Source organism: Corynebacterium kalidii, from assembly GCF_022869005.1.
GTDB classification, from domain to species: domain Bacteria; phylum Actinomycetota; class Actinomycetes; order Mycobacteriales; family Mycobacteriaceae; genus Corynebacterium; species Corynebacterium kalidii.
Genome location: NZ_JALIEA010000017.1, coordinates 54622 through 107768, shown reverse-complemented (window position 1 = coordinate 107768; position 53147 = coordinate 54622). Strand labels below are relative to the sequence as shown.

At 66.4% G+C, this 53147-nt stretch carries 71 protein-coding genes, 1 tRNA gene and 1 pseudogene (2 of these 73 only partly in view); 6 read left to right on the top strand and 67 right to left on the bottom strand.

Going from position 1 to position 53147, the window contains the following annotated elements; genetic code table 11:
• Window positions 1-934, top strand: partial view of a 2,3,4,5-tetrahydropyridine-2,6-dicarboxylate N-succinyltransferase gene (gene dapD / locus MUN33_RS11335; RefSeq protein ID WP_244805026.1) — the 3' portion only. Its footprint begins 11 nt before the window's first position; the window shows 934 of its 945 coding nt (coding positions 12-945); the start codon falls outside the window, past its left edge; the stop codon is at window positions 932-934.
• Window positions 935-973: 39 nt separating this feature from the next.
• Here dapD and dapC read toward each other — a convergent pair whose 3' ends face one another.
• The 6 genes from dapC to typA all read right to left on the bottom strand — a co-directional run bounded on the left by dapC (window position 974) and on the right by typA (window position 7951).
• The gene (dapC, locus tag MUN33_RS11330; protein ID WP_244805025.1) at window positions 974-2101 is read right to left on the bottom strand and encodes a succinyldiaminopimelate transaminase; all 1128 of its coding nucleotides are present in this window, start codon (window positions 2099-2101) and stop codon (window positions 974-976) included.
• A 50-nt stretch (window positions 2102-2151) separates the two neighbouring features.
• A complete protein-coding gene (fdxA, locus tag MUN33_RS11325) occupies window positions 2152-2475 on the bottom strand; it encodes a ferredoxin (RefSeq protein WP_244805024.1) in 324 nt (107 codons plus the stop codon).
• Window positions 2476-2664: 189 nt separating this feature from the next.
• The gene (locus MUN33_RS11320; protein WP_244805023.1) at window positions 2665-3120 is read right to left on the bottom strand and encodes a hypothetical protein; all 456 of its coding nucleotides are present in this window, start codon (window positions 3118-3120) and stop codon (window positions 2665-2667) included.
• Entirely contained in the window at window positions 3110-4072 is a 963-nt protein-coding gene (gene mshB, locus MUN33_RS11315; protein WP_244805022.1) for an N-acetyl-1-D-myo-inositol-2-amino-2-deoxy-alpha-D-glucopyranoside deacetylase, read from the bottom strand. The genes MUN33_RS11320 and mshB overlap by 11 nt, the downstream gene beginning before the upstream one ends.
• Window positions 4065-5996, bottom strand: coding sequence for an ABC transporter substrate-binding protein (locus tag MUN33_RS11310; RefSeq protein WP_244805021.1), 1932 nt, complete (start codon window positions 5994-5996; stop codon window positions 4065-4067). Before MUN33_RS11310 ends, mshB begins: the two co-directional genes overlap by 8 nt.
• A 44-nt stretch (window positions 5997-6040) precedes the next feature.
• A complete protein-coding gene (typA, locus tag MUN33_RS11305; protein ID WP_244805020.1) occupies window positions 6041-7951 on the bottom strand; it encodes a translational GTPase TypA in 1911 nt (636 codons plus the stop codon).
• A gap of 279 nt (window positions 7952-8230) precedes the next feature.
• On the opposite strand from typA, the gene MUN33_RS11300 reads away from it, so the two are divergent.
• Together MUN33_RS11300 and MUN33_RS11295 are read left to right on the top strand one after the other, a co-directional pair.
• Window positions 8231-8986 (top strand): Rv1157c family protein, encoded by a 756-nt coding sequence (locus MUN33_RS11300; protein ID WP_244805019.1) that lies wholly within the window; start codon window positions 8231-8233, stop codon window positions 8984-8986.
• A gap of 30 nt (window positions 8987-9016) precedes the next feature.
• Complete coding sequence (locus tag MUN33_RS11295; protein ID WP_244805018.1) at window positions 9017-9562, top strand: ribonuclease FAU-1 family protein; 546 nt, start codon at window positions 9017-9019, stop codon at window positions 9560-9562.
• Window positions 9563-10513: 951 nt separating this feature from the next.
• Here the strand turns inward: MUN33_RS11295 and MUN33_RS11290 are convergent.
• A complete protein-coding gene (locus tag MUN33_RS11290) occupies window positions 10514-10762 on the bottom strand; it encodes a hypothetical protein (protein ID WP_244805017.1) in 249 nt (82 codons plus the stop codon).
• Window positions 10763-10850: 88 nt separating this feature from the next.
• On the opposite strand from MUN33_RS11290, the gene MUN33_RS11285 reads away from it, so the two are divergent.
• Window positions 10851-11795 (top strand): PhzF family phenazine biosynthesis protein, encoded by a 945-nt coding sequence (locus tag MUN33_RS11285; protein WP_244805016.1) that lies wholly within the window; start codon window positions 10851-10853, stop codon window positions 11793-11795.
• Between the two features lie 878 nt (window positions 11796-12673).
• Here MUN33_RS11285 and MUN33_RS11280 read toward each other — a convergent pair.
• The 36 genes from MUN33_RS11280 to MUN33_RS11105 form a co-directional block, all read right to left on the bottom strand.
• A complete protein-coding gene (locus tag MUN33_RS11280) occupies window positions 12674-13111 on the bottom strand; it encodes a DUF5994 family protein (protein WP_244805015.1) in 438 nt (145 codons plus the stop codon).
• 138 nt (window positions 13112-13249) lie between these two features.
• On the bottom strand, window positions 13250-13609 hold the full coding sequence (locus MUN33_RS11275) for a hypothetical protein (RefSeq protein WP_244805014.1): 360 nt from the start codon (window positions 13607-13609) through the stop codon (window positions 13250-13252).
• Window positions 13606-14031 (bottom strand): hypothetical protein, encoded by a 426-nt coding sequence (locus MUN33_RS11270; RefSeq protein WP_244805013.1) that lies wholly within the window; start codon window positions 14029-14031, stop codon window positions 13606-13608. The genes MUN33_RS11275 and MUN33_RS11270 overlap by 4 nt, the downstream gene beginning before the upstream one ends.
• Window positions 14031-14483: a hypothetical protein gene (locus MUN33_RS11265; RefSeq protein WP_244805012.1), complete on the bottom strand. Its 453-nt coding sequence runs from the start codon at window positions 14481-14483 to the stop codon at window positions 14031-14033. Before MUN33_RS11265 ends, MUN33_RS11270 begins: the two co-directional genes overlap by 1 nt.
• A complete protein-coding gene (locus tag MUN33_RS11260) occupies window positions 14480-15910 on the bottom strand; it encodes a glycoside hydrolase domain-containing protein (protein ID WP_244805011.1) in 1431 nt (476 codons plus the stop codon). Before MUN33_RS11260 ends, MUN33_RS11265 begins: the two co-directional genes overlap by 4 nt.
• Window positions 15911-15958: 48 nt before the next feature.
• Window positions 15959-16279: a hypothetical protein gene (locus tag MUN33_RS11255; protein WP_244805010.1), complete on the bottom strand. Its 321-nt coding sequence runs from the start codon at window positions 16277-16279 to the stop codon at window positions 15959-15961.
• Window positions 16272-18026, bottom strand: a complete 1755-nt coding sequence (locus MUN33_RS11250; protein WP_244805009.1) for a hypothetical protein — start codon at window positions 18024-18026, stop codon at window positions 16272-16274. The genes MUN33_RS11255 and MUN33_RS11250 overlap by 8 nt, the downstream gene beginning before the upstream one ends.
• On the bottom strand, window positions 18023-18808 hold the full coding sequence (locus MUN33_RS11245) for a hypothetical protein (RefSeq protein ID WP_244805008.1): 786 nt from the start codon (window positions 18806-18808) through the stop codon (window positions 18023-18025). The genes MUN33_RS11250 and MUN33_RS11245 overlap by 4 nt, the downstream gene beginning before the upstream one ends.
• Window position 18809: 1 nt before the next feature.
• A complete protein-coding gene (locus MUN33_RS11240) occupies window positions 18810-19346 on the bottom strand; it encodes a hypothetical protein (RefSeq protein WP_244805007.1) in 537 nt (178 codons plus the stop codon).
• A 20-nt stretch (window positions 19347-19366) separates the two neighbouring features.
• Window positions 19367-21001, bottom strand: coding sequence for a Gp37-like protein (locus MUN33_RS11235; protein ID WP_244805006.1), 1635 nt, complete (start codon window positions 20999-21001; stop codon window positions 19367-19369).
• Between the two features lies 1 nt (window position 21002).
• A complete protein-coding gene (locus tag MUN33_RS11230; protein WP_244805005.1) occupies window positions 21003-21620 on the bottom strand; it encodes a hypothetical protein in 618 nt (205 codons plus the stop codon).
• Between the two features lie 181 nt (window positions 21621-21801).
• Window positions 21802-26799: a phage tail tape measure protein gene (locus MUN33_RS11225; RefSeq protein WP_244805004.1), complete on the bottom strand. Its 4998-nt coding sequence runs from the start codon at window positions 26797-26799 to the stop codon at window positions 21802-21804.
• A gap of 10 nt (window positions 26800-26809) precedes the next feature.
• Entirely contained in the window at window positions 26810-27094 is a 285-nt protein-coding gene (locus MUN33_RS11220; RefSeq protein ID WP_244805003.1) for a hypothetical protein, read from the bottom strand.
• A gap of 77 nt (window positions 27095-27171) precedes the next feature.
• Window positions 27172-27540 carry a hypothetical protein gene (locus MUN33_RS11215; RefSeq protein WP_244805002.1) on the bottom strand — a complete coding sequence of 123 codons (369 nt, stop codon included), beginning with the start codon at window positions 27538-27540 and terminating at the stop codon, window positions 27172-27174.
• A 105-nt stretch (window positions 27541-27645) separates the two neighbouring features.
• Window positions 27646-27993: a hypothetical protein gene (locus MUN33_RS11210; RefSeq protein WP_244805001.1), complete on the bottom strand. Its 348-nt coding sequence runs from the start codon at window positions 27991-27993 to the stop codon at window positions 27646-27648.
• A gap of 67 nt (window positions 27994-28060) precedes the next feature.
• Window positions 28061-28774 carry a phage tail tube protein gene (locus MUN33_RS11205; RefSeq protein WP_244805000.1) on the bottom strand — a complete coding sequence of 238 codons (714 nt, stop codon included), beginning with the start codon at window positions 28772-28774 and terminating at the stop codon, window positions 28061-28063.
• A 68-nt stretch (window positions 28775-28842) separates the two neighbouring features.
• Complete coding sequence (locus tag MUN33_RS11200; RefSeq protein ID WP_244804999.1) at window positions 28843-29214, bottom strand: hypothetical protein; 372 nt, start codon at window positions 29212-29214, stop codon at window positions 28843-28845.
• On the bottom strand, window positions 29214-29501 hold the full coding sequence (locus tag MUN33_RS11195; protein ID WP_244804998.1) for a hypothetical protein: 288 nt from the start codon (window positions 29499-29501) through the stop codon (window positions 29214-29216). Before MUN33_RS11195 ends, MUN33_RS11200 begins: the two co-directional genes overlap by 1 nt.
• Window positions 29501-29833 (bottom strand): hypothetical protein, encoded by a 333-nt coding sequence (locus MUN33_RS11190; protein WP_244804997.1) that lies wholly within the window; start codon window positions 29831-29833, stop codon window positions 29501-29503. Before MUN33_RS11190 ends, MUN33_RS11195 begins: the two co-directional genes overlap by 1 nt.
• On the bottom strand, window positions 29830-30249 hold the full coding sequence (locus tag MUN33_RS11185; RefSeq protein WP_244804996.1) for a Gp19/Gp15/Gp42 family protein: 420 nt from the start codon (window positions 30247-30249) through the stop codon (window positions 29830-29832). Before MUN33_RS11185 ends, MUN33_RS11190 begins: the two co-directional genes overlap by 4 nt.
• A gap of 9 nt (window positions 30250-30258) precedes the next feature.
• Window positions 30259-30597 carry a hypothetical protein gene (locus MUN33_RS11180; protein ID WP_244804995.1) on the bottom strand — a complete coding sequence of 113 codons (339 nt, stop codon included), beginning with the start codon at window positions 30595-30597 and terminating at the stop codon, window positions 30259-30261.
• The gene (locus MUN33_RS11175) at window positions 30597-31517 is read right to left on the bottom strand and encodes a phage major capsid protein (RefSeq protein WP_244804994.1); all 921 of its coding nucleotides are present in this window, start codon (window positions 31515-31517) and stop codon (window positions 30597-30599) included. The genes MUN33_RS11180 and MUN33_RS11175 overlap by 1 nt, the downstream gene beginning before the upstream one ends.
• Before the next feature lie 138 nt (window positions 31518-31655).
• The gene (locus tag MUN33_RS11170) at window positions 31656-32081 is read right to left on the bottom strand and encodes a hypothetical protein (protein WP_244804993.1); all 426 of its coding nucleotides are present in this window, start codon (window positions 32079-32081) and stop codon (window positions 31656-31658) included.
• Between the two features lie 9 nt (window positions 32082-32090).
• A complete protein-coding gene (locus MUN33_RS11165) occupies window positions 32091-33467 on the bottom strand; it encodes a head maturation protease, ClpP-related (protein WP_244804992.1) in 1377 nt (458 codons plus the stop codon).
• Window positions 33460-34899, bottom strand: a complete 1440-nt coding sequence (locus tag MUN33_RS11160) for a phage portal protein family protein (protein WP_244804991.1) — start codon at window positions 34897-34899, stop codon at window positions 33460-33462. Before MUN33_RS11160 ends, MUN33_RS11165 begins: the two co-directional genes overlap by 8 nt.
• A gap of 13 nt (window positions 34900-34912) precedes the next feature.
• Complete coding sequence (locus MUN33_RS11155) at window positions 34913-36496, bottom strand: terminase large subunit domain-containing protein (protein ID WP_244804990.1); 1584 nt, start codon at window positions 36494-36496, stop codon at window positions 34913-34915.
• Window positions 36456-36791, bottom strand: a complete 336-nt coding sequence (locus MUN33_RS11150) for a hypothetical protein (RefSeq protein WP_244804989.1) — start codon at window positions 36789-36791, stop codon at window positions 36456-36458. The genes MUN33_RS11155 and MUN33_RS11150 overlap by 41 nt, the downstream gene beginning before the upstream one ends.
• 133 nt (window positions 36792-36924) lie before the next feature.
• Complete coding sequence (locus tag MUN33_RS11145; RefSeq protein ID WP_244804988.1) at window positions 36925-37647, bottom strand: AAA family ATPase; 723 nt, start codon at window positions 37645-37647, stop codon at window positions 36925-36927.
• Window positions 37648-37674: 27 nt separating this feature from the next.
• Window positions 37675-37875: a hypothetical protein gene (locus tag MUN33_RS11140; RefSeq protein ID WP_244804987.1), complete on the bottom strand. Its 201-nt coding sequence runs from the start codon at window positions 37873-37875 to the stop codon at window positions 37675-37677.
• Window positions 37876-37948: 73 nt separating this feature from the next.
• The gene (locus MUN33_RS11135; protein WP_244804986.1) at window positions 37949-38581 is read right to left on the bottom strand and encodes an SOS response-associated peptidase family protein; all 633 of its coding nucleotides are present in this window, start codon (window positions 38579-38581) and stop codon (window positions 37949-37951) included.
• A gap of 29 nt (window positions 38582-38610) precedes the next feature.
• A tRNA-Gln gene (locus MUN33_RS11130) sits at window positions 38611-38681 on the bottom strand.
• A 421-nt stretch (window positions 38682-39102) separates the two neighbouring features.
• Window positions 39103-39678, bottom strand: a complete 576-nt coding sequence (locus MUN33_RS11125; protein WP_244804985.1) for a hypothetical protein — start codon at window positions 39676-39678, stop codon at window positions 39103-39105.
• A gap of 174 nt (window positions 39679-39852) precedes the next feature.
• Window positions 39853-40152, bottom strand: a complete 300-nt coding sequence (locus MUN33_RS11120) for a GlsB/YeaQ/YmgE family stress response membrane protein (protein WP_244804984.1) — start codon at window positions 40150-40152, stop codon at window positions 39853-39855.
• Window positions 40153-40189: 37 nt separating this feature from the next.
• Entirely contained in the window at window positions 40190-40453 is a 264-nt protein-coding gene (locus MUN33_RS11115; protein ID WP_244804983.1) for a lipopolysaccharide assembly protein LapA domain-containing protein, read from the bottom strand.
• A 17-nt stretch (window positions 40454-40470) separates the two neighbouring features.
• Window positions 40471-40695: a CsbD family protein gene (locus MUN33_RS11110; RefSeq protein ID WP_439647856.1), complete on the bottom strand. Its 225-nt coding sequence runs from the start codon at window positions 40693-40695 to the stop codon at window positions 40471-40473.
• Window positions 40696-40757: 62 nt separating this feature from the next.
• Window positions 40758-41114: a hypothetical protein gene (locus MUN33_RS11105; protein WP_244804982.1), complete on the bottom strand. Its 357-nt coding sequence runs from the start codon at window positions 41112-41114 to the stop codon at window positions 40758-40760.
• Window positions 41115-41213: 99 nt separating this feature from the next.
• Here MUN33_RS11105 and tatA point away from each other — a divergent pair.
• Window positions 41214-41375 (top strand): annotated as a pseudogene (gene tatA, locus MUN33_RS11100) (Sec-independent protein translocase subunit TatA); the annotation flags it as partial.
• 16 nt (window positions 41376-41391) lie between these two features.
• Here tatA and MUN33_RS11095 read toward each other — a convergent pair.
• The 19 genes from MUN33_RS11095 to MUN33_RS11005 all read right to left on the bottom strand — a co-directional run bounded on the left by MUN33_RS11095 (window position 41392) and on the right by MUN33_RS11005 (window position 50031).
• Window positions 41392-41562: a hypothetical protein gene (locus MUN33_RS11095; RefSeq protein ID WP_244804981.1), complete on the bottom strand. Its 171-nt coding sequence runs from the start codon at window positions 41560-41562 to the stop codon at window positions 41392-41394.
• A gap of 419 nt (window positions 41563-41981) precedes the next feature.
• Complete coding sequence (locus MUN33_RS11090; RefSeq protein ID WP_244804980.1) at window positions 41982-42215, bottom strand: hypothetical protein; 234 nt, start codon at window positions 42213-42215, stop codon at window positions 41982-41984.
• Window positions 42212-42847, bottom strand: a complete 636-nt coding sequence (locus MUN33_RS11085; RefSeq protein WP_244804979.1) for an NUMOD4 motif-containing HNH endonuclease — start codon at window positions 42845-42847, stop codon at window positions 42212-42214. The genes MUN33_RS11090 and MUN33_RS11085 overlap by 4 nt, the downstream gene beginning before the upstream one ends.
• Window positions 42844-43023, bottom strand: a complete 180-nt coding sequence (locus MUN33_RS11080) for a hypothetical protein (protein WP_244804978.1) — start codon at window positions 43021-43023, stop codon at window positions 42844-42846. The genes MUN33_RS11085 and MUN33_RS11080 overlap by 4 nt, the downstream gene beginning before the upstream one ends.
• Window positions 43020-43394 carry a RusA family crossover junction endodeoxyribonuclease gene (locus tag MUN33_RS11075; RefSeq protein WP_244804977.1) on the bottom strand — a complete coding sequence of 125 codons (375 nt, stop codon included), beginning with the start codon at window positions 43392-43394 and terminating at the stop codon, window positions 43020-43022. Before MUN33_RS11075 ends, MUN33_RS11080 begins: the two co-directional genes overlap by 4 nt.
• Window positions 43391-43681 carry a hypothetical protein gene (locus tag MUN33_RS11070; RefSeq protein WP_244804976.1) on the bottom strand — a complete coding sequence of 97 codons (291 nt, stop codon included), beginning with the start codon at window positions 43679-43681 and terminating at the stop codon, window positions 43391-43393. Before MUN33_RS11070 ends, MUN33_RS11075 begins: the two co-directional genes overlap by 4 nt.
• Window positions 43678-44052, bottom strand: a complete 375-nt coding sequence (locus MUN33_RS11065) for a WhiB family transcriptional regulator (RefSeq protein ID WP_244804975.1) — start codon at window positions 44050-44052, stop codon at window positions 43678-43680. The genes MUN33_RS11070 and MUN33_RS11065 overlap by 4 nt, the downstream gene beginning before the upstream one ends.
• Window positions 44049-44852 carry a hypothetical protein gene (locus tag MUN33_RS11060; protein WP_244804974.1) on the bottom strand — a complete coding sequence of 268 codons (804 nt, stop codon included), beginning with the start codon at window positions 44850-44852 and terminating at the stop codon, window positions 44049-44051. Before MUN33_RS11060 ends, MUN33_RS11065 begins: the two co-directional genes overlap by 4 nt.
• A 106-nt stretch (window positions 44853-44958) precedes the next feature.
• Entirely contained in the window at window positions 44959-45429 is a 471-nt protein-coding gene (locus tag MUN33_RS11055; RefSeq protein WP_244804973.1) for a single-stranded DNA-binding protein, read from the bottom strand.
• Window positions 45430-45431: 2 nt separating this feature from the next.
• Entirely contained in the window at window positions 45432-45995 is a 564-nt protein-coding gene (locus MUN33_RS11050; protein ID WP_244804972.1) for a hypothetical protein, read from the bottom strand.
• Complete coding sequence (locus MUN33_RS14330) at window positions 45974-46792, bottom strand: helix-turn-helix domain-containing protein (RefSeq protein WP_500790167.1); 819 nt, start codon at window positions 46790-46792, stop codon at window positions 45974-45976. Before MUN33_RS14330 ends, MUN33_RS11050 begins: the two co-directional genes overlap by 22 nt.
• Window positions 46793-46815: 23 nt before the next feature.
• A complete protein-coding gene (locus MUN33_RS11040; RefSeq protein WP_244804970.1) occupies window positions 46816-47127 on the bottom strand; it encodes an HNH endonuclease in 312 nt (103 codons plus the stop codon).
• Complete coding sequence (locus MUN33_RS11035; protein ID WP_244804969.1) at window positions 47127-47501, bottom strand: hypothetical protein; 375 nt, start codon at window positions 47499-47501, stop codon at window positions 47127-47129. The genes MUN33_RS11040 and MUN33_RS11035 overlap by 1 nt, the downstream gene beginning before the upstream one ends.
• On the bottom strand, window positions 47482-48507 hold the full coding sequence (locus MUN33_RS11030) for a DEAD/DEAH box helicase family protein (RefSeq protein ID WP_244804968.1): 1026 nt from the start codon (window positions 48505-48507) through the stop codon (window positions 47482-47484). The genes MUN33_RS11035 and MUN33_RS11030 overlap by 20 nt, the downstream gene beginning before the upstream one ends.
• Window positions 48504-48761: a hypothetical protein gene (locus tag MUN33_RS11025; protein ID WP_244804967.1), complete on the bottom strand. Its 258-nt coding sequence runs from the start codon at window positions 48759-48761 to the stop codon at window positions 48504-48506. Before MUN33_RS11025 ends, MUN33_RS11030 begins: the two co-directional genes overlap by 4 nt.
• Window positions 48754-49293, bottom strand: coding sequence for a hypothetical protein (locus MUN33_RS11020; protein WP_244804966.1), 540 nt, complete (start codon window positions 49291-49293; stop codon window positions 48754-48756). Before MUN33_RS11020 ends, MUN33_RS11025 begins: the two co-directional genes overlap by 8 nt.
• Window positions 49290-49577, bottom strand: a complete 288-nt coding sequence (locus MUN33_RS11015; protein ID WP_244804965.1) for a hypothetical protein — start codon at window positions 49575-49577, stop codon at window positions 49290-49292. Before MUN33_RS11015 ends, MUN33_RS11020 begins: the two co-directional genes overlap by 4 nt.
• 2 nt (window positions 49578-49579) lie before the next feature.
• Entirely contained in the window at window positions 49580-49822 is a 243-nt protein-coding gene (locus MUN33_RS11010) for a hypothetical protein (RefSeq protein WP_244804964.1), read from the bottom strand.
• A complete protein-coding gene (locus MUN33_RS11005) occupies window positions 49819-50031 on the bottom strand; it encodes a helix-turn-helix domain-containing protein (protein ID WP_244804963.1) in 213 nt (70 codons plus the stop codon). Before MUN33_RS11005 ends, MUN33_RS11010 begins: the two co-directional genes overlap by 4 nt.
• Before the next feature lie 263 nt (window positions 50032-50294).
• Here MUN33_RS11005 and MUN33_RS11000 point away from each other — a divergent pair, with 263 nt between their 5' ends.
• Entirely contained in the window at window positions 50295-51062 is a 768-nt protein-coding gene (locus MUN33_RS11000; protein ID WP_244804962.1) for a hypothetical protein, read from the top strand.
• Window positions 51063-51633: 571 nt separating this feature from the next.
• Here MUN33_RS11000 and MUN33_RS10995 read toward each other — a convergent pair.
• The 5 genes in view from MUN33_RS10995 to MUN33_RS10975 are tightly spaced (at most 60 nt apart) and all read right to left on the bottom strand, a layout consistent with a single transcriptional unit that may run on beyond the window.
• Complete coding sequence (locus MUN33_RS10995) at window positions 51634-51789, bottom strand: hypothetical protein (RefSeq protein ID WP_244804961.1); 156 nt, start codon at window positions 51787-51789, stop codon at window positions 51634-51636.
• A complete protein-coding gene (locus MUN33_RS10990; protein WP_244804960.1) occupies window positions 51786-52022 on the bottom strand; it encodes a hypothetical protein in 237 nt (78 codons plus the stop codon). Before MUN33_RS10990 ends, MUN33_RS10995 begins: the two co-directional genes overlap by 4 nt.
• Window positions 52019-52801 carry an antA/AntB antirepressor family protein gene (locus MUN33_RS10985; protein ID WP_244804959.1) on the bottom strand — a complete coding sequence of 261 codons (783 nt, stop codon included), beginning with the start codon at window positions 52799-52801 and terminating at the stop codon, window positions 52019-52021. Before MUN33_RS10985 ends, MUN33_RS10990 begins: the two co-directional genes overlap by 4 nt.
• Entirely contained in the window at window positions 52798-52998 is a 201-nt protein-coding gene (locus MUN33_RS10980; protein ID WP_244804958.1) for a hypothetical protein, read from the bottom strand. Before MUN33_RS10980 ends, MUN33_RS10985 begins: the two co-directional genes overlap by 4 nt.
• Before the next feature lie 60 nt (window positions 52999-53058).
• On the bottom strand, window positions 53059-53147 hold the end of the coding sequence (locus tag MUN33_RS10975) for a hypothetical protein (RefSeq protein WP_244804957.1). 166 nt of this gene lie beyond the right edge of the window; the window shows 89 of its 255 coding nt (coding positions 167-255); its start codon lies beyond the right edge, outside the window; the stop codon is at window positions 53059-53061.

Here is a 53147-nt window from a genome sequence, read left to right as displayed (position 1 = left end):
ATATGGAACCGGAATCGCCACCCTGACCGCCGACGACACCGTCCTTGACGTGTGGTACCCCGAGTTCGGCCTCGGGGACGCCCCGTCGACCCCCTCCGACTTCTCCCACCTCGAGGGCGAGGACGCCGACCGCGGTGTGCGCCGCACCGTGGTGCACACCGTCATCGCCGACCTGGACGACGCACCCGCCGACGCCGCCGACGTCTACCTACGCCTGCACCTGATCTCCGGTCGCGAGATCCGCCCCCACGGGTGCAACCTCGACGGGGTCTTCGGCATGCTGTCCAACGTCGTGTGGACCAACTTCGGCCCGTGCGCCGTCGACGGCTTCGAGGCCACCCGGGCGCGGCTGGGACGACGGGGCCACGTGACCGTCCTGTCCATCGACAAGTTCCCGCGGATGGTGGACTACGTCGTGCCCACCGGTGTGCGTATCGGCGACGCCGACCGGGTCCGTCTCGGTGCCCACCTCGCCGAGGGCACCACCGTGATGCACGAGGGCTTCGTGAACTTCAACGCCGGCACCCTGGGCTCCTCGATGGTCGAGGGCCGTATCTCCGGCGGCGTCGTCGTCGGCGACGGTTCGGACGTGGGTGGTGGTGCGTCGATCATGGGCACCCTGTCCGGGGGCGGCAAGGCCGTGATCTCCGTCGGGCAGCGCTGCCTGCTCGGCGCGAACTCCGGACTCGGGATCTCCCTCGGCGACGACTGCGTGATCGAGGCCGGCCTCTACGTCACCTTCGGTACCAAGGCCGTGGTCTCCGGCGCCGTCGCCGAGGCGGTCGGCGCCGCTGACGGCGACACCGTGAAGGCCTCCGAGCTCTCCGGGATCTCCAATGTCCTGTTCCGCCGCAACTCCGTCACCGGCGCGGTCGAGGCCGTCGCCCGGACGACCGGGTCGGTGGAACTCAACGAAGACCTCCACAAGAACTGACCCTGCGGGCGGGCCCCGGACGTAGGACCGGTGTCCGGTCTACCCCAGCCCGCCGGCCAGGCGTCGGGCGGCGGCGACGACCTGCGCGTCCGTCGCCGTCAACCCGATGCGCACGTGCTCGGCGCCGGCGGGGCCGTAGAAGTCGCCGGGGGCGACGAGGATACCGATCCGGGCCAGCCGGTCGACCGTCTCACGGCACGGCCGGCCCTCCGTCGCCCACAGGTAGAGTCCGCCGTCGGAGTCGTCGATGCGCAGGCCGGCGGCCTCCACGGCCGCCGACAGCAGCTCACGACGCTTCCGGTAACGCTCCTTCTGCAGCGTCTCCTGCCCGTCGTCGTCCAGGGCCGCGACGCTGGCGGCCTGGATCGGGCCGGGCATCATCAGACCGGCGTTCTTGCGCACGCTGAGCAGCTCACCGATCAGGGCCCGGTCGCCGACGAGGAAGCCGGACCGGTAGGACGCCAGGTTCGAGGTCTTTGACAGGGAGTGGACCGCGATGAGGTTCGTGTGGTCGTCACCGCACACCCGCGGGTCGAGGATGGAGACCGGGGCATCCTCCTGCGACCAACCCAGGCCCAGGTAGCACTCGTCGGAGACGACGACGACATCGCGGTCCCGGGCGTACTCGACGACCTTGCGCAGGTGGTCGACCCCGAGGACCTTGCCGTGCGGGTTCGCCGGCGAGTTGATGAAGATCAGCGAGGGCGTCTCGGGCCCCAGCTTCAGCAGGGAGTCGCTGCGTACCGCCGTCGCCCCGGCGAGCCGGGCACCAACCTCGTAGGTCGGGTAGGCCAGCTCCGGGATGACCACGGTCTGGCCCGGCGTCACCCCCAGCAGGAACGGCAGCCAGGCGATGGCCTCCTTCGTCCCCACCACGGGGAGGACGGCGTCCTCCCCCACCCCGGCGACGCCGAAACGACGGTCCAGGGCGGCGACGATCGCCCGCCGCAACTCCGGGGTGCCGACCGTCTGCGGGTAGCCGGGCGCGGACGCGTTCTCCGCCAGCGCCAACTGGATCGACGGGGCGACCTCGTCGACGGGGGTCCCCACCGACAGGTCGACGATCCCCTCGGGGTGCGCGGACGCCACCTGCTTCGCGCCGGACAGCGAGTCCCACGGGAAATCGGGGAGCTCAGTGGACAGGGTGCGTCGTGAATGGCGCGGCATGGGGTTCATCCTCAAACAAACGGTCGCGTCGGCGGAGAGCCGGCTGGGGGCTAGTCCTGGTTCTGCGGCGGGAGGTTCTTGATCCCCTCCACGTCGAAGTCCTGCGGGCCGAGCTTCGCGGCTCCGCCGGGATCGCCGAGCTCATCGAAGAAGGCCACGTTGTAGTCGAAGTACTCCTCCCACTCGTCGGGGACGTCGTCCTCGTAGAAGATCGCCTCGACCGGGCAGACCGGCTCGCACGCACCGCAGTCCACGCATTCGTCCGGGTGGATGTACAGCATGCGCTTGCCCTCGTAGATGCAGTCGACCGGGCACTCTTCCACGCACGCCCGGTCCATCACGTCCACACACGGCTGCGCGATCACGTAGGTCATCTGATTGTCACCTTCTGGAGTTCGTCACTGTCTAGGGTTCTCACATTATCCGTCAGCATCCGCCGACGTCCGTCAACCGCCCCGGTGTCACCGGGTTACGGCCGACGGTGGTGCAGGGCACCTGCCCTGCAGTTGCCGGGCTCTGCCGAGCACTGCCGACCACTGCCGCCTGCTGCTGCAGCGATCTTCTCACTTCAACCTCAGTAATGCCCAACCGCCGCCGGCCGCCCCCAGCGGGAGGAGCAGCAGCGCCCACACCGTCCCGGCGAGGACCGTGTCACCGCCGAGTCCCGGGAGCACCGGCCAGAACAGCAGGAGAGCGTATCCGGCCAGCCACACCCACAGCGGGGCTGCGGCGACGCGCCTGTCGTCGGTCCACAGCAGGGCCGTCTTCACCAGCACGTAGTTGAACCACGGGGCGGCGAGGACCGGCCACGGGAAGGGCACCGAGACGTCACCGACGGTGATCCTCGAGCCCAGGTACAGGACCGAGAGCAGGATCGCCACCAGCGCGCCGACACACAGCCAGACGATCCCGGCGACGCGTTCCGCACGGGTGGTGTCCCGACGGACCTGCGGACGCTCCGGGTCACCCCAGTGCGGTTCGGCACCGGGGTCCACGGTGGACGTGTCGTCAGACGTCATCGGGGCACCTCCCTTCGGCAAATAGACAGTCTAGTCTGTCCATCGTCTCGGGTGACAACCTGCCCTGCCCCGGGAACTCGGCCCCCAGCGTGTAGCTCTCCGAGTCGAGGAGAGGCTGGGCGATGAGGTTCGACAGGCAGAACGCGGTCCGCCCGGCGGAGTAGCGCGGGCGGTCGTTGACGTCGGAGACGGAACCGTCGGCCACCCACAGCTGCGTCGCGTGGGCCGCCATCGCCCGGCGCTTCGCAGCGACGTCTCCCTCCGTGCCCTCGACCCGGACGTCGACGGTGTCGGCCGGCACCGTCGCCAACTCCCCGGGCGCGGGGAAACGCCACCCCTCGGGCGGCCCACCGGCCTGTGCCAGTTCCTCCAGCCCGGCCTCCACGCGCTCGCGTTCCTGCGCGGTCCAGTAGATCCTGACGGGGGCCCAGCGCCCCTGCTCCTCCGCGCGGGCGGTGGCAAGGTGGGTGATCTCGTGGGCACGGATATGGTCCGGGTGACCGTACCCGCCGTCCGGCCCGTAGGTGACGACCACGTGCGGGCGGAGGTCGTCGAAGAGTTCCATGAGCTGCTCCACCGCACGGTCCCCGGACTTCACGAATGCGCGGGGATGGTCGGCGGCGGGGGTCCCGACCATGCCGGAGTCACGCCACCGGCCCGGACCGCCGAGGAAGACCGGCCGGCCCGCGCCCAGTTCGGTGAGTGCACGCTGCAGTTCGGAGATACGGTAGCCGCCGAGCATGTCGCGCTCGTCGGCGACGAGGCTGGCGTACTTCCCGCCGATGACCTCGCCCTCCTCGCCGAGGGTGCAGGTGACCACGGTCGCCTCGGCACCGCGGCGGATCCAGTTGGCCAGGGCGAGTCCACCCCAGATCGACTCGTCGTCGGGATGGGCGTGGACGGCGACGATCCGCAGTCCTGCCAGGTCACCGCGTGCTGCTACGTCACTCATTGTCTGCCTTTCCGGTCGTGTCCGTGTCTGCACCAGTCTCATCGCCGGCGTTCTCGTCGCCGGTGTTCCCTTCCCCGGTGGTACGTGCACCGGCGCGGAACCATTCCGCGACGGAGACGAAGGGACCCGACCGCTCCCCTACCGGCCAGGAGGCGATCCTGCCGGGCGGGCCGACGAGGTCGGCGGACCGTCCGACCACGACCCGGTCGCCGATCAACGGCAGGGCCAGCGCCTGCCCCGACAGGTAGTCGGTGATCTGGGCGTCGCTGCCCTCCAGCAGCAGCCCGTCCAGTTCGGCGTCGCAGAAGCCCGACACGTTCGACGCCCGGGCGTTCGGTGCCGAGGCCTCGGCGTCCGCGCCGGACTCTGACGACGACGCTGACGACGCTGACGAGGTCCCAGACGGGGTCGCTGACCCCGACTCCGTCTCCGAAGCGGCCCCTGGTTCCGTCGCGGTGCCGGTGGCCAGGTCGGACTCGGTGGGCAGCTCCTGGGACGCGGACTGCACCGGGCGATCGGCGGCGTCGCAGGAGAACCCGCTGCGCAGGTCCGTCCGGGTGCGTTCGAGGTCCTGCCGGGCGATCACCGCATCGACCTGGCCCCTCGGCAGGAACGCCGAGTACAGGTCGGAGGCCGTCGGGGTGACCACCGTGGCGGGGACCCCGGCGGTGATGAGCTGGTCGACCACCCGTCTGGCGGCCTCGACGGCCTCGTCGTCCAGTGTGTCGGCGGCGATCCGCAGCGGGTCGGAGCGCGTCGCACCGATGACGCCCGCAGCGTCCTCGACGGCGCCGTGTCCGTGGAACGCCCCCGGCCCACTGTCCGGGGCAGCGGCGGCGGGGTCGCCGGTGACCAGCCGGGCGACCTTGTCCGCGTCGACGGTGGACAACAGAGCCCGTCGGGCGTCCGCGGTCTCCAGACGACCGGCGGCGACATTCGGCACCAGGTCCAGACGGGTGTCCAGGTCCACCGTGGTGGCGCCGACGGCGGGCAGACTGTCCAACGACTCACCGGTGACCGCGCCACCGCGGGTCGTGAGCATCTGGAACTGACCCGCGCGCAGCATCTGTGTCGCGGTGTCCAGGTCCCCCGACTCGGAGAACACGACCCGGTCGGTGCGGGCGGGCGAGGTCCCCCAGTACCTGGTGTTGCGCTCGAGCACGAGGTTCCCCCGGCCGGGATCGAACTGCCGCACGGTGTAGACCCCGCCTGACGCCGCCGGGAGGGTGCCGAGGACAGTGGTGAAGTTCCGGCCTTCGGCGCCGTAGATGTGGCTGGGCAGCAGGTGGGTGAAGAGCTCGCGCCAGTCCTGCTGCGGCCGGGTGAACGTGACGGTCACGGTGTTGCCGCCGGCGGACACCTCGAGGTCGGCGATATCGCCGTAGCCGGCGTTGTCGGTGGTGCCCGGCATGGTCGTCACCTGCTGCCACAGGTAGTGGAAGTCGGAACCGCTGATCGGGGTCCCGTCGGACCACTGGGCCCCGTCGGCGAGGGTGTAGCGCACCTTCGTGGGTGCGTCCTCTCCCCCGGCGAGTACGTCGACGGCGTCCAGCAGGTCGGAGTTCAACACCGTGCGGAGCCCGTCGTCGTCGACGGTGAAGGCGCTGGGCATGGTCAGGTCAGCCACCGCGGACGTCAGCATGGACCGGGACGCGACCAGGTGCGGGTTCAGGTCCGCGGGGATCCGGTCGACCCCCACCGTGATGGTGCGCAGCTCCTTGGGGACGGCCCCACCGCCGTCACCGCCGTGCCCGTCCCCGGACCCGCCGCGTTGCGCGTCGACCGCCTCCTCGGCGTCGTCGACGGTGGGCGCGTCGCCGGGGTCCGCCTGGCAGCCGGAGAGCACCAGTCCACAGACTGTGGCGACCGATGCGACGGCGATGACGGACGACGAACGCCGCCGGGACCTGTTGAACTGCTTCACCTGGCGACGGCTCCTCATGATCCGGGCTGCTGGACGGGATCGGCCTACTTGTTGCGGGCCTTCATGCGCGACAGGGCGCGGGCACGCTCGGTGGCACCGAGGACCGTCTTACGCACCCGGATGTTCTCCGGGGTGACCTCCACGCACTCGTCCTGGCCACAGAACTCCATGGCCTCGTCGAGGGTGAGGTTACGCGCCTTGGCCAGCGTCACCGTGGCGTCGGCGGTGGCCGAACGCATGTTGGTGAGCTTCTTCTCCTTGGTGATGTTGATGTCCATGTCTTCGTCACGGTTGTTCTGACCGACGACCATACCCTCGTAGGTCTGGGTGCCGGGCTCGACGAAGAAGTCGCCGCGGTCGGCGAGCTGGGTCAACGCGTACGCGGTGATCTGGCCGGTACGGTCGGAGACCAGGGAACCGTTGGGACGGCCCTTGATCTCGCCGGCCCACGCCTCGTACCCGGCCGAGTAGTGGTTGGCGATGCCCGTGCCACGGGTCTCGGTCATGAAGATGGTGCGGAAGCCGATGAGGCCACGGGACGGGACGGTGAAGTTCATCCGGATCCACCCACTACCGGTGTTGTCCATGCCCTCCATACGACCCTTGCGGCCGGCCATGAGCTGGGTGACGGCACCGAGGTGCTCCTCCGGCACGTCGATGACCATGTGCTCGTAGGGCTCCTGGAGCTTGCCGTCGACGGTACGGGTGACGACCTGCGGCTTACCGACGGTCAGCTCGAAGCCCTCACGGCGCATCGTCTCGACGAGCACGGAGAGCGCCATCTCACCACGGCCCTGGACCTCCCAGGCGTCGGGACGCTCGGTCGGCAGGACGCGGATCGACACGTTACCGATCAGCTCCTGGTCCAGACGGGCCTTGACGACACGGGCGGTGAGCTTGTCGCCGCCGCCACGACCGGCCATCGGCGAGGTGTTCACACCGATGGTCATCGAGATCGCGGGCTCGTCGACGGTGATGCGCGGCAGCGCGACCGGGTGGTCGGGGTCGGCGAGGGTGTCGCCGATCATGATGTCCTCGATACCCGACACCGCGGCGATGTCACCGGCGATGACCTCGTCGGCGGGCACACGGGAGACACCCACGGTGCGCAGGAGTTCGGCGATCTTGGCGGTCTTACGGTGCTCGACGCCGTCGGCGTCGTAGTGGATCCAGGACACCTGCTGGCCCTTGCGGATCGTGCCGGCGAAGACACGGATCAGGCCGATACGGCCCAGGAAGGAGCTGGAGTCCAGGTTGGTCACGTGGGCCTGCAGCGGCGCCTCGATGTCCGCGGACGGCTCGGGCAGGACGTCGTAGAGGACGTCGAAGAGCGCCTGCAGGTCCTCCGCCTCGGGCACGTTGCCGTTGCCGGGGTTCTCGGTGGAGGCCTTGCCGGCGCGCCCGGAGGCGTACAGGACCGGGAGGTCGAGCAGGGTCTCGGCGGCGGCCGCGGCCTCCTCGTCCTCAAGTGCCGAGGCAAGCTCCAGCAGCAGGTCCTGGGCCTCGGTGACGACCTCATCGATCCGGGCGTCCGGGCGGTCGGTCTTGTTCACGCAGATCATGACCGGCATCTTGGCCTCGAGGGCCTTGCCGAGCACGAAACGGGTCTGGGGCAGCGGCCCCTCGGAGGCGTCGATCAGCAGGACGACACCGTCGACCATCGACAGGGCACGCTCGACCTCGCCGCCGAAGTCGGCGTGGCCGGGGGTGTCGATGACGTTGATGACGAGGTCAGCACCGTCCTTACCCAGGCCGGCACGGCGGATCGCCGTGTTCTTGGCCAGGATGGTGATGCCCTTCTCCTTCTCCAGGTCCCCCGAATCCATGACACGGTCCTCAACCTCGCCATGGGCATCGAACACCCCTGACTGACGCAGCATTGCGTCGACGAGAGTGGTCTTGCCGTGGTCAACGTGGGCGACGATGGCGACATTACGGAATTCAGTCAGTGACACAGATCCTTCAGCTTCCTAATTGGGAGTCAGTCGTGGTCGGGGGCCCGGGACCCCTCACAGGCCCCTCGGGGGACGACGACGTTCCAGGGTACTCGACACAACGCGGATTTTTCTCATCGACCGATTCCGGCGCGGGTGAACGCCCCTCACTGATATGGTGGTCAAAAGAGAACCTTGGCCCCGAATGTTACTCGTGTTACTGTTGGGGCGAATGTGACGTTTGATGCGCTCGTGGCGTTCCCACCGACGACACGATTCACAACCACCGAGAGGCTGCCCGTGCTTTCCCAGCTCACCCGTACCGCGCGCCCGGCCCGGACCGAACGACCGGCCCGCCGCGTCCCCCGCGCGCTGTCCGCCGTCCTGACCGCAGTCGCCGTCTCCACAGGTACGGCCCTGGCCGCCGCGCCCGCAGCCCACTCCGCTCCCGCACCGGCACTCCCCGGCCTCCCGCCGCTGCCGATCGACAACCTCGGGCGCCCCACCCCCGAGCTGCTCCAGCAGATCGAGGACTTCGCAAACCGCCCGGAGGTCCCGGAGAACGTCAGCGGCATCCTCAAGCGCGTCGTCGGCTTCTTCCGTGGCGACGGTGAACCCGGTGTCGGCATCCCGGAGAACGGGCCCGGCTTCACCCAGTTCGGGTGGCCCACGCTGGCACAGAACTGCATCGGCGGCACGAGCAACGCCGTCGGCATGGCGATGGGCGTACCGGGCCCCGCCCCGTTGCCGCTTCCCGGTGTCCCCGCCGGCCACGTCTCCTTCGTCTTCACCGCGCTGGGCACCGGCACGGTCGCGGAGCAGCAGAACACCGGCATGCGCGTGCACTGGGTCAACATCAACAACGGCCGCGTCGGCCAGACCCCGCTGGGCTACGGCGGGATCAACCCGGAGGGCCCCGCCACGATCAACGGCCTGGCGGACACCGGCCCCGGGCACGTCCTGGCACTGCTGGAGGGTGGCGTCACCACCGACGAAGAAGGCACCCAGGGCAACTGCACCTTCCTGCCGACCGCCGGGATCTTCAACGTCCGGTAGTCCCCTGCACACCGCGGCCGACACGTTCCGATGAGCGACCTCCACCACCCCAAGACCGAGACCTTCGACATCGCGGGGAAGGTCAACACCGACCCCAAGGGGTTCCGCCGGCAGGTCGAGCGCTGGGCGCTGCGTGACGGCATGCTGTACATGGCACGCCCGGCCGACCACCCCCGCTTCGGCTACCTGGAGAGCTGGCTGATCCCCGACCTCGACCTCCGCGTGAACCGCTTCCACTTCCGGGACGGTCACGGCGGCAGGTTCCCCGGCCAGGACCTCTACGTCGACATCGCCCGCACCGAACCCGCCGACGGCCTCTGGCGCACCACAGACCTGTACGTGGACCTGGTCACCTACGCCGGCGGCCGGTGGGAGGTGCTCGACCTGGAGGAGCTCGGGGAGGCACTCACCGCCGGCTACATCGACGCCCCCACCGCCGCGCGGGCACTGGGGGCGTCCCAACAGCTCATCGACGGCATGCTCGGCGCCGGCGGGGTGGAACCCTGGCTGGCGTCCCGGGGGTTCCGCCTGTCCTGGGCCGACACCGTCGACTACGCGGCACCGGAGGACCTGTGACCCCCGTGCCTGCCCCCCCTTGCGCGACCGCTACGTGAACTTCCACTGACGCCGCAGGCCGTTACCAGCGTCCTGCCAGACCCCGGCCGTAGATTACTTGTCAGAGCCGCCGCAACGGTGGCCGACAGGCACAGAAGCGACCGGAAGGACACCTCGTATACGGCAGCTGAGCATTCTCCTCTTGAAACGTCAGCAGTTGACCCCCGACCCATTGGGCCGGGGGTTTACTGTGTGGTGCCCCGCCTGCCCTGCAGGGGGCACCGGACCCTCTGACCTCTACTTGAGGATCTGGCGGCCCATCACCATGCGGCAGATCTGGTTGGTGCCTTCGTAGATCTGGGTGATCTAGCCCCCTATACAGGTCAGTGAATCATCGCAGGTCATCGGCATCGCATGGCACGCATGACGGCGTCTGAATCGGACTACGCGCAGTCTGGTACGGGCAGAATACGGGCAACTCCCAACGCCGGATGCACCGCGAGCCCACCCGAGTCAACGGGCGGATCAAGGATGCCGACGTCTGCCAGATTCCGCGCAGACGATGATGAAGGCCCCACCGCCCGAAGGCGATGGGGCCCATTATCGGGGCCGCGTTAGGCAGATCCGACTACTCCAGGCGCTAGTGTCGGCTGGCACCGGGAGCCTTCCACAGAGCGCTTCCATGGGACTGGAGACGCTGTGCCGATACTACCGGAATCCGAACCACAGTGAGCGTTGTTCACCTTTGCCTGGCTGCCCTAGGTCGCACGGTACGTCGGCGTCGTCATACGGCAGCTCCTGCAGGGTAGGCGGTGTAACCCCGACAGTGTGCACCGGTACGCCCGGTGTCCAGTTCCACGTCCGGCATGTCGCATACACTCCATAATCTGCTGGTCACCGTCGCCCAGGATCGGGACGAGTTCAGGGTTGTTGGGTGAGGTTTATTTGCCCACACCACGGAGCAGTTAGGAATTAACGTATCGCGACACTAGCTCCGCCGCGAAGAAAACCGACGCTCGCTTCAAGATCGGCCGACTCAGTCAGTCCGGTCTTGCCCAAGTCCTTGTACTTACACACCCAGGTCCGCGGGAGCTCATTGTTGAGACCAAGATCGCTCGCTATACGGGTGATCGTCCCGATCGCGGTGTCCGAATCCACCTGGACATCCATGACGATCTCGACGGCACGAGCGTTGAGTTCGTCGGTGTATTCCACCGGCACGTGAGGATCTCCTTCTTCCAACTTGCCCTGCCTCCATTACCCCCGGAGCGATTCACCTCTTGGCACGGGCTTGTGGCATTCTTACCGCATGCCTTCATTGCAACCGACGTCCCCGATAAGATCCTCCCGGTCGCCAGTAGAGCTCCTTCGTCTCGCGGCATTCGCCTCCGAGCTCGGCGGAGGAAATCCGGCCGGCATTGTCCTCGATGCGTCCACACTCACCGAATCAGCGATGCAGCAGATCGCCTCCGACATCGGCTACTCCGAAACGGCATTCTTGATCCCCGCAAGCAACGAGACTGACGACCGAACGCTGCGTGTACGCTACTTCTCCCCCGAAGCGGAGGTGCCCTTCTGCGGTCATGCTACCGTCGCAGCGGCAGTCGCTCTCGCGCAGCAACGAGGAGTCGGCCCCTTCACGCTCGAGACTGCCGTGGGCCGAGTCATCGTCGACACATCTACAGCGGAGAGTATCACCTCTGGCGGAGGCCTGACTGACACTCCCGTCACAGCCTCTTTTACGAGCGTCGAACCGAGGATTCGCGACCTTGATAGTGACGTCGCGGACACCCTGCTCTCACTCCTGGGCCTGAGCCGCTCCGACCTGGACGAGCACTGGCCGCCGCACGAAGCATATGCCGGGAACTGGCATCCCATCATTGCCATCCGCACCCAGGAGGTCTTCGACACATTCTCCTTCGACCCCGACGCCATACGTGCATTAATGGATACGCAGGGATGGCCCGGAACGGTGACGATCGTCTGCCGTCAGGACTCTGATGACACTTCGCCCCTCTGTGTGGATGCGCGTAACCTCTTCCCGGTCGGCGATATCACCGAGGATCCCGCAACGGGATCAGCCGCGGCGGCATTCGGAGGATATCTTCGCGAGCTAGGAACAATTACGACTCCTCTTCAGATCATCGTCCGCCAGGGACGACATGTCGGTCGCCCCAGCCTGCTCCTCGTCAAAGTGCCGCCTGAGGGCGGTATCACAGTGTCAGGAACCGCGATTTCCCTCGACACCGCCTAACAGGTTGTGCTGGCCTGTAGGTGTGTTTTTGCCGTCGCCTCAGAGGATCGATGTGACTTAATTCGATCTCCCATCGATGTTTCAGAATCGTGTCGTACTATCACAAATAGACCGATTCAATAACACGATGGTCGACGAGAGCAGTAATCTTGAGTGTGCGGAAACCTGCAGTTATGAAGTAGATTCGTAATTACGGCGACTCAGGTTCACAATTGCCGTTGAAGAAGCACACGATGTCAACGCCCACAAAGGGGGAGTCCGGCTTCGCGCTGCGCGCACTCGGCACTCGGCACTCAATAACCTAGCATTTCAGGCAACGAATGCGAGCTATGCCAGGAAATCGAGATCGAGACTAGGTGTAGTTCCCCGTGAGGTTGTGAACACGCGGCGAGGGTGTCGAACCGCCGATCGCAGTAGGGGCTCGGTGATGATTTTAGTAGCACCTTTTACCGGAATCGTCTACCTGCCGGCATCTCTGTGCCGCAGGTCAGCGGCATACCATGGTGCGCCTGGCGGCGCCTCGAATGAGCGGAACGGAGCCCGCGGCCGGATGGATTCGGAATGACGCCGGCGGTCCTCTCGGGTCGCGAATCCGCATTTCGACCAGCCGAATTCCCTGTTACTCGATAGGCGTCGTCGTCGCCGAGCATTTCCTCAGAACTACAGACTAGAGCTGACCCGCACGAGAAAAGGCCCCCACCGTCCGTGTGACGGTGGGGGCTGTTGGGGAGCGGCCGCGGAGGGACTGTCGGCGCTCAACCCGGGCGGGTCTAGGGGCCCCGCCACGGACTGACGCTACCGCTCCGAGACTGTGGCCCGCTGGCCAATGCGGAAACTCCACCGAAAGCGCGGGGTCGAACTCTCATCGAGGAGGCCGGTTACTGATGGCCTCCGTCGTCGACCCACTGAGTGTCCTGCTTGCCAGGGAACATCCTGGACCACAGGCGCACACTCTCGTCAGGGTAGACCACATCGAACGTCAGCGACCGGTCGTCGGACAACCACACCCGGGCCTCATTCGAGCGTAGATGTCCGACACTGACGACCGGGACTTGCGCGCCCATGACAACCAGGTCGCCGTCGGGGATGATCCACTCGCCGTCAGGTACCTCGACCTCCACGACCAGCCCAACGTTGATCGCGATGCTCTCGAGGAGACCGGGAAGCTCTTCTTCGATGTGGTGGGAGGCTGGCCACCACACGAGCCGGAACGAGGCACTCGTCCGTGAGATGAGGTTTGTCACCGCTTCTGGCTTTCGGGTGAATCTGTTGGAGAGGTCGTTGAGCCACTGGGGTTTACGGATGTTTGCAGTCATGCTGCACCTCTGTACCGGCCCGTCCCCGGGCCATTGAGGACGATCGGCGATTCCGCTCGTCCTGATAGGTCCATCGTACGCTTGACATAGGTGACCTGCCGGGACCGTGGCGCACCCCCCGCCACGAATGACGCCACCTCACGTCGCCAGGTCATCGTGCAAGATCGGGGGAAGCCGAGGCCACGACCCGCGGTCCGGATGCAGCGTCCGCCAGTCATGCACATGCTGCACCAGGGCATGACGCTTCGACTGCTCCGCGCCCAGCTCCGACCGCAGGTCTAGCACCTGAGTCTGCAGCGTACTGACCTGTGACGAGAGGGTATCAACCCGATCCCACAGGGACTGGATCCGCTGACTGTCGGTCTGTACGGTCGTCGCCTTCGCCTCGACCCGGGCTTTCTGTATCGCACTCTGCGCGATGACCCGCTGCGCGAGGACGCCGAAAACACCGGTCACCAGGGCACCGAGCAGTCCCCACAGTCCTACCTCCAGGCTCATGACGCCACCTCCCCCTCGTCGTCGATGGCGGCGCGGGCGTAGTACGCCAGGGTCAGGCACGCCACCAGCAGGTACGTCAGCGCGGTGATGTAGCCCGCCTGGGACCATCCGGCGATCCAGGCGCCGAGGTAGAGCGTGCCCCACCCGGCGGGCAGGGCGGTGACCACGGCGACACCGAGGCCGAGGTGTCGGCGCCGTACCGCGCAGACCACCGCGAGCACGCCGACAGTGATCCACACCGCGGCCCAGACCGACAGCGGGGCGAATCGCTCCACCGTGGGTAGTCGGTCAGATTCTCGGACGACGGCGGGCAAGTAGAAAGCTCCGCGGATGATCGTCGCCAGGCCGATGACGCCGAGCACGACCCACCCCGACCGCAGGGCGGTGTAGCCGCGGGCGAGGAGGTAGTCGACCCGGCGCATCACAGGCTCCCTGGGTACCGCCCGGGTCCGGCGGGGTCAGGCTCCGGGGCCGCGGCGTCGTGGCGGCCGTAGGGCTCGTCGTACACCCTGCGGACCGCGTCCTGCACCCGGTCCGGCAGCGCATCCACCACCCCGGACAGAGCAGACTGCACCTGCTCGCCGATCTGCGACTGCAGGGCGGTGATCTGGGTCTGCAGCTCCGCACGGGCACGCTGCGACACCTCCAGGTCCTCATTCGTCGTTGTCGAGTCGGAGCCGGGGTGGGTCTTCGCGGCGGCCATCCACGCGATCGCGGTACCGAGGATCGGGGACGCGGCGATGCTGTCGATCTGTCCCTCCTCGATGAAGCCGAGGCCGGCGAGGGCCAGGAGCACCAGGCCGACGATGGCGTAGCAGGCCCGCCGGATGAACCAGGGCTGGGACCACTTCGTAGTGCGCTTCTGTTCGGTCATGACTGTGCCTTCCCTTCTGCGATGATGGCGCGGAGCTTGTCCTCGCCGACGATGGCGATCATCTCCGGCACAGTGCAGCCCCCGGTCTCCCGGAGCTTCGCCTTACCGGCGGTGATGATCGAGTCGATGTCCCAGCCGCCGTACGACGGCGTGCCGTCGGGTGTGCGGCCCGGGCCGGCGATCTGGTCCAGGACCAGCCGCAGCAGCGTGCGATCTTCAGGTGTCATCTCGTCCTCCTCGGACTGAGTCGTGATCTGGTCGTAGTGCTCCTGGGCGACGCGCATCCACCGGTCGTGGTACTTGCCGCCGTTGCGCAGGTGGTAGGGGCAGGCGGTGGCCCCGAATTCGCAGTGGTCGCGGATGTTCTTGCCGAACTGGGGCCTGCCGAGCTCGTGCTTGAGGCACAGTTCGGCGGCCAGCCGGGCGCCGGCGTCGATCGTCTTGGTCGAGATCGGCCAGTCCTGGGCCGGGCCCGCGGAGTTGGAGTGCTCGATGGCGATGGACACCGCGTTGGAGGCGTCGTCCGCGTTCGACCAGGCGGTGTCCTCGTCGCGGACGAGCTGGCCGACCTTGCCGTGCGGGTCCACGGCGTAGTGCGCGCTCGCCTTCCGGTCCTGCCACCAGTTCCAGCACTGCTGAGTGTCACCGATCCCGCCCATGTGGTGGCGGGTGATGTACTCGACCTTCCGGGACACGCCCTTCCAGACGCGCCCCGGGGTGTAGTGCTTGTTCAGCCAGATCGTATCGTCGACCCGCGGCAGACGGGCCAGGTCGACCGCCGGCGGCTTGGGCTTCGGGATCGCCCGGTGCCCCCACTCCCCGTGTAGGGCGTCGTTGATGTCGATCTGCACGCCGTCGGGCCCGCCGACGTTGTGCACGCGCTGGTACAGCACGGCGTAGTCGGCGCCGGTGTGCCCGCCGGACCAGGAGCGCGTGACCCACCCGAGGACCCGGCCCGGGGCCACCTGCGCGACGACGTCGTCCTCCATGGCCCAGTGGACGACGCGGGAGTGTCCGTAGATACCGACGCGATGCCGGCCGAGGACCTCCCCCGCCGCCCGGAAATACTCCACCGCGGTCGAGTTCCACTGCGCCAGGCTGATGTCGAAATCGCACGCGAAGAACACGGGGTGACCGCTCAGCCCGATCTGGTTGAGCTGCTTCTGTGCGGCTTCCGCATCCGCCCGTCCACCCGCGGCGCCGCGCATCACGTCCGACGCCGATGCGGTCCCGGCGCCGTACTGCCACACGACGGCGACCTGCAGCCCGGCGGACCGGTACTCGTCGACGCGGGCCTTCGTCAGCGGCTTCGCCTGCATCCAGCTCTCACGAGCCGGCGAGATGTACGCGACCACACCGTCGTGCCCGGCCGCCTTGATGGACGCGCCAGACGGGAATCTGGCGCTGAAATCGATGACGGTAGTCATCAGCATCACCCCTTTCAGGGCATGAGAAGTGACCCGGAAGGTCCAGGTCTAAGAAGTCGGGTCGGGGAAGGCGACGGCGTCGGTGAAGGTCACGACGCCGGAGCCATCCAGGGTGACGTCGCCGGAGACGTGGCGGACAGCGAGCATCGCGTGCCCCGACAGCCCCAGCTCAGCGACGGGCTCGCCGCCTGCACGGATCGTCAGGCGGGAGCTGCCGACACTGGTGCGAGTGGCGCGGACGATCAGCAACCACTCCCCGTCCGGCAGGCTCGCGGTGCGGTCTCCGACACCCGGGGTCAGCGGGATCGGCACCGGGTCCGCGGCACCGCCGAGCTTGCCGATCACCGGGCCGAGGACGAGATCACTCATCGCCGGTCACCTCCTCGATCGTGTGCAGCTCGCCGGTGTCGAGATTCAGGACAGTGTCCGTCGCGACCGCCCCGGCCGGGGCGACCCACTCGGTGAGCCCGTCCCAGATCCACATCGCCGGACGCGCCTGCACCTCCGCCCGCGTCGGACGCTCCGCCAGGGCAACATCCAGCCCCGTCACCTGACCGGTGGGGTGCTCATGCGCCGTCGGTGAGCGAGGGTCCGACAGGCGGGCATCATCCCCACGCACATACTGGGACATCACCTCGTCCCACCACGGCAGATCCGCCCGAGTGTGCTCATGGGCCGGCAGCACCTGCACCACCAGGCTTGCGGTACACACGGCCTCGACGTCCTTCGCGGTCCACTCCGCACCGATCGCCAGCGACGGGTGGGTATCCAGGTCCACCACCGTCGCGACCTGCCGGTGCGTCTCCGGGGTACCGGCGGGCACTGTCGCCAGGGTCACCGCCGTGCCATCCGGGCGCCGGCCCCGCAGCACCACCGACGAGCCACCACACCACTCCACGGTGACGTGCACCAGCCCCACCCAGCGGGGCGGGGTCAGCCACTCACCATCGAAATCCCATCCGGTCGGGGTCGTCGCTGCATCAGCGACTGCATTGGCCCACCCCGGTGCCGGGGGTACGACCTGCACGCTCGCCCCCGGCGCCGCCAGCGCCAGTGCTGGCACCCGGGGATCATCGCCGCTACCGGCCAGATCGCCGGTCATCGTGAGTAGGCCACGGGTCGTCTCCGACGCCGACGGGAGATCCCCCATCGCGATGTCCTCGGCCTGGGCCGCGGCCTGCCGGGCATCATCGCGGTAGCCACGGCCCTCCGTCGCCGACGACCGGGCCTCCCCAGCCGCGGTCTCCGCAGCCTGCCGATGACCGTCAGTCACCGCGGTGACCTCGACGACCGCATCCCCGACAGTCTGATCGGCAGTGGCCGCAGCCTCCTCGGCACGGGTCGCGGCCGCATCAGCGTTCGTCTCCGACGTCGCTGCGTTCGCCTCGGATGTCGCGGACGCCAGCCGATGACCATCAGCCGTCGTAGCGTGCTCACCGGCGGCCACGGAGTAGCCGCGGGCCGCCTCCTCATGACCAGCCGACGCGACCTGGGCTTTACCCGCCTCATCCTCGGACTCCGCGGCAGCCACCGCCGACGCCGACGCATCCCCCGCACTGTCCGCCGACGCACGAGCCTGACCAGCAGACCGATCAGCCTCCGCCCGGGCACGCTCCTCATGACCGGCCGAGTTGGTCTCCGACGTCGCCGCGGCCTTCTGCGAGACATCAGCCGCGCCGGCCGCCGACACCGAGTCGTCCCGCGCCGTGCTCACCGCGTCCAGATCCCCGTACAGTGCCTCCGCCTGCTCGGCGTACTGACGAGACTCCCGGGCGGCCGCCTCAGCACGAGCCACCACGATCGGCTCCCACTCCACCTGCTCACCGATCAGGTCAGCCAGATTCCACCGCTCCCCGTCATCCGGGATGCCGATCTCCCACTGCTGACCATGGGACACCCCACCCTCCAGCATCACGATCACCGGGCCCGGGTCCAGCTCCTCGGTCTCGAAATGCCCGCCGGAGTCCTCCATCGGGATCCGCGCCAGCTCCACCAGCGTCAGCGCGTCGGAGTGCATCGCCGGGCGAGCCTGCGTCGCCGAGATCACCACCGCCGTACCCTGCTGGTCGAAGGCCGTCCCCATGACATCCTGCAGATGTCCGTACAGCACCGTCATTGGCCTGCCTCGCTCTCTGTCTCGTCGGGCACCGTCTCGTCGCCGCGATTCTCCGTGTCCGTGGAGTGCCGGATCGCGGCCATCATCGAGTAGCGCGTACCGCCGTCCCACCAGCGCCACGCCCCGGTCCACGTCTCCGCCTCCACCGTGCAACCCGGCTCGTCGACGACGACCGGGAAAACCGCGAGGATGGTGGCGGGGCCGCGCACGTGATTCACGATTCCGGTGTCCATGAAAGTGCTCACATTATCGGTGGTCTGATGGTAGAGATCTCCGTTAGGCCTGCGAACCCGGGTCGTCATACTAATTTCCGCACTGCCGGTAAAACCGGTCCCCCGGGCATGCGCTTTCACCAGGATCAGCCACGCGCCTGCACCGTCGAGCGACAGTCTGCCATCTTCGGTGATGTGGGTATTTTTCGCCGGGCCGAGCTGCTTATCGAACGGCATTCGTCGGGTACTATTCAGCGACCACTGCGCGTTAATATTTTTCGACATATACGAGAATCCGTAGCCGCTGATTCCGAATAAAAGGTCAATTCGATCATTCAAGTCCAGCTGACCATTACGGAACTCCTCGCCCGCCTCCTCCGCGGGGGCGAACGGGCCGCCGGTGAGGATCCCGCGCAGGCCATTCATCAGACCCTCGGCGATCCCGCCGACGGTGTCCTGCATCGACCCCGCCAGACCACCACCCAGATCCCCGCCGGCACGAGACAGCGCGCCGATGTCCTGCGGTGAGCCGTCCCACGCGGGCTGATACTGGTCCGGTGAGATACCCATCTCAGTCCTCCTCGTCCATCGACGCCAGGTCGGCGCGCAGCGCCGCCCGCTGCTCCGGGGTCAGCGCATGGACGTCCACCGTCGGGGCAGCGACCGGCTCCCGCTCCTCTAGCGCACCGATCCACCGGCCGTCCTCATGAGGCGACCCGGACCCGCCGAGCGCGTCATACCGCAGCTGCGGACCGAGACGCACCGTCCACCGGTACTGACCCCGCGGCAGCGTCCCGACCATCCGCCCGGTCCGCGGACACAGACTGATTCCTGGGGGCAGCTGCTCCGACCACGCCGCGGTGTACTCCGACCCCGGCACGACCTCGTCGATCTCCCGGTCGTCCTTCCAGTCCCGGAAGTACTCCACCGATGTCGGCGCGACGTCGTAGAGTTTCGCCCCGCACATGTCGAAGATGTGCGTCGCGAGCTCGTTCATCATCTCTGGGGTGAACTTCATCCCCAGCGGATGGAGGAACAGCGGGGCAAGCGGATGCACCCCCTCAGGAGGCTCATTCTCGAACATGAACTGCATCTGACGATTCGTCACAGTGACATTCCTCCTGAGGGTTACGGTATGGCTGTCTTCACCCGATCAATGGCCGACGACAAGGTCTTCACGCTGCGCTCCAGCGACCGGGCCGGGTCCTCGCGTAGCCGCGGATCACCCAGACCGAGAGACACGTCGTCCCCGTCCGGAGTGACGGTCACGTCCCACTCGGCGACGTAAGTGGCGAAGACGATGTCGTGGGAGATGACGCCCGCTTGGTCGCCGGCGAGGTAGTCCCGGCCGAGGACGTACGGCTGTCCGTCCCCGACGGTGAATTCGGTGCCGATGGATCCCTGCGTGGACTGCAGGCCGGTGAAGCCCGCCTGCAGACTCGATAGGCTGAATCCGTCGCCAGGGGTGACGATGCCACGGTAGCGGTACGGCCCGTGTGCGGCCGCCCGCGCAGCGCTGCTGTACTGCGCCCACGCGAATAGTTTGTCCTTGAGCAGCTCGCCCTGGACGTGCCCGAGGAAGGCACCGGCCGCGACAGCGAGCGGCGCCAGCGGTGGGAAGAGCATGCCGACGCCGGCACCGATCCCCTGCCACAGGGCATTACTACCTGCGGCGATAAGGCTATTGACGATCTGCGGCGATCGCCCGCCGACGATCACATGCGAGTCGGTCGACTTCCGGACGATCAGCCGGTGCTCCGTGCCATGCATGTGGTCCGCCGACCACACACACCACGCGTGCGGATTCTCACCGTTGAACCACTCGTCGTCGAGGACGAGCGCCTTGGTCGTCTGGTCGCCGGAGATCGTCGCCCGGATGCCGCGGATGATGTCCGTCGGCCGGCCCGTCGACGACGAGTCGAAGGCACGGGGCTTCACGTCGATCCAGATCGTCGGCTTCGTCAGCGTGACATGCGACGGTGCGGGCTGCTCATCGCCGGGCAGCCACAGGTCCAGGGTGACCAGCAGGCCCGCAGCGTCCAGTGTGGAGGCGAAGGTCTCGCCGGCCATGTTGAAACGCGAGTCCAGGACGGTCCATTCGGTGGTCAGGGACTCGTGGATCGGATTGACCATGATCGGCCAATCCTGCTCGCGGATCTTCGCCCACGTCGACGGGGACCACATGTCCCACGACCCCAGCACCGACCGCTGAAACTGGCCGGCAAGGTTCGCCTGCATGAACCCCTTGACCACCCGCAGCGAGTCGCCAAATCGGATGTCGGCGTACTTGAGCTGGACGGCCAGCGCACTACCCGGATTCGCCCACAGGGGCAGGTGATTCAGGTGCTCCCACAGGCCCTCACCCAGCACTGTCACCGATGAGACGGTGTCGGTCTGGATCAGCTCCAGCTCCGCCAGACGGTACGTCACCCGGTAGTGCGCGGTCTCCACGATGATCCAGTACCACTGCGTCAGCAGCGCATTCGGGTCGGTCGCGCCGTCCCCGTCAGCTATGAGCAGCGTCGGTACAGCCGGGTGGTCGCCAGGCAGGGTGAGCTCGATGGATCCGGCAGCGTTGGCCTTGTCGCCGTAGGACCCCTGCAGGAACCCCGACAGGGAGCACACCGGCGTCATGTGATTGTCAGCCAGCCAGATCGTCCGGGCGCCGAGTGCGTGCTCCGCTCGACGAGCAGCCTGCCACGACTCCCAATCGAAATCCGCGGCCTGCAGGATCTCCGTGCCGGAGAGGACACCTGCCGTCATGTCACCACCTCCACATGTGCGAATGCCGTGAGGTCAGACGCCCCACGCACCCGTCGAAGGTCCATCGGGTGGTGGAGTGGGCGCTCACGGGTAGGGGGAAGAGACGGCCGCGCATGCCGCGCCACAAGTCGGGGGCATCCACCCCGTCGACCGTGACACGGGACGCGAAAGCCGGGTCGGTCTCCAGGACCGCGGTGCGCCCGCCCGTATCCGGCAGGATGACCTTCCCGATGCCCGGGGCAGTGACCGACGCGCCAGCGCCCGACCACTCCACAACCGGCCACGAGTCGAGGTCGCCCGTATTGCTGAGCGTCGACACCCCACGGTGGGTGATCGTCTCGCCGTGCCAGCAGCCCTGATACGACGTCACGTCGAAATCGATGTCCAGCCACGGCATCCGGACCGAATCCGGCGCCTGCTCCGGGTCCACCGGCTCCGACGTCCGCACGATCGGGCACGTCAACGTCCCCCGACCGGGGTGTGTCACCCGCAACGTCGACGCCACCAGCGGGGTCACCCCTCGGATGAGCATGTAGAACGACTCTCGCAGGTCAACGCCGCCCTCACTGTGTAGACGCAGCGACCACGACGCCTCCATCTGCCCTGCCTTCCATGACATCGGAGACACCCCGACCTGGGAAGTCGTCTGCCGGGCAGTCACCTGGATAGGTGACGCCAGGCCCACCGGGCCCATCAGGGACACGCCCTTCCGGCCCGGCGCCGTGTCAGACAGCGCCCACTGAATCCCCCACCTGTCGGTCAGGGAGATCTGCATCGGCTCCGCCACCGGCCATCACCTCCTAGCTCAGAAGCGTCACGCCGGCATCCACTGCGCGACGTGCGGTTTTCATCTTCCGGATGTCCTTCTCGTTGACCTCCACCCGGCCCTCGACAGCGTCGACGCGCTTCTCGAGGATCTTCTCCCCGTCAAGGTTGATCACCAATGTGATCTCCCCGGCTTCGGACTGGCCGTCCTCTGAGGACGGTGCGTCGACCTCAGGGGCGGCGATCACCGGTGCCGCCATGTCCGGAGTGGACATGTCGGCGACATGGGACAGGTCCTCCGCGGCGTCCTTCATGGAGTCCGAGGAATCCACGAAATCCTCCATCGCACGGTCCGTGAAGACATGCTCGGGGGATCCGGACAGATTCACGGCCAGGGCGCCATCCGGGATGGTGCCGCCGTTGTCATACAGTCCGGCCTCGGCGACGAGTTCCTCGGCGCGGCCCATCTTCGTGGCGTACCGGTCGGGGAAAGCACTGACCTGCACACCCTGCGCCACCGCACCGGGGTCCATCGACTCCCAATCCGGGAATTTCTGCAGCATCGCATCGAAGAACAGGCCCGCACTCTCGTACGGATCCATCCTCTGCGCAACGGTGCCCCACGCGCCGTTGTCCCGCTGCTGGAACAAGCCGACAGAATCGTGATCCGAACCGACCGCGTCGTGCGGGTAGTTCAGCGACTCCGGGACCGCGTGGTTCGCCCACATCTGCAGCGGGTCGCCCGCCTCCACCAGAGCAGTTGCGACGCCGATCCTCGCCCCGGACGCCGGCAGACCATGGTCCAGGGCCGACTGCACGATGCCGTACACGTATCCCTCGGGTCCGCCCTCCGGCGTCTTGTGCCGGTCCGGGTCAATCTCATCGAGATCCACCACCAGCGACTCTGACTGCCCTGCGACCGTCGGCACAGGATTCGCCACGTAGTCGTCCGGCATCTCAGCGGTCACTGAGATGTCATCCGAGGTCGAGGAGGACACATCCTCCATGACCACACCGGCGCCCGAAACATCGGCAGATGAGGTCGATGTCTCCGTCGCCGGGGACTCCGTGTCACCGCCCTGGTCCTTGGTGTACCAGTCCGGCAGCGGCGCAAGCTCATCCGCCGGGGTGGTGAGCAGCTTCTTCGTCAGGCTGTCGCCCATCCCGAAGAAGTCGAACACCGCGTCCGTGGCGTGCTCCAGGGCAGACTTGTCGCCCATCTCCTGGGCGAACACGTGCTGGGCGACCTGGGTGCCGCCCTGCACAGCCTCCTGCGGAGTGGAGCCGCCCTCGGTCGGGTTCCGCAGGATCTTCTCCGCCTCCGCCACCGGGGCGTACCCGACGCCGAAGTTGTCGATCATGGCCTTGATGGCCTCGACCTGCTCCCAGTTCAGCACGGCCTCTGGCCGGCCGGTCTCATTCCGGACAATGGACAGCCCGTTCGGGATCCAACCGCCCTGGTCACGGAACAGGCCACCGACCTTGTCGCCGACCCATCCCACGCCACTCTTGCCCCACTCAAAGAGCGTCGAGCCCATCTCCTTGGCAACGTCGTAGGTCTTCCCCACGAGGTTGCCCAGATCCTCGATCCTGTCGAAGACGAAGTCGACGATCTTGTCCTTCGACGAGGACATTGCATTCGGGGGGATCCCCAGCCACTCCGGCGGCGGCTCTCCGATCGCAGACGCGAACATGTCCTTGATCGGGCCCAGGATCTCCTCGAAGATGCCCTTCACCTTGTCGCGAAGGAAACCCTTCTTCTGCTCCGGCGATGGCCCGCCAGCTGCTTCGAAGTCACCGTCAGCACCGATGGCCAGGTGGTACTGGGAGTTGAACTGGCTGTGGTCAGCGCCTGCAGCGTCCCCGGCTCCGTACTTCACACGGGAGTTCGCGCCGCCGGACTCGACGTTGACCGCCGAGTACTTGCCCGCAGCTGACAGGGTGCCGGCGGTGTGGCCGTTCTGCCCGCCGGACGCCGGTCCACCGGACATGCCGATCGACATGCCCTGGCCCAGGCCAGCGACCCACGGCTGACCAGCTGCATCGACCGTCTGCCCCTGACTGGCAGGGAAAGCGACCGTCGTCCAGTGCGCCGAGTCGTCGCCGTTGAGGATCACCCCGGCGAGCGCGGACATGTAGCCGGAGCAGTCCGCGCCCGCGGGGAACTGGTTACCCGCGAGGTACGGCTTGTTGTCCTGCTTCTTTGCCCACTCGTGACCGCGTGCGACCTTGTCCTCCCATGCGGGCCGGATCTCGCCACCGTCCTTGTACGCAGGCAGGACAGGCACCATCGGCCCGTTGTCCGCCTGGTCGGTACCGGAGACGAAGATCCCGCCGTCGGCGGAGACCGTGAAGGTCTTCCCGTCGTCGATCAGAGCGCGCATCGTGTACACGGCCTGCTGTCCGCCGAGTGCTTCGACCTCCTTGGCGGTGAGCATGTGCTCGCCGTTGGAGCCCCACATCAGCACGTCGTCTGACGTGCCGGTGCCGGGGCCGCGGATAGCACCACCAGTCGCGTGCTCGGGGATTCCGCTCAGCTCGTCAGCCTTATTTAGGCCGGGGATGAAACCAGCGATCGTGTTCCAGGCCTTCAGGATTCCGCCGTTGTACACGGTGTTGATCATGAAGTTGATCGGCTTCGCGAGAATGCCGCGCAGCTTCTCCCACACACCCTTGATCCCGTCGACGACGGTGCCGAAGAAATCCTTGACCTTCTGCAGGCCATTCTTCAGAGCATCGAACGCCGGGGAAATCACCGAATCGTAGATGATCCGGATTCCGTTACCCATATCATCCCACCGGTCCTGGATGAAACCGATGACCGGGGACACGACATTGTCCCACAACGCCTGCAGCGCGTTACCGACTGCATCCCACGCAGGCTTGATGATGTTGTCCCATGCCGCCTGGATAGCGTTCGAGAGGTTGTCCCACCCCTGCTTGATGAAGCCGAAGACCGGCTTGAGCACGGTGTTCCATAACCACTGTCCAGCAGCCGCGAGGGCATCCCACGCAGGCTTGATCAGCCCATTCCACGCAGCCTGGATTCCCGTAGACATTGCCTGCCATGCCAGGAGCAGCGGAGCGAGAATTACTGTCCCGATAATCCCGATCGTTGTGGAAGCGACCGTCCATATCGCATCAAATACGGGTTTCAGAAACGAATTCCAGGCGGTCTGAATTCCCTGCCATAGCGTGTCCCATCCGGACTTGATCCCCTCCCAGACGGACGAGATGACCCCACCGAGCCACTCGAACACGGGCGTGAACGTGTCCTTCAGCCACTCCCACGCGCCCTTGAGGACATCCATGAATCCTGACCAGATTCGCTGTCCGGTCTCTGTCTGGGTGAAGAACCACACGAGGCCGGCAACGAGGCCGGCAACAGCGGTGGCGATCAGGCCGATGACGTTGGCCTTCATCGCCGCGTTCATCGCCTTGATGCCGCCCGTGGACAGGGCTGTGGCCGTAGCGAAGGCCTTCTGCCCGAGGGTGATCGCAGCGACCGCTCCCCGCCAGGTGACGAAGGCTGCGGCCGCGACGCCGACGCCGACAGCGAGCCCCTTCACGAGGCCCTCGTTGTCCTCGATCCAGCCCATGAAATCCTCGAGCTTCTGGGCTCCGGTCTCGATCGCCGGGATCAGCGCGTCGACGAGCTGCGACGCGATCGGCTGCAGCGCAGTCTCCCCCTTCTGCTTGAGCAGCTGGAAAGACTCGCCCATCGTCCGGGTCTCCTCGGACACCCCAAGGATCGTGTCAGTGGTCGCACCGGTGGCTGCCATGAAGTCGTCGACCGAGAGTGTGCCGCTCTTCACCGCGTCGACGAACTGAGCAGCACCACGGGTGCCGAACAGGTCCGTCGCCAGGTTCATCGCGGCGGCCTCATCACCGGACTCGATGAAGCTGTCGATCTCGGTGATGGTTTCCTTCAGCGCTTCCGGAGCATCCCTACCCTCTTCAGCGAAGGTCGACATCGCCCGCGACAGTCGGTTGAGCGTCCCGTCGGCGTCGATACCGGCCTTGTCCATCTGTCCGACCAGCGCAGCGGAGTCCTGCATGGAGAACCCGAATCCGCGCAGCTGGGGGCCGGACTTTGCCGCCGAGTTCGCCAGCTCAGTGATCGACAGACCGGTGGCCTGGGACACCTGGAACAGCTCGTCCAAGGCATCCGGCATGTCCTTGGCTTCGATCCCGAACCCATTCATCGCCTGCGACACGGCGTTGATGTCCGCATCAACGCCCATATTCGACAGGGCGACCATCTGCCCGGTCATCGTCTCCAGCGGCTCGTCCGTCAGCCCCAGCCTGGTGTTCAGGTCGGCGAGGGTCTCGGAGATCTGGGCCATGCCGCCGTCCATCGCCGGCACGGTCTCCATCACGGACAGGGCGGAGTCCTTCAGTCCCTCGAATGCCTCACCAGTGGCACCGGTACCAGTGCGGATCGTGCGGAAAGCCTCGTCGAAATCCGTGCCCAGCTTCACCAGCGCACCGGTAGCGCCCAGGGCCATACCGCCGATAGCCAGCGCCGCACCGTCCAGCGCCTTGCTGAACTTCTTCGACCGGTCCTCGGCCTCCTCCATCGCCCGGGCCTGCTCAGCAATCCCCGACGAGGCGTCCGCCGTAGCGGTCTCCAGCTCCCCCTGCGCCTTCTCCAGGTCAGCGGTCGCCTTCTCCGCGGCACCGTCAGCGCGAGCCTGGTCACGCCGCGCCTTCTCCAGGTCGTTGGCCGCCTTGATACCCTTCGCTGATCCGGCTTCGTGCTTCTCCAGCACCTCGGCGAGCCGCTGCTCCATCAGGGCAGTCTTCTCGGCCGCATCAGTAGCCTTGTCACGGGCGGCGACCTGAGCCTTAGACGCAGAGTCGACAGCCTTCGACGCCTTCTTGACGCCGTCTTCCATCGACTTAGCGATAGCACCCGACGACTTCTTCGCCGCCTTTTCAGACGGGCCCACCAGAGCCTTGTTCAGCTGGCCCGTCACACCCTTCAGTGAGACCGTGACCGGCAGGACAGCATATCCAGACGCCTCAGCCATCGGGCACCTCCTACGTCTTCTTTCGCAGCCCCATCAGGTAATTCACTGCGGCCTCTTCGTCGCCGGCGTCGACCCGGCCGGTACGCTTCGTCTTGCCGTCGTCGTCCCACGGGGTGCTCTGCTTCTTCGGCATCTGGGGCTTCTTCTTCACGCCCTGGGCGCCGAGTACGATCTCGACGCGCTGCAGGAGGTAGGCAACGTGCCACAGCAGTGAGTGCTCCATCGTCCACAGGCGACCGTCGTTCATCTCCCGGTGCAGGGCCGACCCCTCGGGCAGCCCGCGGATCAGGACCATCAGCCTTCGGGTCGTGACCTCGCCACGCCAGTAGTCGGCGACGATGTCACGACCGTAGTGGGCGTCGAGGGACGCCTCTACCGCCTCCGGGTGTTCCGCGAGGACCGCTGGGTAGGGTTCCGGCGGACCTCCTTGTTGTGCTCACTCAGCGCCATGTTCAGCGCCTCGAACGGGTCGAAATCAACCTCATCGCACATCTCACGGAAAGCGTCGGCCTGGTCCCCGAGGTACTGCTCGATGACGGCGTCCTCGCCCTCAAAAGGCGTCAGTACCTCGTCCTCGACGTCTGCCTGGATCTCGGCGAGACGCTCCCGGTGGGAACGGGGCGCGAGCTCCTGGGCGACGATCCAGAACTCCCGGTCGTCGAACCGGGCACGGAACTTGTGCTCCGAGCCGACAGCCTCACGACGCTTCTCCAGCATCTTCTTGATATCAACATCGGCCATGGCAGGTCTCCTTAGAAAAGTTGGTGTGGCAGGTCTGCTTACGGGGGTGAAAGTTGAAGGGGTGAGGGAGAGACCTGCCGAGGATCCCCCACCCCACCCCTGGGGCTACGCGCCGTTGCCGGCGTCTTCGAGCACGGCGATACGTGCGAGGGCAGCGTCGAGGTCCGACTGCGTGGCAAGGCCGGACACGTCAGGGATGTCGCTGGCAGCAGCCAACCCCTCAACAGCACTGTCGATGTCGGCCTGTGTCACGAAACCGGTCACATCGGGGATATCCCCGGGGTCGGCCTTGCTGTCAGCAGTGCGCTGGGCAGCATCGGCAGCGGACTGGGCGGCATCGGCGGTGGACTGCGCGGTAGCGATCCCGTCGTCCATGCGGTTGAAGTTCTCCGCGGAGGTGGGGGTGCCGCCAGCCTCGCCGTTCTGCCAGTTGATCTTCTCGTAGTCAGCCATCAGGAATCCTCACTCGGGTCGGTCGGGTATAGGTCAGGGCCGGGGTAGGACTGCTCCCCCGGCCACGTCATTCCCCCTCAGCCCCACCGGGGGTCTCGCCACCATCGGCCGGGGCATCACTCGCCGGGGTGGACCAGTCACCCAGGTCCTTCACGCCCCCGCCCTCGAGGATGGTTCCGGAGGTGCCGGGCTTCCATCCCTCCTTGAACTCTCGGGCGATGGCGAAGCCTGCCTCCGCGTCGAAGTTGGTCTTGAACGTCAGCTCGTAGCCGACCAGTTCCGTCTTCGTGTAGGTGACGTCGCCACGCTCCACGACCGACGCTGCAGGGAGCAGGAACCGGCGTGCCTTCTGCCCGTCGATGAGGTCGAAAGCGAGGCAGAACCGGAAGTCCTCCGGGAGTTCGGCGCCCTGCTCGAAGCGGGTGACACCAGAAGCGGTGTCGAAGGTCATGTCCTCTTCAGCTACGCCGTAGTACAGGGCGGTCGCCAGGCCACCGAGCGACCACAGCGTCGCGGTGAACTGCACTTCCTCCGAGGTGATCTGACCGCGCTGCGGGCCGACGGCCTGCCACGGGGTCCAGTCCTCGCGCTCCTGGTTCAGGGACTCGCCGACACCGCCGTCGCCGATCCATCCGAGGTCCACCCACGGGACCTCGTAGTCGGCCATGTTCTCCGGCATCTCCGTGCCGTGCGGGGCGTAGGACAGCGCGCCGGTAACACCGAGGGTGATCAGCGCGGTTTCGTAGTTCGGCGCGGTGAGGTCGATCTCACGCTCAGCCATGATTTCCTCCTATAGGAATGGGTGAACCCCGCGGCCAGGAGACTCACGGGGTCCGGGATTGTTGGGGGTTATCGTCGCTGGGTAGCGACCTGCACCGTCGTCGCGCCGAGGAAGCACCCCAGGTCACGGTCTCGGACGATGTCGGGGCCGGCCGCCGGGGTGACGAGCATCCCGTGCGGGCGGACAGGGTCGATCAGGTAGGCATCAACTTTGGCGACGATCTGACGGGCGGTCGGTTCTTCACCGGCATAGGCCGTGACGAGGACCTGCTCCCGCGCCCACGGAACCGACGACAGCGGAGTACCCGCAGAGATCACCGTCACCACCGGGGCGGAAGCCGAGGCCCACGAGTCCGGCAGTTCCGATACGACGCGGAGATCAGGGAATGCAGACCGCAGCGCCACCCGTACCATCTGGGGCGCGTCCTGCTGCACCAGCATCAGCCACCCCCATACCGGTTGACATCGAGGCCCTGCTGCGCCGCCGACCGCTTCAGGTCACCGTGCTTCGCCTCGATCGCCGCGCCATTCGTCTCGGTGATAGCGACGAGCAGCACCGGGCGGCCAGCGCGGTTGCGCTCCACGCGGATGCCCGTCGAGTACTGCCGCGGCACACCAGCCTGAATCCGCTTCCCCAGCTTCGGTAGGGCAGCCTCGGCGTTGGAGAAAGCGGTCTCCGCGAACCCCGGCGGCAGCCGGGCAATACGCATGCCGTCCTTCTTCGCCATCAGCCCTCACCCCTCACCGCATCGAAAACAGCTGACGGTCGGTGCCGGGAGAGCACGGGCCGTCGGTGAGCCGCCGGGTCCCACGCCGACACGCGCACCTGGTAGCGCAGGCCACGGATCGTGACATCATCGCTGTCGGCGGCCCCGTCAGACGACGAGCACCAGACACGCAGGACGCGGACACTTCCGGACTTGTCCTCGTCCGAAAGCTCCTCCGCCGACACCTGCTGCACGGACTTCACCCACACCGACCTATCCGGTGGCGTGGGCAGCGGACGCCCGTCATCGTCGACGCCGCGGGACTGCGGATGGATGGTGATCTGCTCGCTCATCGGAGTCTCCGTTCCGGCCACCGCGGCGGGCAGGGGAACCATCCTCTGGGGAGGCCCCCGGCCGGCAGCCCGAGATCTGCGCGCTGCTGGTCGGTGAGGGTCACCCCGCCCCACGACACGGACTCCACATCAGCGAAGGTGACGCTGTCCGATTCCTGCATCGTCGACGACGACGCCGACCGCATACCCGCGTTGATGCCGACCAGGATCGGGGCGGCGACCATCTCCCGGACCACGCGCTCATACGTCGCCCGGAACCACGGGAGCTCCAGGAACCGGTCAAGGTCCATGCCCACCCGCCCGAACTCCTCGGCGATCCGGGCTTCGGCATCCTCGATCAGATATCCGGCCCGGTCCTTCTCCGCGGGGTCGAGATCACGGGGTAGCCGCTTCTCGACGTCGTCGACGGTGACCATGTGAGCCTCCTACGCGGTAGCGGCGATGATGTCCTGCTTGCTCATGCCCTTGGTCTGGATGCCCTGCTTCTCGGCGAAGGCCTTCCAGGTGTCGAGGGAAGCGGTCCGGGCCGGGCGCTTGTCCTCGTCGCCGTCGTCCTCGGAAGGCTCGACGGCCGGGGCCTCCGCGGCGCTTTCGTCCTCGGAAGGCTCGACGGCCGGGGCTGCCTTGCGCTTCCGTGTAGGGCGGGCCACTGCGCCGGTACGGGTCAGCCACGCTGCGACATCATCGTCGACGTCGACCTCATCGCCCGGTGCGTGGTGCTCGGCGCCCGGATTCCATGCCCGGGCCAGCGTGATCGTGGGCATCAGGCGATCCCCACGATCTTCAGCACGGACTTCGGGTTGTCCACGGCGATGGCGCGCTTGCGGACCAGGTCCGAGCGCCACGACATCGTCGGGCCGCCGATCTGAGACTCGCCGCCCTCGGAGTACATCGGGGTGGCGGTCAGCGGCATGGTGTCGGACTTGAAGCCCGCAGCACCCCGCTCGAAGATGTACGCCGAGTCCTTCGAGATCAGGCGGGACGTGGCGACCTGCAGCTGACCGAACAGCTGGGTGGTCGTCAGGCCCTTGAACACCGGGTTCTCGTTCGCCATGTTGCCGATGTAGTACTTCTGCACCTGCTCGTTGCGAAGCAGCTTCGTCAGCGACTGCGGGTGCAGCAGGATGGTGTCCGGGTCGTAGTCGAAGACCTTCGACTCGTCGTCGTCCTCGTGGGCGCCCTGCACCAGCTCGATGCCGTCGAGGACGTCCTTGTCCGGCTCTCCGCCGGTCCACGGTGCGGACGCCTGCAGTTCCGGAACGTTCGCGGAGGTGAAGACCCCGACGACGGCGTTGACGCCGTTGCGGATGACGGTCTTCTGCAGCGCGCTGATCGACTTGTTGACGACGTCGACCTTGTTCTCGTTGCGCTGCTCCCAGGAGACCCGGATGGCCTGGCCGGTCTTGATGCCGAACGCGGCCTTCAGCTCGCCGTACTCCGGGGTGGAGACGGGGATCTCTCCGTACTCGCCGATCTCCTCCGAGTCGTCAGCGAGGTACTCTCCGGCGGCCTCGCGGAACGCGATGGTGCCCTTGTTCGACTCGGCCTGTCGGAAGAACAGGTCTTCCATGAAAGCGCCATCGAGGTTGTTCACGATGCGCTGCGGGATGAAAGTCGGGTCGGCCATCATCTCGTCGACGGTGATCTCGACACCGTCATACGCGCTGGTAATCAGCTGCGACATTGTCCCTCCTCAAGGGGGTAAGTGGGCATGAGTAAACCCCCGTCCCCTCGGGGTGAGGGGCGGGGGTCATGCCAGGGTTGTTGCCTTGTCAGGCGGGGTAGACGTCATCCCCGGGGAAGCGGTTGTCCCCGGGGAATCTCATTCCCCCTCGGCCCCGCCACCGGCGGTTGCGACGGCGGGGGTGATGAGGGTGGTCTTCACTCGACCGGAGCCGCCGTCACGGGCGGCCACGCCGACCAGGAGGGCCCCCGAGGTGGAGACCTTCCCGTCTGCGGCGGCGTAGATCGGGGTTCCCTGCGAGATGCCGTCGGCGTCGCCGTCGACCTCCAGGGGCACAGTCGCCGGGCCGATGAACACCGAGACGACCGGCGGGTTGCCGATGTACAGGCTGTTCGGCTGCGGCTCAGACGGAACATGCGCGTCGGAGACGACAGCGCCGTACACCGGGCCGCTAGCACCAGCGTGAGCGGCGCCGTCAGCATCGACAGCGACGAGACGGAACTTCTTGACGTTCTCCTTCACCCGGAACGTGATCGGGCCGGAGCGGAAAGTAGGGGTTGCCATGAGGATCTCCTAGTAGAGGTTCGGGGCGGACAGGAGACGGGCCTTGTCCAGCTTGGCGGCAAGGTCACCGGCGCCACTGGCCTGCGTGTCCTCACTGTCCTGGCCGTGGCCGATCTCCCCGCGGGGGATCGTGTTCTTCGGGATGGAGCCGTACAGGTCGCGGGCGGCGACGGGGTCCTTCTCCATCGCGGCGATGACCTTCGACCGGCGGGCGGCGTTCACGCGGCCCTCGGCGATCCACCGGTCCACCTCCGCAGCACGGGCTGCAGCGTCGGCCTTGTTCTTCGCCTCCCAGCCGAGCTTCGCGGCCGCCTGGAGGTCGTTGTAGGTGTCGCGGTCGAGGGTCACCCGGTCCGGGTCACCAGCCGGCTCCAGCGGGGCGGTCTCCTCATCCTCGCCAGCAGCGGCCTTCACCGTGATGACGACGGGGATCTCCACCGGGGCGTCATTGCCCGTGACGGTGACGGTCAGCTCCACCTCGTCGTCCGGCTCAGCACCGGCGGGGGCGGTGACGCTCAGGGAGCCGGTGGCCTCGTCGACCTCCGCGGTCCAGCCGTCAGGAGCCTCACCCACAGTGAATACGAGCCCCTGCGGCACCTCCTCCACCGGGGAGATCGTCGCCTTGCCGGTAGGCACCACCGTGGTGCCCTCCGGGTAGGTGATGTCCACGGTACTGGTGACCGTGACCTCTTCATTCAGGACCACGCGGGCGAAAGCAGCCTTCACCTGGTCCTCGGACAGGCCCATCTCCTGGGCCAGGTCAGCAAGAGCGGACATGCCGCCCTCCTTCCTGTCGTGCCCCTCAGGGCGGTTGACTGTGGGCGTCGGGGCATCCCGACGGCCCTGGTACCGGAAGCGGTTCATCACCAGACGGCGGCCGGCCTGAGCCTCGACCCGACGCCCGTCCTCGACGGCGTCGGCGAGGCCGACATCCACCGCTTCCTGCGCGGAGTACCAGGTCTCCGCTTTCATAAGGTCACGCCATTCGCCAGAGTCGCCGCCGGCCTTCGTGGCGTAGATGCCAGCGAGGTTGTCGGAGATGCGCTCCAGGTCCGTGATCGCCCGCAGCATCTCGTCTGCGTTGCCGCCGACGAAGCTCATGGCGTCATGGATCATCAACTCTGCAGTCGGCCGCATCACCACCCGGTCGGCACCGCCGACGGCGATGAAGCTGGCAGCCGACGCAGCCAACCCCTCCACAACCGCGGTGACCATCCCCTCATGGGCGATCAACGCGTTCATGATCGCGAGCCCGTCGTAGACATCCCCACCCGGGCTGTTGACGCGGACCGTGATGTCCTCGGCGTCCATCGCCTGGATCTGTGCGACGACCTCACTGGCCTGCACATCCCACCCGATCTCACCGTAGATCAGCAGATCAGCCATCGCTGACCACCTCCTCCCCCGGCGGTTCACCGGGTGTTGATTCCATGAGCTTGTCCAGACCGGTCGCTATCAGCGCTTGATCCTTCGACATGCCCAACTCCATCAGAGACTTCGCCGCATCCACGAGCTGGGCGAGCTCCGCCGGCTCGGCGTGCTTCGCCTTGTCCTCCGGCGCCGTAATAGACCCGTCTGCCTCCGCTTCCTGCCGCGGACGCTTCCCCGGCAGGCTGTAGCGGCGACGGATCTCCTCCTCGAGATCCCGGTCCGGCTGGATCACCTTGTCGCGCACGAGCGTGGCCAGCGCTTCCGCCGCCAGCTCCTTCTTCGACGCGATCGGGTCGAATACGATCCGGGGGCACAGGCCGTCGTAGTCCGGGAATGCCACATCCACGAGGTCCTCGACGATGTGCTGTGTGGCCGTGTCGGCGATCCACTCAGCGATGGTCTGCAGCGACTGGATGAACAGATCCGACTGTGTTTCCGCCAAGGCGTAGCTGCCGCCCTTGCCCTCCAAGTTCAGGAAGTGCGCCAGCACCGCACGGGCCATCATGCTGTCGTGGTACGCGATCGCCTCACGAGGCGACACCAGCTGGCCGGACACACCAACCAGCGACAGCTTCGCCTTCGCCGGCACCGCCGCACCCGCCGCAGCCCCAGCGCGCACCTTCTGCGCCAGCTCCTGCCCGTACGCCAGATCCTTCTGCGGATCCTGCGCCAGCTCACTGCCCTCGTACACGGGCACGCCCATGCCGTTACGGTCCAGGACGTCAGCCTCGAGCATCAGGAACCGGTCGCGCAGCCGCCAGTGCTTGTACGCCGGCCGCAACACGCTCGACCCCGTCCACGACGCATCCTTCGGGTCATGGACGTACGCCACCAGTCGGGACACCGGGATCCTCGACGCCGGGGCGGATACCCCACCAGGCGTCGTCACTGCGGACTGCTCGATCGACTCCAGACCACCGTCAGCCGCGACGTTGATCCGCTTGAGCGACCCGGGACGCCGCGGCGCCAGCTTCACCAGATGCTCCCGACCATCCGTCCCCGGGGCGTACACCTGCTCGAAGAACATGTGCCCGAACTGCAGCGCCAGCAGTGCCGAGTGCAGGTGCTCATGCCACGCCACCCGACCCCGGCGCCGTGCCGCTGGTTTGTCCTGATCCTCGCCCAGCACGGGCAGTCGCAGATCCTCCGACACGTGCCGGACCACATCCGGGTCAGACCCGTTCGGGTCCAGGCGCCACGATGCCCGCTTGATCGGCAAGGACACCGCGTTCAGCACGGACGTGACCTGGGAATCCTCCCGGCCCATCTTCGCGAAGATCTTGGCCGACTGGGGGAACCGCAGTTCCCAGTTATCCTCCGACGTGCCGCCGACCGAGACGGTCAGCGCATGACCAATCTCCCTCGGCTTCTCCGTGATCTCAGCCACCGGACCACCTCCTCTAGAAAGCCATCGTCGCCATTGCCGGCACCGCCGGGACGATCTCCGGACGGCCCACGAACTTCGTCTTCCGCTTCACGTCCGCCGGCTTCTCCGGGATTGCGTACTCCACCAGCCCCCACACAGCGAACGTTGCCGCGACCAGCTCGCACACCACCCCGCCCTTCCGGGTCAGCGCCCGACCACCCTCACCGCCACCACGGAACGCAGCGACCTCCAAGGCCTCCACCCACCGCGGCGCACCGTCGTGCGAGATCTTCTTCTCCTGAACCAGGCGCATGAACAACTCCGTGGCAGCAGACACCTGCGGCCACGACAGCTCCTCCGGCTCCACACCCAGCTTCGTCAGCGGGTCGATCAACGTCGATGCCGGTCCCTTCGGGTCCAGCACGACCGCCAGCGGGTCGTTCATCTCCACCGTCCTCACGACCGAGGAGACCACGTCCACCCGGTCGAAGTCCCGTGCTGGATTCAGGGACAGGTGCACCCCGCCATCCGCACGGGCCAGGGCGGCGACCACGCCGACCCGCTTCCCATCCGGGGTGACATCCGCGGCCAAGCACGAGTCCCCCGCTAGAGACGGCGCCGCATCAGCCAGAGACTCCCACACGTCCAGGTCGATGATCGTCTCCGCTGCGCTGTCACCGATGGAGAACCAGTCACCCCACCCCAGTACCTCGACATGGAATCCCTTCGGGGTGAGCTTCGCCTTCAGCGACCGGATCTTCTTTTCCGTCGCAACCACCCCGTACGACGGGTTCCCCAGCTTCCACGTCTCCGGGTCGTCCGGGTCCATCCCGTCCGGGGCACGGAACTCCGAATACAGCATCCCGTCCGTCTCGCCATCCAGAGCGCGCTTCCGCACCCTCGACAACTCCACGCCCTTCACCTGCTTCTCCGCGTTCACCGCCGAGGAGGTGTAGTACGTCTGCGGATCCTGCGCCGCCAACTGAATCGGCGTGATCGCATCGAGCTCTCCGGCCTCGAGGTTGTACGCCTCGTCCAGCAGCAGAAGGTCGATCTCGTCGAAGCCACGACCGGCATCCGCCGAGCGGGTCGTGAACTGGATCTTCCCGCCACCAGACTCCTCCATTTCGGCCTCGCCGGCAGAAGCGGTATTCCGGCCGCCGTTCTTCGCCTCCAGCTTCCGCGCCGCCCACGTCCGGTTCTTGATCCGCTTCCACAGCCGGTTCCGAATCGACTTCGCCGTCTTCCACTGGTGGGCCGTGAAGATGATCTTGTTGTTCAGGATGAAGAACCGATACAGGATGATCACCTCGAGGATCAGGCTCTTGCCGTTCTGCCGCGGGCAGATCAGCACCACATCCTGATGCAGCCACCGACCATCCTCATCCGTCGCCAGCGCCAGGTGGACCTGCTCCTGCTGCCACGGCATCAGCTTCAGCCCGAACCGGCGAGCCAGCTCAATCGCCTTGTCCCCATGCGTACGGTCACCCGGACCCGAGGAGAACATCACCTCCGGGAACTGCCTGCCCTCCAGCGTCGGGAACTCACGCTCGATGATCTCCCGGAACGCCTCATCGTCAGAGGCCGGCGAAACCGTCCTCTCCGCCACCTGAGACATCGCCCTGCCTCCTCTGGATCTCCGTCAGCAAATGCCGGAACGTCGTCGCGAGCTGTCGAACCTCGGACACGGCCGTGTCCAACTTCAGGACGTACTCCCCGCCGTCCTCGTTGAAGATGCGAGTCCACGAGTCCACGTCCCCACTCACGACCTTGTGAAGCCGATCCAGGCGATCCTTCGCCCTGCATGCCTCGACAATCAGGTCCGTCGTCGCCACGTCATCCGAGTCCCGATGCAGATCCTGGTACAGTGCCCGACCGCCGGGGCCGTATTCATCGCCGTCTTCCCAGTTCAAGGGCCGATCACCTCCGCGCTGGATGCATAAAATTCGTGATCCTGAAGAAAATCCTGACTGAGTGGGGTGCCGGGGTGAGTCAGCCGGGAACCCCTCTAAGATTATTCACCCATTCTTCAGTAGTCAGGGTTGCCTAACCCCACTCGAATGGGGTGACTGCCGGCGGTCCGTCCACGCGGGGCGTGGGGGTTGATGGCGCCCCGGGCCGGCGGTGTTCCTGGCCGTCCTTGCGTTGCCGGTTGCATCGACGGTGCAGGAGCCTGTCTGCGTCTCCGTGGCCGTGGTGTTTGAGGTCGTTGGTGTGGTCGGCTTCGAGGGGTGCGTGGTCGAAGTTGCGTTTCGCGTCGCGGTACATGGGTTGTCCGCACCAGTCGCAGGGTGTGCCGTCGGTGTGGTTGTGGAGAAGTCGTCGGCGGATGGTCTGGTGCCGGTGGCCGTATCCGCGTTCGGTCGTTGACCGTGGGCGCTTCGATGCTGCCTGTTGGTCGTACCATTTCGCTGCGACGGGGAGGAGGTGTGCGGGTCGTTGGTGCTTCACCCTGTGCATCACGGTGTCCTTGCCTGGGTCGATGACGATCACCTCGGCTCCGTCGTCCTGGTATTGGTCGATGGTGGATTGGGCCGGTGTTGAGTGGATGATCCACACGTCGATGGTGTCGGCGTGTGTGCGTGCGGTGGTGATGGCGGCGTCGCGTGCTGCCTTGGTTACCTGCTTCACCGCCCGGGTGTGCTGGTGGTTGGCGAGGTCTCGTCCGGACAGTGCGTTGGCGAGGATGTCGTAGTCGATGACGATGTCGCCGTCGGTCATGTGCTCCCGGATGTAGGTGGACTTGCCGGCGGCTGGTGGGCCGATCACTACTCGCAGCATCGGCTGCCCCACCTCCTACATGTCGACCAGGTCTGACTCGACGGTGACCTTGGGGCAGGTGAGGGTGAGGTACACCTTGGTGACTTCGTCGGGGTTGTCGGCGCCGTCGATGAAGATGCCGTTGTCATTGTCGAGGAGGAGCTCGTGGCCGTCGAGGGTGACATGCTTACCGGTCCGGTCACGGTAGATGCGGATGTGGTTGGGCGGTGTGGCCATGGTTTCCTCCTGGTGTGGGCATGAGTAAGCCCCTCACACCCGTGGTGGGCGGAGGGGCTCGTGTGGTCTGTGGTTAGAACAGGGCGTCGGATGAGTCTGGATGCACGATGCGAACGCTGCGGCTGAGTTCCTCGGACGCAGACAGTGCCTCGGCTAGTAGCTCCCCATCACCGGGGATGGTGGGGTCCAGCCAGTCGTCGTGCAGGTCGCGAGGCAGGATGAGCGGCATGCGTGGGTGCACAGTCGCCGCCTGCTCCACCGCGTCGCGGGTGACAAGCGCGTAGGTCAGCATGTCGCCGGCATCAGTCTGCGCGGTGGTGGTGATCGACGCGATGCCGAAGGTCTCCCCGTCGGGGAGGGCGAAGCGCTTCCCCTTCTCGATGTACCACGATGCTGCGGCGAGGGCGCGGTGCTGCTTGAACGGCCCCTTCCACACGCGGGAACTGAGCAACTTGTCGTCCCTCGCGTTGAACGCGGAGAACTTCGCCGGGGCTCCACCGACGTGGATCCACCACCAGGCGAGGTCGAGCTCCCGGTGGCCGTCCTCGTCGGCGGTGATCAACGGGTTGAGGTTCCTCGCCTTCGCCCCGGTGATCTTCGCGGTGCCGCCACGCTCATCCATCCACTGCTCGAGCAGCCGGCGGTTCTCCCGCTCATCCATCGGTGGGAGATCGAAGAAGGGCTGCAGACCATACGTCGCACACATGAGCCCAGGATAGGCCGGATTGGCCTGCGCTGCTCCGCAAGGATTCGAACCTCGGTCGTCCGGTCCAGAGCCGGGTGTCTTGCCGCTAGACGACGGAGCAATGCGTGCGGATGGCTTGACGGACCATCCGTGAGGTCAGCGTCCCTCCACAAGGGAGCCATCACCGGGGAGTGTGCTTCTTCCTTGCCCCTCCCCCGGCATGACCACGCCGGAGGATGGGCTTGTGATCGGTCCGTCGGTTGCAGACGGCTGCCGCAGCGGGACGCGTGACGAGGACGCCCCGTGTGTGCTGCGGGTGTCCCTATACGACACCGACCGGAGGGGGTCCACTGTGCCGGGCGGGCGGAGATGACGGCTCGACGCCCTGCCCGGCACGACCACTGGGACACCACATCCCGCGACAGGACCCACCTGCCGAGCGCATGACGAAGCCCCGGCGACCAGTCCTCGAAAGGGACCGGTCGTCGGGGCCACGTAGCGCTAGAACGATCATAGCACGACTAGTGGACATTTGCCTTCAGCTACTGGTCAGAGGCGTATGTGTACCTCACCTGGCTGGTGCGGTACTGCCGTACGCCGCCGATGTCCCAGTGCTCAACATCGTGGCGTTGGCACCACTTCCGCACGCTGGCGACGCTGCGTCCGGTGGCGTGGGCGATCTCCTCGGCGGTGGCGAACTCGCCGACGTCCGGGCGCTTCGTGTCCGGCTTCGGGTGCAGGCGATCGTGGAGCTCTCGCGTCAGTGTGCGGAGTTCGTCGGCGGCGTCCTCTCCCCAGTCCTGGTCGAGGAGCGTCACCCGATGGCGCGAGAGCCAGGCAACCCACACGTTCAGCGGCCGGTTCACGGGCAGGCCGGTGACGTGGGCGGACTCCTGGAGGTTGAAGCACCATCCCTTGATGCGGGGCGCGACGTCCTCGATGATGTAGTCCAGGTCGACGATCGAACACGGAGGTTTGCCCTTGGGGCCGATGGGGCGGGCGCCGGCGTTGGATGATGCTGCGGCGGGGTATGCGGAGTCCTGGAGGTCCTGCTCGATGAGAGCGCAGTACTCGGCGAGGTGCTGCAGGGTGGTCCGGAATTCGTCCGGCGTGGTCATTCGCGGCTCCTAACTGGATGAACCCCGCTCGATGGCGGGGTTCGGGGTAATGAGGTTGTTGTCTGTCGCGGTGTGCGAGGATGTGTGATTTCATGCAAGAACCCCCGTCCCAGGCGGTATCTACGTACCTGGAGCGGGGGTTTTGATTGGGGGCAAGAGACACCCCCTGTCTAGCTACTTTCGTCTGGTTACGAGCCCGACGATCCACAGCAGGATCACCGCACCGATGAGGCAGGTGATGAAGCTGAAGATGATGCCGCCTCCGGCAACGTCGACGCCGAACAGGGTCAGCAGCCAGCCGCCGAGGAAGCCGCCGACCACACCGACGACGATGTTGAGGATGATCCCCATCGACGCGTCGGTGCCCATGATCTTCGAGCCGATCCAGCCGGCGAGACCGCCGACGATGATCCAACCGATGAAGCCAAGTGGCGGGGCCGACTCGGCGGCGAGGATTACGGTGTTCGAATCCACGATATTCCCTTTCTTGGGGAGGTGAGGATGGACAGGGTTAGCGCTTCCTGCGTCGTAGGGCGATGAGGCCAGACAGTGCGAAGGCGAATACTGCTCCGCCGACCGCGGCGACAACGAGTCCGATGGAGAGCGGGAATGCGAACTCCCATGCGAGGAAACCGATGTCGACCTGGTCCGTATTTTGCCCGATGAGGATGATCAGGGCGATGGCCACGATAACGACGATTGCGGTAGTGGCAACCAGTCCGACGGACGAGCGCTGCCGTGTCGTGGCCGAGGTGGTGCTGTCTGTTTTCGCCATCGTAGCCCCAGTGTCGGTTAGTTTCCGGTGATCTTGTTGATGCCTTCGGAGATCTTGTCCTTGGCGTTCTCGGCGGCGTCCTTGACGCTGGCCTTGGCCTGGTCGGTCTTGCCTTCGCCCTTGAGCTTGTCGTTGTTGGTGGCGTCGCCGGCGGCCTCCTTGGCCTTTCCGGTGGCGTCTTCTGCGGCGTTCTTGATCTTGTCGTCGAGACCCATGGTGTTGACCTTTCGTGTTGGAAGCATGGATACCTAACTGAGTATAAGGATTGCCCTGTCTTCTCGCTCGCGTGCCCGCTCTTTGTGACCTAATTGTGACCTTCCACTGTTCTGACTGAAGCCTCCACCACCTCCACCACCTCCACGGGTCCGACGGGTCGGCGGACGAGGCGAGGGTGTCGGTCGGTGCGGAAAGGCATGTCGGCGGCGAGGCGGGCGGTGTCCTCATCGGAGAGCCACGTGGTGTACCGGCAGCGGGTGGGGTCCGCGCCGTGCTCGAAGTGGGCGCAGTGGACATTGTCCTGCTCCACCCCGTACTCCCACTGGAGCGCGGCGATGGTGGCGCTCATGTCCTCTTCGAGGGAGTCGTGCATGTCGTCGGGGCACCAGTCCCACCCGGCGGAAAGCCGTGCGTCCTGTACTACTCGTGCTTCTTCGGGGGTCATGCGGTCTCCTATCTGAGCGAATCGAGGGGTCGTGCTGTCGCAGTGGGCATTGTGGGGCGTAGCGTGTGATCGGTTGGTTGTCTCTGAATCGAGGTTGATATGGGTGCGTTGGCCCCTTCCCACTGGCTGATTGTGGTGCTTGTGATCGTGTTGCTGTTCGGGTCGGCGAGGTTGCCTGATGCGGCGAGGTCGCTGGGCCAGTCATTGCGGATTTTCAAGGCTGAGCTGGGCGCGATGAAGGACGATTCGGAGGAGTCGAAGCGCAACGTCTGATTGCTCATTCGGCCCCGGTCTCCACTCCGAGTGCTTCCCGGCAGGCGCGGACGTGCTCGCCGGTAGCGACCACCACGGCGGGGAGGTCGTCGATGATGCGTCCACCTGCATAGAAGACGTTGCCGTCTGCGCGCAGTAGCAGCGCATCCGGGTCGAGGGCTTCTAGCTCCTCCATGGTGCGGATGGTCTTCGGGTCCGGGACGAGTAGGTTGTCCTTGTTCGAGGAGGTGGACTACCTGGATCTCTGTCAGACCTCTTATCCGCCCGTAGGCGAGTGCCCCCAGGGCTTTATCTTGGTTTCCGAGGCTCATCCCTTGGTACTTTCTGCGTAGTCAGCTGCGGCGAGGAGGGCGTAGGCGAACTCCCGGGCATCCTGTGCGGTGGCTTCCCACGGGCCGGTCTCGTCGGTGCAGATCACGCGCTGCTCGTATCCGGCGGAGCGCCCAGGTGTCGACGGCGAGCCAGACGACAGCAGGCACCAGGAAGAACAAGGCCAGCGCGAACGCGGTTTCGAGGGTGGTCATCGGGTTCTCCTTCGGAGTAGGCGCCAGATCCACGTGCGTGGTCGGCGTATGGGGTGGGGTCTGAACCGGGTCATGCGCTTCGCCTCTCGCCGGTGTCGTCGTCGAAGTCCTCGCGGTCGACCCACTCCCCCGCCCCGGTCTGGACGAGGCCGTACTCCTGGTCGATGAGGTCATGGTCAGGGTCGACGTCGTCGGCGCCATGTCGGGGGCATAGGGGGTTCCAGATCAGCTGCCACCCCTCGTCGTATGGGGAGCGTGGGTCCGGGCGGCCAGTGGGGACCTCCACGCACTCGCAGAACCTCATGCGGCACCTCCCATGATCGCTCCGTAGTAGCGGTCGGAGATCTCTTCGAAGTCGTCGCGAAGTTCCGTGTGGTACTTGACGTAGGACCGTGCACGCTCGCAGGCAAGGCACCCTCGGCGGCCCTGCTGGAGGATCCAGGGACGGAGGTTCGGGGTGACGAGGTCGTGTCCAAACGGGCAGTGGGTCTTGTTGACCTCGTGGTCAGTTCCGTGCCGCTGTTGGTCGCGCCGGTTCCCGACCCTCGTGTCGTACCGGAGGTTCACCAGCCGGTTGTCTGCCGGGTCTCCGTTGTTGTGGCACACTTCCATGCCTTCAGGGCACGGGCCGACGAAGGCAGCCATGACCAGACGGTGGACGCGAATACTCTTACCTCTCCCCCCGACTGACAATCCCGCCAGCTTGTACCCAAATCTCTTTTCGGTGCGAGGAGATTTGATTCTCTCCGGGTAGAACTTCCTCCTTCCACTTTTGTCGGTTGCCATTCTGGCTACCCTCTTAACTCTCCCCTGATCGGACACTTCGTAGTAGCCTTCGTACCCCGGTATGGGCTTCCAGATCTCCCCCTCCGACCACGGGTCGCGGGGATCCGGGCGGCCGGACGGGACGACATCGCACACAGTGTGGCGGCTCATCGGGGTTCACCTCCCGGGCACACCTGGTCACGCAGGATCTCGTCCAGGTCCGCCTTGGACATGTCACCGACGGGCATGTGGCCCTGTGCGCGGTGTGGGAGGCACCGGTCGTCGTCCGGGTGGCGGGTGCGGTGGGAGCGACCACACTCAGGGCAGTGGGTACGCCGTCGGGTCATGGTGGGTCTCCTTCTGTGATGGTCAGCCAGAGGGCCGGGCCCTCCGGGGTTGGTGGGTGGATCTTTGGCATGAGTTTGGTCATGTAGTCGCTGGTGTCGTCCGGGACGATCCCGGCGTCGACCAGCCCGTCCCACAGGGGCTTCGCGGTGAGGATCAGGTTGTCCTCGTCGCGGCGCCGGCGGTCCGGTGCGCGGTAGTGCAGGCGGGTGGTGATGTGGTCGAGGCCGGTGGGGATGCCGAGCTTCCGGGCTGCGGCGGCGGACCAGGCTCGCAGGGCTTTGCGGTGCGGGTCGGTCTTCGCCCAATGGCCGCGCTGATTCAGGCTCAGCGGGGGCTTTTCATAGGCCAGGGGCATCGTCCACGTCGTCATGCGGCTACCCCCGGGATCGTGAGCTGGGTCAGGGGAGGCGCCGTGTCCTGCGCCAGCTCGTCGCTGATGGCACGCAGGAGCCACACCACGTGCCGGCCGTGGTCGGTGAGCACCCACCGCCACCACCCGTCGCACGTGTCGCGCATACACGAGTGGCCGCCGCGGTCGTGGCAAGCGGGGAGGGCGTAGCCGTCGTCGATGAAGTCCCGGGCATGCCACACCTCGCAGACGCCGGTGTCGGCGAGGGCGAGCAGGGCGCGGCGTTGGGAGCGGAACATGGTCGTCATGCGGCGCGCTCCGCCCGGATCTTCGCCGCGGCGCGCTGTGCCGCGGCCCGCCACACCCTGCGCGTCTCCGCCGGGGAGTCGGTCACTGACATGGCCGTCAGCGCCGCCCGCTCCATCTGCCTCCACGCCATGCTCCCGTTCGCTACGACCGGCACCCCGCCGCGGACGATGCCGATGTCCCGCTGGTCGAGAGCATCCGCCGCGCACTCGCGGACGACGGGGCAGGATTCACAGATCGTGCCCTGGTCCCACATCCGGTCCATGCGCGTCGGTGTGGGCACGGTGGCGGTGACGTTCGTGATGATGTCGAAATCGCCCGGGTCGGAGCCGAGGCATGCGGCCCGTGGCAGCCATCGGGTGCGGTCGGTCATGCCGCCACCGCCTGCCGCTGCACCCGGGCCGCGGCCCGCAGGATCGACCGGGCCGTGTCGAGGCTGGTGTGGGGACGACTGCCGGCGACGAAGTGTCTCAGCAGTGCCTGCGACACGCCGGTGGCTTGCGCCGTGCCCGGGCGACCGTAGGCGGTGTCCAGCACGCCGACGGCGGCGAGGACCGGACCGGAGACGTGCACGCTGCCTGCCGGCACCTCGTGGTCCTCGTCCGGGTCGTCGATGTCGTCCCACAGCATCGGCGGGGCCCACCCATAGGCGAGGATGCGGGTCGTGATACTACCGGCAGGCCACGCGCTCATGGTCTCGTAGCCGGCCCGGATCTTCTCTGCGGTGGCGATGGTGACCTGCTGGTATTTCGCGGCGGACATGTGGCTGACGGCGCAGAGGCTGATGCCCAGTCCGTCTGCGATGGTGGCGAGGTCATGCCCGGCGGCACGCAGGGCACGGACGCGGCGGACGTAGGGCCAGGCGGGCACGTGGCCGGCCATGTCGGGGGTGGCGCGCATGAGTTTCACTGCGACGTCGTGGGCGATGCCGACCTGGTCGCGGTAGTCGGTGTAGCTGCCGGCGGCCTGGTAGACGGTCACTGGTGGCACGCCGACGGCTCGGGCGATCGTGTTGAGGGTCGCGCCCTGCTCGACGCATCGCTGCAGGTGGTCTCGGATGGGGCCGACGGGTACGCGGGGCTTGAAGATCCCCTCGCTGTAGAGGTGTCGGTGGCAGTAGGCGTGGCCGGACTTGACCTTTCGGTCGCACCGGGGTCTTGTGCAGGTGGTCATGGTGGTGTCCTCCTTGCTGTAGGTAGGCGAAACCCCGCCCAGGAGCCCTGTGGAGCGACTGAACGGGGTTTGGTGGGTACTTGTAGGGGTTCGGGGTATTCGACGGCTAGAAAGGCGGAGTGGAGCCGTCATCGAACGCGTTCGGATTCGGACCGCTGTTCCACGGGTCTCCCCCGCCCTGCTGACCGCCGAAACCACCCTGCTGCTGCCCGCCGCCCTGCTGCCCCTTCGGGTTCTTCTGCACCTGCACCGACGCGAACGTGAGATCCGGCGACACCGTATCCGCGGTCAGCGCCAGCACCGTCTGCTCACCCTGCTGCGACGACCACGACTCCGGCTTGATCCGACCGGTCACGTTCACCCGGTCACCCTTGTGCAGCGACGCCACCAGGTTCTGCGCCACCCTGCCAAAGCAGGTGACCTGCACCCACTGCGTGGGGCCGTCCATCCACTGTCCGTTCTGGTCCTTGCTCGACTCCGACCACGCCAGGGAGAACCGGGCGAAGGGCTTCCCCGCGTTGCTGGTCTTGCCCTCCGGGTCCTTGCCGAGGGTTCCGGTGATACTGATCTGTGCCATGTCTAGGCTCCGTTCTCCGGGGGCTCTTCCCCGGGTTGGTTGTTCATGTCCTCGAAAAGCTCGCCACGACCGGCGGCCTCCCGCTCTGCGATCCGACGGTCCCGCGCACGCTGCGCGATACCCGCACGGACCTCCCGCCACCGGACCGCGGTGTCCTCACTCCGCGGCTCGATCGCGACCATGCCGGTATCGCCGGCGGTCTCCGGCGCCGTCCCCGGCGGCAACTCCCCACGCGCCTCCCGCGCTCTCAGACGAGCTGCACGATGCGCATCGAGGATCCGCCGCTTCTCCGGGTTCGTCTCCCACACGTCCCGGACGATGTGCTGCGCTGCATCCTTCAGCTCCCGCGGCGTCGCCATCCGGTCCGTCGCCGAGTTCATCGACCACCACGCGATCGCTTCCGGCCACACCTCCGCCGGGACGCGCATCTCGCCGAGGACCATGCCCCAGGCGATGAGCGCTTCCGGCGTCGGTCGGGGAAAACGGTCGGGGACGAGGGACTTCCCGAATGCCAGCACCTCCGCGGCCAGCGCCTCGCGGTCGGTCAGTGCTCGATCTCCGGCCATGAGACCACCTCCCCCTCGACGACGTTGCCAGGCTCCGGGGCCGCCAGCCCCTGCAGCCAGTCCTCCGGACGGGTGCCGAAGGTATGGGTCGCGGCCGGGACCGCGCCCGGCCGGGGCGGCAACGGCTCGTCCTCCCACCCATCTCGGTTGAGCCACGTCGTCGGGTGCGGGATGTACTGCTTCTCAGCCGGCAGATTCGGGTCCGCGGCGAATCGGCGCATACCGTCGATGACGGTCTGCTCGTCGCCGGCGCGCTTCACCGCACTGCGGTACGCGGTGCGCGCCTTCCCGATCCCGACCTTCCGCGGCACCAGTCCCCAGAACTCCTCGAACCGGTCCCCCGGAGGGGGACTTGAGGGGGTTAGGTTCTCGGACGGTTCACTGGAAGGTTCTATGGACGGTTTGTAGGAAACGGGTTTCCGGTCTGGATGCTCAGATTTTCCGCCCTGAGTGTCAGGATTTTCCGGTCTGGATGAAAAACTTTCCGCCCTGGATTTCGCTAGGGCGGAAAGTTTTGCAGGCTCCGAATCGGACCGAACCTTCGTCATGTCGATGTCCCACACGATCGGCCGGTACCGCGGATCGAGGTGGCTCACGACGTTCTGGTCGCCCCGGCGAATCATCCCCCGACCCTCGAGGTTCGTCAGGTGGTTTCGGACCGTCCTCGTCGTGCACCGGGCACGGTAGGCGATCCAGGACTGGGATGGCCAGGCGTACCGTCCGTCCTCGTGGGCGCGCTCTGCGAGTGCATACAGCACCGCGAGCTCGCCGTGGTTCTGGACATCAGCGTGAGACATGACCCACGTGATGACGTTGATACTCACGTGCCCTCCTCTCTGGAGGTGTAGACGCCGCGGTAGTACGCGGGTGGCCAGGTGACCGGGTGCCACGGATGGATCAGCAGCCCGGACTCGTAGCCGAACTTGGGGTTGTCATGCACGTACCTGTGGCACGTGCTGCAGACGGCGGCGAGGTTCGCGACCGTGTGAGGGCCGCCCTGCGAGCGCATCAGCCGGTGGTGCAGGTGCTGCGCCCCGCCGGTGCACACGCCGCGGATCATCGCCTCGCACGCGCCGTCCGCTCGCTCCAGGACCTCCCGGGCGACCGCGGCGGGCATCCTCTGCTTCACCATCAGGCCCCCTCCCCACGTCCCGCGACGGAGTACATCTGGCGGACGTTCGCGCCGATGCTGCGGATCGCGTCGAGCTCCTTCTCGAAGGCCTTCACCCGACGGTTGACGTGCGAGTACTCCACCTCGGCGAAGTCCTTTGCGTCCCGCTCGTCGATCGTGGCGAGTTCGACCTCGGCCTCCCGGTCTGCGACGGTCTTACCCTCTGCGGCGAGCTGCGCGTGCGCTTTCGCCCTGTCGTAGGCCGCGTCGGCCTGCCGGTAGGCGCGGAGCTTGTTCGTGACCTGCTGGACGCCCGCGGCGATCATCTTGGACAGTTCCATGATCCGCTGTTCGACCTGTACCGGGTTGAGCGGCTCAGTCGGTGGCGTCTCCATCGGTCACCACCTCCGGGGTCACGGTCTCGACACCGTCGTCCGCGGGTTCCGCCTGGGCGGCCGAGGACAATCGCTTCCCGATCTCGACCCACTGGTCATAGACCCCCAGTCGGCGGGCCTCGCCCTGCTCCTGCAGCAGCGCGTCCCGGTCGGTGAGAGTGCGGCAGCGCTCCAGGAACTCCTGGGCCTCCCGGGCACGGGCCTGCGCGGCCGCCTGCGACTGCTGCGGCGTGCCATCCGGCGACGGCCGGACATACGTCGACGCCGACGTTGCCGCTGTGACGCCCATCTGCTCGAGCAGGGCCTCGACGGTGAAGCTCGGTCCGATCTTCTTCTCCCCGCCCGGCGGCAGCTGCAGCTTCGTGGACGCGATCTTCGTCATCAGCCAGTCCCGGGGCTGCCGGGCCTGCATGATGACCGTCGCCTGGTACGGCAGGTTCTTCTCCGCCCGGATCTTCCACGTGGTGTCGCCGGTCGGCTTGCCGCCCTCGACGACACTGACGTTGTCCAGGCGGGCGGTGAGGATCACCGGGCCGGGGAAGCTGCGCAGCGCGCCGAGGAAGTCACCGAGGGCGTCCTTCGCCGCATTCCACAGGTCCATCGTGATCTGCGCGTCACCGCCACCGCCGCGGCCCTTCTGCTGCGCCCGCATGTTGGCCTGGTGCTGCGCCATGTCCGACAGCAGCGTCCACACCTCCGTCACGGAGTCGACGATCATCAGATTCGCCTTCCCCTCCGCCGGGGCAACCGCGGCCGCGGCATGGACCGATGCGAGGATCTGCCGCCACGTCCCGTCATGCTCCACGATCTCGTAGTCAGATCCCGGCACCGCGGCGTACTCGTCGCCCATGCGCTCCCCGACCTCGAGGAAGAAACTGCGGTCGATGAGGTCCATGCTGGTGGCCTCGACCGCGGACCACGTCTTACCGCCGCCCTCGACGCCGGCGAGGATGATGATCGGCCACGACACCTGACCCGTGGGCCGGCGCGTCCGCAACTGGTTCACAGCGGTGCTCCTTCCTCTTCACGGATCGCCCGGGCTACCTTGTCGTAGCCGTAGTCCTCGCCCTGGATCACCTCCACCGCCCACACCAGCGCCGGGAAACCGAAATACAGGCGGCCCCTGTTCGTCTGGTCGGCTTTGCAGGCAGCTCGGATCAACCGGTAGATGAAGCTGTCCTCGCCACACGGGACGGCCAAATCGTGGTTGTGGTTGAAGAACCACAGCACCTGCCGCATCTGCCTGGTGTTCTCACTCATCGCCGGCCTCCAATTCCGCCTGCGCCGTCAGCGCACGGTTGCCGGCGACCAGCTCAGTAGCGGCATCCTTGCCCGCCTGCGACGGACGCACCGACATGACCGGCGCCCCGGTAGCGACCTCCACCCCAGGGATGCTCTCGCCCTTCTCCGCGGCCCGGAGGTAGTGCGCCTCATCCTGCGACGACAAGGCCGGCTCCACGAGCTCCGGGTAGTCCGCCTCCAGCAGCGCCAGCGCCCGCGGCATGTCCGTGATCCGCAGCCCGATCCGCCCCGGTGCGTCCTCGGCGACGTGCCCGAGCAACGCGGCCCGGTCTGTGACCCTGGCTTTCGGCTTCGGATCGGAGTAGGACACGGTGCCGAGCGACTGGTCGTCCGTGCGGGCGGTGATCTTCTCCCCGCGCTCCATGTCGGCCTGCAGCTCGGCCCGGTCCTCGTCATGCCGGGCCTTGAGTTCCTTCAGTACTGCGGACTGCAGCACCACCCGGCGCGCTCGTGCGTTACGCTGCGCCAGCAGTTCCTTCATCGTGCTCATTTCCCCATCTCCTCTACGTGGCCTCGGATCGTCGCGACCGCGTCCTGCGCGTGCAGCGTCGTCATCCGCTTCATCCCCAAGCCCGCGTGCATGTCGGTCTGGTACCAGACCTTCTGCGCGCCGGCGTCCCGTGCCGTCTCCTTCGCCGTGGCCAGGAAGCGCTTCGCGGCGCGCTCGTACCGGATCTGCCGCTCCCGGTCACGACCACACATCCGCGACATCTCGAGGTAGTGGGCGGCCGCCTTGTACGCCTGCCCGACCATCACCGCGTCGGGAATGTCCATGCTCACCACAGGCTCATCACCACCAGGAACAGGGCCCGGAAGACCATGTAGACGATGATCATCATCGCGGCCACGGCCAGGGCGCCGAAGATGTACTCGACGACGCGGAATGTCCTGCTCTCCTGCGCGATTTCCAACGGCGTGGGCTCCGGTTCCGACCAGTGCCGGCCGATGTACGACGTGCCCACCGGATGATCCACCATGCTCTGCAGGAACTGCTCCGTGTCCGTCAGCTCTCGTCTCATGCCATGCTCCTCTCCCCCGCGACCCACCGGTCAACGGCTGCTTTCGACCACGTGATCGTGCTGCGCACCTTCAGCGGGCACAGCAGCATCACCGCGTCGTCACGGTCCTTGATTCCCTCCCGGAGCGTCGTCGGACTGATCCCGACCCGCTCCGCCACCTCCTCGGTGGTGTAGTACTCCCGGTCCTCGACCGGTATCCTCGTAGTCATGGTGACCTCCTACGGTCTCCTCATGAGCCGCCCCGCGCAGGTCTGCCAGGACATGCGGGGCGGCTTCTCAATTTCTCAATGGACAGGGCGGGGTGCAGCTGACGCCTTCCTCAGCGAAAGGTGCGAAAGCCGGTCATGGGCGCCGCTTACGGGCGAGCAACACGCCCGCTGTGACACCCCGCCCCCGTGCCCCACCCCGGTCATGAGCCGGTACCGGACCTCGTCCGGCAGCAGGGCGACACCGCCATGGTTGAATAGGGGGTATGGCAGACCCCGCAAAACTCCTTTATGACCAGCTCAATAGCTGGAAGGTTAAGAACAATGAGACCACCGCAACTATTCGGTCCCTCAACACAAAAAATGGGTGGGAACAGCAGCGACTAGCAGCTCAGCGCCTGCTGGACGTAGAGGAGCTTCTACATCGCCTCCGGGACGATGGCTCCCCCATGCTGGCCGCCGAGAGACACTTGTCCCGGTGGACCCAGATGGTGTTCGGCTACCCGAAAGGTTGGACCACAAATGGGGCGGACAATCTTCACGCAGATTCTTTGGATGTTCTCCTGACTGCCTCTGGAACTTTCAGCATCTACATTCCAAAATTCGAGAAAACAGGCCCCTCCGACCTGGACAACTTTCTCGATGCAATCCTCGCCCATCTCAAAGATGACTCCACCTACTTAGCCGATCATGCCCGGCGAATCATCGCTCACTTGAAGAAACTACTTGTCGACTGGCAAGCCCTCGGAGAATTCCGCATCACCGATGCAGTAAAGGACCTCGAGAGGATCCTCGACGAACTCGCCAAGAAGGAACCGCAGGACCCCTTCTGGAGAAGAGCTCGGGATGCTACGTGGGCATGGTTCAAAAAGGACGTCATGCTCGGGGCGATTACTGGAGCAACCATCGTCGCGCTTCAGTCCGGAGCCCAGTCCGGGGCAGAGATTGTGCAAGAGCACGTACAGCATCAGCTCTCCTCATCCACTCAATCAGAATTGTCAGAAGGCGCTGACGACTCAGCCGGATCGTCATAGGATGGCTGGGCGCTGATAGCGGACTCCAGTGCTTCGCTGATTGCCTGGTCGATGACGACGCCTGACGGGACCCCGGTCAGCGTCTTGTCCTTCACCCTGCTCAGCACCCAGTTGACCGCGGCGCACTCCGTCAACGTCATCTCCATAGGGACGAGTCGATCATCCATACGGCACCTCCTGTAGTCGATGGTCAGTAATCGGCACCCGTGTGGCGCCCGTGCCCTACCCCGTCCACGACGACGGCGGATGACTGATCATCAGTAGGGCTGGTATTTATATCCGCGCCGGTCGTTGCCTCCCGTGGGGCCGCTAAGCCACACTCCGGGGTTCCATCGTCCTGTCAGCGTCACAAGGTCATCGCGATCTACTCGGCGGATACGATGGTCCGCCATTCCTCACACGCTCGCTCTTGGCTGTCCAGGCAGGTATCTGTCCGGCGCTATGCACTGTTCAGTTTTCAAATACTCACGACCACAAGGGTCTAGTGCTCCCACTCCCCCACGACGAGGACGGCCAGCAGACTGGCAGTGGAGCGGGTCGCCCGTGCTTCCCCCACAGGCGACCAGGGGGGCTATCTCAGTAGGGCGATATCGAAAGCGATGTCACGGATAAAATCCATGCGCTGCTTATCACCAACCGCCTCCGCCTCTTTCGCCCGCTTCACTAGCACTTCCAGGCACTCGTTGAATGCGACGAGGCGATGGAACATCTTCGGGTCCACGCTCATGACGGCAACCTCCGTTCAGCCTGGTCAAGGTTGTCCCGAGCCTCGGCAAGGTTCGATGCTGCCTCTGCGAGGTTCCTCTCCGTGTCGCGGTTAAGAGCCTCTGCGGATTCGATGGATTCCCATGACCGACGATTAAGTTCGGCTATCTGCCTCGAATCACGAATGAAATAGGCCAATACTGCGATTGCGCCGACGACACACAGGACGGCGAATCCAGCGAGTGCGGTGATCATGCCGACACCTGCTCTCCGCCTGGCGTTCCCGGGAGCTTCATGGCGTTAGCCAGCAGGAACGACGCGGCCGCCTTGACGTAAAGGGTCTGGCGGACCTGCCCGTTGTGGTAGCGCGGGGCGTTGTGCTGCGGGCGGAGGTCGAACAGGTTCCGGTAGTCCGAGTACGGGCGGTACTCGTTGCGGTCCACGACCTCCCCGGCCTTGTTGGAGAACTCGCGGGTGACAGACTTCCGGAAGATCACCTTCCGTCCAGTCAGCAGGTCGAACGCCTGCGGGCGGCTCAAACCCCACTGCCGGCCCCAGTCCTCGACGGTGATGACGTCCTGGTCATCAGCAATGAACCGATCGTGGTACTCGATGGCCGGTGCCGCCGCGGCGAGTTCTGCGGTGGCCTTGTCGGCCCGGTCCTCCGCCTCGATCACCATCTGAGCCAACGCTCGACGGTCCGGGAGGGCGGCGACGGGGCTCTGTGCCCGCTTCTCACACTCGAGGAAGTACGCCCGGGCCTGGCGGCCCTTCTCGTTGCGCTGGATCATGCTGACCTCTTTGGCCATGTCCAGGGTGAGGATGTGGTCCTGGCGCTCGACGGTGCCGCGGCCCTGGCGGGCAACCCGGTCAGAAATGACCGTGTAGTCCTGACCTTCGGTGAAGCCGTAGGCGACCATGCGGGGAAGCCAGTGCCGGTACTCTGCCCCCACTTCGAGGAATTGGTGGAGGGCTCGGCCGCTGACGGCCTGGCGACCGTCGTCGGTCTGGGTGATCGGGATCAGGTCGCTCATGCCGTCACCGCCTCGCGGTCGCGGATCTCAGCGGTGATCTCTTCTGCGTCGGTGACGAGAAGTGCGGCGAGCGTGCGCACGTCCTCTGCTACATCCGTCCTGCCTAAGTCGCTGAGGTTCCCGGCGAGCTTGTAGGCCTTGCTCGCGGCCCGGTACAGGCCGGAAGACCGGCCGTAGTCGTAGTCGTTGTTGCTCATGGTGTAGACTCCTTGGTGGTTGAGTCCCCGCTTCGGCGGGGCCTTTTTCGTATCCGGGGGTTAGGCGGCGACTCGGGGGTCGTCTGCCAGGTCGAAGTACCCGGCGACGTAGTCCTTGTCGCCCTGCAGGGCGCTGACTCGCAGAGCTA

Coding starts and splice junctions, on each gene's coding strand:
- dapC (WP_244805025.1), bottom strand. CDS start 2,101: ATGCCGCGCCATTCACGACGCACCCTGTCCACTGAGCTCCCCGATTTC.
- fdxA (WP_244805024.1), bottom strand. CDS start 2,475: ATGACCTACGTGATCGCGCAGCCGTGTGTGGACGTGATGGACCGGGCG.
- MUN33_RS11320 (WP_244805023.1), bottom strand. CDS start 3,120: ATGACGTCTGACGACACGTCCACCGTGGACCCCGGTGCCGAACCGCAC.
- mshB (WP_244805022.1), bottom strand. CDS start 4,072: ATGAGTGACGTAGCAGCACGCGGTGACCTGGCAGGACTGCGGATCGTC.
- MUN33_RS11295 (WP_244805018.1), top strand. CDS start 9,017: ATGAGCGACCTCCACCACCCCAAGACCGAGACCTTCGACATCGCGGGG.
- MUN33_RS11285 (WP_244805016.1), top strand. CDS start 10,851: ATGCCTTCATTGCAACCGACGTCCCCGATAAGATCCTCCCGGTCGCCA.
- MUN33_RS11280 (WP_244805015.1), bottom strand. CDS start 13,111: ATGACTGCAAACATCCGTAAACCCCAGTGGCTCAACGACCTCTCCAAC.
- MUN33_RS11275 (WP_244805014.1), bottom strand. CDS start 13,609: ATGAGCCTGGAGGTAGGACTGTGGGGACTGCTCGGTGCCCTGGTGACC.
- MUN33_RS11270 (WP_244805013.1), bottom strand. CDS start 14,031: ATGCGCCGGGTCGACTACCTCCTCGCCCGCGGCTACACCGCCCTGCGG.
- MUN33_RS11265 (WP_244805012.1), bottom strand. CDS start 14,483: ATGACCGAACAGAAGCGCACTACGAAGTGGTCCCAGCCCTGGTTCATC.
- MUN33_RS11260 (WP_244805011.1), bottom strand. CDS start 15,910: ATGACTACCGTCATCGATTTCAGCGCCAGATTCCCGTCTGGCGCGTCC.
- MUN33_RS11255 (WP_244805010.1), bottom strand. CDS start 16,279: ATGAGTGATCTCGTCCTCGGCCCGGTGATCGGCAAGCTCGGCGGTGCC.
- MUN33_RS11250 (WP_244805009.1), bottom strand. CDS start 18,026: ATGACGGTGCTGTACGGACATCTGCAGGATGTCATGGGGACGGCCTTC.
- MUN33_RS11245 (WP_244805008.1), bottom strand. CDS start 18,808: ATGGGTATCTCACCGGACCAGTATCAGCCCGCGTGGGACGGCTCACCG.
- MUN33_RS11235 (WP_244805006.1), bottom strand. CDS start 21,001: ATGACGGCAGGTGTCCTCTCCGGCACGGAGATCCTGCAGGCCGCGGAT.
- MUN33_RS11230 (WP_244805005.1), bottom strand. CDS start 21,620: ATGTCATGGAAGGCAGGGCAGATGGAGGCGTCGTGGTCGCTGCGTCTA.
- MUN33_RS11225 (WP_244805004.1), bottom strand. CDS start 26,799: ATGGCTGAGGCGTCTGGATATGCTGTCCTGCCGGTCACGGTCTCACTG.
- MUN33_RS11220 (WP_244805003.1), bottom strand. CDS start 27,094: ATGGTCCTGATCCGCGGGCTGCCCGAGGGGTCGGCCCTGCACCGGGAG.
- MUN33_RS11215 (WP_244805002.1), bottom strand. CDS start 27,540: ATGGCCGATGTTGATATCAAGAAGATGCTGGAGAAGCGTCGTGAGGCT.
- MUN33_RS11210 (WP_244805001.1), bottom strand. CDS start 27,993: ATGGCTGACTACGAGAAGATCAACTGGCAGAACGGCGAGGCTGGCGGC.
- MUN33_RS11205 (WP_244805000.1), bottom strand. CDS start 28,774: ATGGCTGAGCGTGAGATCGACCTCACCGCGCCGAACTACGAAACCGCG.
- MUN33_RS11200 (WP_244804999.1), bottom strand. CDS start 29,214: ATGCTGGTGCAGCAGGACGCGCCCCAGATGGTACGGGTGGCGCTGCGG.
- MUN33_RS11195 (WP_244804998.1), bottom strand. CDS start 29,501: ATGGCGAAGAAGGACGGCATGCGTATTGCCCGGCTGCCGCCGGGGTTC.
- MUN33_RS11190 (WP_244804997.1), bottom strand. CDS start 29,833: ATGAGCGAGCAGATCACCATCCATCCGCAGTCCCGCGGCGTCGACGAT.
- MUN33_RS11185 (WP_244804996.1), bottom strand. CDS start 30,249: ATGGTCACCGTCGACGACGTCGAGAAGCGGCTACCCCGTGATCTCGAC.
- MUN33_RS11180 (WP_244804995.1), bottom strand. CDS start 30,597: ATGCCCACGATCACGCTGGCCCGGGCATGGAATCCGGGCGCCGAGCAC.
- MUN33_RS11175 (WP_244804994.1), bottom strand. CDS start 31,517: ATGTCGCAGCTGATTACCAGCGCGTATGACGGTGTCGAGATCACCGTC.
- MUN33_RS11170 (WP_244804993.1), bottom strand. CDS start 32,081: ATGGCAACCCCTACTTTCCGCTCCGGCCCGATCACGTTCCGGGTGAAG.
- MUN33_RS11165 (WP_244804992.1), bottom strand. CDS start 33,467: ATGGCTGATCTGCTGATCTACGGTGAGATCGGGTGGGATGTGCAGGCC.
- MUN33_RS11155 (WP_244804990.1), bottom strand. CDS start 36,496: ATGTCTCAGGTGGCGGAGAGGACGGTTTCGCCGGCCTCTGACGATGAG.
- MUN33_RS11140 (WP_244804987.1), bottom strand. CDS start 37,875: ATGGCCACACCGCCCAACCACATCCGCATCTACCGTGACCGGACCGGT.
- MUN33_RS11135 (WP_244804986.1), bottom strand. CDS start 38,581: ATGTGTGCGACGTATGGTCTGCAGCCCTTCTTCGATCTCCCACCGATG.
- MUN33_RS11125 (WP_244804985.1), bottom strand. CDS start 39,678: ATGACCACGCCGGACGAATTCCGGACCACCCTGCAGCACCTCGCCGAG.
- MUN33_RS11115 (WP_244804983.1), bottom strand. CDS start 40,453: ATGGCGAAAACAGACAGCACCACCTCGGCCACGACACGGCAGCGCTCG.
- MUN33_RS11110 (WP_439647856.1), bottom strand. CDS start 40,695: ATGCTTCCAACACGAAAGGTCAACACCATGGGTCTCGACGACAAGATC.
- MUN33_RS11105 (WP_244804982.1), bottom strand. CDS start 41,114: ATGACCCCCGAAGAAGCACGAGTAGTACAGGACGCACGGCTTTCCGCC.
- MUN33_RS11095 (WP_244804981.1), bottom strand. CDS start 41,562: ATGGAGGAGCTAGAAGCCCTCGACCCGGATGCGCTGCTACTGCGCGCA.
- MUN33_RS11090 (WP_244804980.1), bottom strand. CDS start 42,215: ATGAGGTTCTGCGAGTGCGTGGAGGTCCCCACTGGCCGCCCGGACCCA.
- MUN33_RS11085 (WP_244804979.1), bottom strand. CDS start 42,847: ATGAGCCGCCACACTGTGTGCGATGTCGTCCCGTCCGGCCGCCCGGAT.
- MUN33_RS11080 (WP_244804978.1), bottom strand. CDS start 43,023: ATGACCCGACGGCGTACCCACTGCCCTGAGTGTGGTCGCTCCCACCGC.
- MUN33_RS11075 (WP_244804977.1), bottom strand. CDS start 43,394: ATGACGACGTGGACGATGCCCCTGGCCTATGAAAAGCCCCCGCTGAGC.
- MUN33_RS11070 (WP_244804976.1), bottom strand. CDS start 43,681: ATGACGACCATGTTCCGCTCCCAACGCCGCGCCCTGCTCGCCCTCGCC.
- MUN33_RS11065 (WP_244804975.1), bottom strand. CDS start 44,052: ATGACCGACCGCACCCGATGGCTGCCACGGGCCGCATGCCTCGGCTCC.
- MUN33_RS11060 (WP_244804974.1), bottom strand. CDS start 44,852: ATGACCACCTGCACAAGACCCCGGTGCGACCGAAAGGTCAAGTCCGGC.
- MUN33_RS11055 (WP_244804973.1), bottom strand. CDS start 45,429: ATGGCACAGATCAGTATCACCGGAACCCTCGGCAAGGACCCGGAGGGC.
- MUN33_RS11050 (WP_244804972.1), bottom strand. CDS start 45,995: ATGGCCGGAGATCGAGCACTGACCGACCGCGAGGCGCTGGCCGCGGAG.
- MUN33_RS14330 (WP_500790167.1), bottom strand. CDS start 46,792: ATGTCTCACGCTGATGTCCAGAACCACGGCGAGCTCGCGGTGCTGTAT.
- MUN33_RS11040 (WP_244804970.1), bottom strand. CDS start 47,127: ATGGTGAAGCAGAGGATGCCCGCCGCGGTCGCCCGGGAGGTCCTGGAG.
- MUN33_RS11035 (WP_244804969.1), bottom strand. CDS start 47,501: ATGGAGACGCCACCGACTGAGCCGCTCAACCCGGTACAGGTCGAACAG.
- MUN33_RS11025 (WP_244804967.1), bottom strand. CDS start 48,761: ATGAGTGAGAACACCAGGCAGATGCGGCAGGTGCTGTGGTTCTTCAAC.
- MUN33_RS11020 (WP_244804966.1), bottom strand. CDS start 49,293: ATGAGCACGATGAAGGAACTGCTGGCGCAGCGTAACGCACGAGCGCGC.
- MUN33_RS11015 (WP_244804965.1), bottom strand. CDS start 49,577: ATGGACATTCCCGACGCGGTGATGGTCGGGCAGGCGTACAAGGCGGCC.
- MUN33_RS11010 (WP_244804964.1), bottom strand. CDS start 49,822: ATGAGACGAGAGCTGACGGACACGGAGCAGTTCCTGCAGAGCATGGTG.
- MUN33_RS11005 (WP_244804963.1), bottom strand. CDS start 50,031: ATGACTACGAGGATACCGGTCGAGGACCGGGAGTACTACACCACCGAG.
- MUN33_RS11000 (WP_244804962.1), top strand. CDS start 50,295: ATGGCAGACCCCGCAAAACTCCTTTATGACCAGCTCAATAGCTGGAAG.
- MUN33_RS10995 (WP_244804961.1), bottom strand. CDS start 51,789: ATGAGCGTGGACCCGAAGATGTTCCATCGCCTCGTCGCATTCAACGAG.
- MUN33_RS10990 (WP_244804960.1), bottom strand. CDS start 52,022: ATGATCACCGCACTCGCTGGATTCGCCGTCCTGTGTGTCGTCGGCGCA.
- MUN33_RS10985 (WP_244804959.1), bottom strand. CDS start 52,801: ATGAGCGACCTGATCCCGATCACCCAGACCGACGACGGTCGCCAGGCC.
- MUN33_RS10980 (WP_244804958.1), bottom strand. CDS start 52,998: ATGAGCAACAACGACTACGACTACGGCCGGTCTTCCGGCCTGTACCGG.